Source organism: Brenneria salicis ATCC 15712 = DSM 30166 (genome assembly GCF_003315515.1).
GTDB lineage: Bacteria > Pseudomonadota > Gammaproteobacteria > Enterobacterales > Enterobacteriaceae > Brenneria > Brenneria salicis.
In genome coordinates, this window is record NZ_QNRY01000016.1 from 1 (window position 1) to 57,671 (window position 57,671).

At 55.2% G+C, this 57,671-nt stretch carries 42 protein-coding genes and 1 pseudogene (1 of these 43 running past the window's edge); 38 read left to right on the forward strand and 5 right to left on the reverse strand.

Features of this window, described 5'->3' with window-relative positions; translation table 11 throughout:
- The first annotated feature begins 432 nt into the window (after window positions 1-432).
- Window positions 433-1,389, forward strand: coding sequence for a curved DNA-binding protein (gene cbpA / locus DES54_RS08830; protein WP_113866534.1), 957 nt, complete (start codon window positions 433-435; stop codon window positions 1,387-1,389).
- Window positions 1,386-1,691, forward strand: a complete 306-nt coding sequence (locus tag DES54_RS08835) for a chaperone modulator CbpM (protein ID WP_113866536.1) — start codon at window positions 1,386-1,388, stop codon at window positions 1,689-1,691. Before cbpA ends, DES54_RS08835 begins: the two co-directional genes overlap by 4 nt.
- 287 nt (window positions 1,692-1,978) lie before the next feature.
- Here DES54_RS08835 and DES54_RS08840 read toward each other — a convergent pair whose 3' ends face one another.
- Window positions 1,979-2,620 carry an EAL domain-containing protein gene (locus DES54_RS08840; protein WP_240634989.1) on the reverse strand — a complete coding sequence of 214 codons (642 nt, stop codon included), beginning with the start codon at window positions 2,618-2,620 and terminating at the stop codon, window positions 1,979-1,981.
- A gap of 504 nt (window positions 2,621-3,124) precedes the next feature.
- Here DES54_RS08840 and DES54_RS08845 point away from each other — a divergent pair.
- From DES54_RS08845 to lpxP, 3 genes are all read left to right on the forward strand, one after another.
- Window positions 3,125-3,553, forward strand: a complete 429-nt coding sequence (locus tag DES54_RS08845) for a TOBE domain-containing protein (protein WP_113866540.1) — start codon at window positions 3,125-3,127, stop codon at window positions 3,551-3,553.
- A 360-nt stretch (window positions 3,554-3,913) separates the two neighbouring features.
- Window positions 3,914-4,135, forward strand: a complete 222-nt coding sequence (locus DES54_RS08850) for a cold shock domain-containing protein (RefSeq protein ID WP_113866542.1) — start codon at window positions 3,914-3,916, stop codon at window positions 4,133-4,135.
- Between the two features lie 379 nt (window positions 4,136-4,514).
- Window positions 4,515-5,438 carry a kdo(2)-lipid IV(A) palmitoleoyltransferase gene (gene lpxP / locus DES54_RS08855; RefSeq protein ID WP_113866544.1) on the forward strand — a complete coding sequence of 308 codons (924 nt, stop codon included), beginning with the start codon at window positions 4,515-4,517 and terminating at the stop codon, window positions 5,436-5,438.
- Between the two features lie 92 nt (window positions 5,439-5,530).
- Here the strand turns inward: lpxP and DES54_RS08860 are convergent.
- Window positions 5,531-7,015, reverse strand: a pseudogene (locus tag DES54_RS08860) (NCS1 family nucleobase:cation symporter-1).
- A gap of 152 nt (window positions 7,016-7,167) precedes the next feature.
- Between DES54_RS08860 and DES54_RS08865 the strand changes: the two are divergent.
- The 25 genes from DES54_RS08865 (at window position 7,168) to DES54_RS08985 (ending at window position 43,639) form a co-directional block, all read left to right on the forward strand.
- Window positions 7,168-7,890: a GntR family transcriptional regulator gene (locus tag DES54_RS08865; protein WP_113866546.1), complete on the forward strand. Its 723-nt coding sequence runs from the start codon at window positions 7,168-7,170 to the stop codon at window positions 7,888-7,890.
- The gene (locus DES54_RS08870) at window positions 7,887-8,612 is read left to right on the forward strand and encodes an aspartate/glutamate racemase family protein (RefSeq protein ID WP_113866548.1); all 726 of its coding nucleotides are present in this window, start codon (window positions 7,887-7,889) and stop codon (window positions 8,610-8,612) included. The genes DES54_RS08865 and DES54_RS08870 overlap by 4 nt, the downstream gene beginning before the upstream one ends.
- 61 nt (window positions 8,613-8,673) lie before the next feature.
- Entirely contained in the window at window positions 8,674-9,618 is a 945-nt protein-coding gene (gene puuE / locus DES54_RS08875) for an allantoinase PuuE (protein ID WP_205680210.1), read from the forward strand.
- A gap of 736 nt (window positions 9,619-10,354) precedes the next feature.
- On the forward strand, window positions 10,355-11,719 hold the full coding sequence (locus tag DES54_RS08880; protein WP_113866550.1) for an NCS2 family permease: 1,365 nt from the start codon (window positions 10,355-10,357) through the stop codon (window positions 11,717-11,719).
- A 302-nt stretch (window positions 11,720-12,021) separates the two neighbouring features.
- The gene (locus tag DES54_RS08885) at window positions 12,022-13,668 is read left to right on the forward strand and encodes a Na+/H+ antiporter (protein WP_113866552.1); all 1,647 of its coding nucleotides are present in this window, start codon (window positions 12,022-12,024) and stop codon (window positions 13,666-13,668) included.
- A 321-nt stretch (window positions 13,669-13,989) separates the two neighbouring features.
- The gene (locus tag DES54_RS08890; protein WP_113866554.1) at window positions 13,990-14,700 is read left to right on the forward strand and encodes a response regulator transcription factor; all 711 of its coding nucleotides are present in this window, start codon (window positions 13,990-13,992) and stop codon (window positions 14,698-14,700) included.
- Window positions 14,678-16,156 carry a sensor histidine kinase gene (locus DES54_RS08895; RefSeq protein ID WP_113866556.1) on the forward strand — a complete coding sequence of 493 codons (1,479 nt, stop codon included), beginning with the start codon at window positions 14,678-14,680 and terminating at the stop codon, window positions 16,154-16,156. Before DES54_RS08890 ends, DES54_RS08895 begins: the two co-directional genes overlap by 23 nt.
- A 219-nt stretch (window positions 16,157-16,375) precedes the next feature.
- Window positions 16,376-16,600 carry a Flp family type IVb pilin gene (locus DES54_RS08900; protein ID WP_113866558.1) on the forward strand — a complete coding sequence of 75 codons (225 nt, stop codon included), beginning with the start codon at window positions 16,376-16,378 and terminating at the stop codon, window positions 16,598-16,600.
- Window positions 16,601-16,604: 4 nt separating this feature from the next.
- A complete protein-coding gene (locus DES54_RS08905) occupies window positions 16,605-17,159 on the forward strand; it encodes an A24 family peptidase (RefSeq protein ID WP_113866560.1) in 555 nt (184 codons plus the stop codon).
- 46 nt (window positions 17,160-17,205) lie between these two features.
- Window positions 17,206-18,147 (forward strand): Flp pilus assembly protein CpaB, encoded by a 942-nt coding sequence (cpaB, locus tag DES54_RS08910; RefSeq protein WP_113866562.1) that lies wholly within the window; start codon window positions 17,206-17,208, stop codon window positions 18,145-18,147.
- Window positions 18,148-18,221: 74 nt separating this feature from the next.
- Window positions 18,222-19,655, forward strand: a complete 1,434-nt coding sequence (locus DES54_RS08915; RefSeq protein WP_113866564.1) for a type II and III secretion system protein family protein — start codon at window positions 18,222-18,224, stop codon at window positions 19,653-19,655.
- A gap of 24 nt (window positions 19,656-19,679) precedes the next feature.
- Window positions 19,680-20,378 carry a CpaD family pilus assembly lipoprotein gene (locus DES54_RS08920; RefSeq protein WP_113866566.1) on the forward strand — a complete coding sequence of 233 codons (699 nt, stop codon included), beginning with the start codon at window positions 19,680-19,682 and terminating at the stop codon, window positions 20,376-20,378.
- A gap of 14 nt (window positions 20,379-20,392) precedes the next feature.
- A complete protein-coding gene (locus DES54_RS08925; protein ID WP_113866568.1) occupies window positions 20,393-21,592 on the forward strand; it encodes a CpaE/TadZ family protein in 1,200 nt (399 codons plus the stop codon).
- Window positions 21,593-21,635: 43 nt separating this feature from the next.
- Window positions 21,636-23,033, forward strand: coding sequence for a TadA family conjugal transfer-associated ATPase (locus DES54_RS08930; RefSeq protein WP_113866570.1), 1,398 nt, complete (start codon window positions 21,636-21,638; stop codon window positions 23,031-23,033).
- A 21-nt stretch (window positions 23,034-23,054) separates the two neighbouring features.
- Window positions 23,055-24,035, forward strand: coding sequence for a type II secretion system F family protein (locus DES54_RS08935; protein WP_113866572.1), 981 nt, complete (start codon window positions 23,055-23,057; stop codon window positions 24,033-24,035).
- A 19-nt stretch (window positions 24,036-24,054) separates the two neighbouring features.
- Window positions 24,055-25,014 carry a type II secretion system F family protein gene (locus tag DES54_RS08940; protein ID WP_113866574.1) on the forward strand — a complete coding sequence of 320 codons (960 nt, stop codon included), beginning with the start codon at window positions 24,055-24,057 and terminating at the stop codon, window positions 25,012-25,014.
- Window positions 25,015-25,089: 75 nt separating this feature from the next.
- Window positions 25,090-25,956 carry a tetratricopeptide repeat protein gene (locus tag DES54_RS08945; RefSeq protein ID WP_113866575.1) on the forward strand — a complete coding sequence of 289 codons (867 nt, stop codon included), beginning with the start codon at window positions 25,090-25,092 and terminating at the stop codon, window positions 25,954-25,956.
- Between the two features lie 5 nt (window positions 25,957-25,961).
- Window positions 25,962-26,462: a hypothetical protein gene (locus DES54_RS08950; protein ID WP_113866635.1), complete on the forward strand. Its 501-nt coding sequence runs from the start codon at window positions 25,962-25,964 to the stop codon at window positions 26,460-26,462.
- A complete protein-coding gene (locus DES54_RS08955) occupies window positions 26,428-27,063 on the forward strand; it encodes a TadE/TadG family type IV pilus assembly protein (RefSeq protein WP_113866577.1) in 636 nt (211 codons plus the stop codon). Before DES54_RS08950 ends, DES54_RS08955 begins: the two co-directional genes overlap by 35 nt.
- Complete coding sequence (locus tag DES54_RS08960) at window positions 27,044-28,678, forward strand: Tad domain-containing protein (protein WP_240634986.1); 1,635 nt, start codon at window positions 27,044-27,046, stop codon at window positions 28,676-28,678. The genes DES54_RS08955 and DES54_RS08960 overlap by 20 nt, the downstream gene beginning before the upstream one ends.
- A 37-nt stretch (window positions 28,679-28,715) precedes the next feature.
- Window positions 28,716-37,580, forward strand: coding sequence for a beta-propeller fold lactonase family protein (locus DES54_RS08965; protein WP_113866579.1), 8,865 nt, complete (start codon window positions 28,716-28,718; stop codon window positions 37,578-37,580).
- A 62-nt stretch (window positions 37,581-37,642) separates the two neighbouring features.
- On the forward strand, window positions 37,643-39,367 hold the full coding sequence (locus tag DES54_RS08970) for a TolC family protein (RefSeq protein ID WP_427846339.1): 1,725 nt from the start codon (window positions 37,643-37,645) through the stop codon (window positions 39,365-39,367).
- Window positions 39,367-40,110 carry an efflux RND transporter periplasmic adaptor subunit gene (locus DES54_RS08975; RefSeq protein WP_113866583.1) on the forward strand — a complete coding sequence of 248 codons (744 nt, stop codon included), beginning with the start codon at window positions 39,367-39,369 and terminating at the stop codon, window positions 40,108-40,110. The genes DES54_RS08970 and DES54_RS08975 overlap by 1 nt, the downstream gene beginning before the upstream one ends.
- Entirely contained in the window at window positions 40,107-41,471 is a 1,365-nt protein-coding gene (locus DES54_RS08980; protein WP_113866585.1) for an efflux RND transporter periplasmic adaptor subunit, read from the forward strand. The genes DES54_RS08975 and DES54_RS08980 overlap by 4 nt, the downstream gene beginning before the upstream one ends.
- Window positions 41,471-43,639, forward strand: coding sequence for an HlyD family efflux transporter periplasmic adaptor subunit (locus DES54_RS08985; RefSeq protein WP_240634985.1), 2,169 nt, complete (start codon window positions 41,471-41,473; stop codon window positions 43,637-43,639). Before DES54_RS08980 ends, DES54_RS08985 begins: the two co-directional genes overlap by 1 nt.
- Before the next feature lie 47 nt (window positions 43,640-43,686).
- On the opposite strand, the gene edd is transcribed toward DES54_RS08985, so the two are convergent.
- Complete coding sequence (gene edd / locus DES54_RS08990) at window positions 43,687-45,492, reverse strand: phosphogluconate dehydratase (protein ID WP_113866587.1); 1,806 nt, start codon at window positions 45,490-45,492, stop codon at window positions 43,687-43,689.
- A 758-nt stretch (window positions 45,493-46,250) separates the two neighbouring features.
- Between edd and gntR the strand changes: the two genes are divergently transcribed.
- Complete coding sequence (gene gntR, locus DES54_RS08995; RefSeq protein WP_113866589.1) at window positions 46,251-47,246, forward strand: gluconate operon transcriptional repressor GntR; 996 nt, start codon at window positions 46,251-46,253, stop codon at window positions 47,244-47,246.
- A gap of 5 nt (window positions 47,247-47,251) precedes the next feature.
- Here gntR and DES54_RS09000 read toward each other — a convergent pair whose 3' ends face one another.
- On the reverse strand, window positions 47,252-47,779 hold the full coding sequence (locus DES54_RS09000) for a gluconokinase (protein ID WP_113866591.1): 528 nt from the start codon (window positions 47,777-47,779) through the stop codon (window positions 47,252-47,254).
- 296 nt (window positions 47,780-48,075) lie between these two features.
- On the opposite strand from DES54_RS09000, the gene gntT reads away from it, so the two are divergent.
- The gene (gene gntT, locus DES54_RS09005) at window positions 48,076-49,410 is read left to right on the forward strand and encodes a gluconate transporter (protein ID WP_113866593.1); all 1,335 of its coding nucleotides are present in this window, start codon (window positions 48,076-48,078) and stop codon (window positions 49,408-49,410) included.
- A gap of 90 nt (window positions 49,411-49,500) precedes the next feature.
- Here the strand turns inward: gntT and acs are convergent, their stop codons facing one another.
- Complete coding sequence (acs, locus tag DES54_RS09010; protein WP_113866595.1) at window positions 49,501-51,462, reverse strand: acetate--CoA ligase; 1,962 nt, start codon at window positions 51,460-51,462, stop codon at window positions 49,501-49,503.
- 780 nt (window positions 51,463-52,242) lie between these two features.
- On the opposite strand from acs, the gene DES54_RS09015 reads away from it, so the two are divergent.
- From DES54_RS09015 to DES54_RS09035, 6 genes are all read left to right on the forward strand, one after another.
- The gene (locus DES54_RS09015) at window positions 52,243-52,635 is read left to right on the forward strand and encodes a transcriptional regulator (RefSeq protein ID WP_113866597.1); all 393 of its coding nucleotides are present in this window, start codon (window positions 52,243-52,245) and stop codon (window positions 52,633-52,635) included.
- Between the two features lie 588 nt (window positions 52,636-53,223).
- Window positions 53,224-54,918 (forward strand): TonB-dependent siderophore receptor, encoded by a 1,695-nt coding sequence (locus tag DES54_RS09020; protein WP_240634984.1) that lies wholly within the window; start codon window positions 53,224-53,226, stop codon window positions 54,916-54,918.
- On the forward strand, window positions 54,902-55,465 hold the full coding sequence (locus DES54_RS19100) for a TonB-dependent siderophore receptor (RefSeq protein ID WP_240634983.1): 564 nt from the start codon (window positions 54,902-54,904) through the stop codon (window positions 55,463-55,465). The genes DES54_RS09020 and DES54_RS19100 overlap by 17 nt, the downstream gene beginning before the upstream one ends.
- A gap of 126 nt (window positions 55,466-55,591) precedes the next feature.
- Window positions 55,592-56,116: a sigma-70 family RNA polymerase sigma factor gene (locus tag DES54_RS09025; protein ID WP_113866599.1), complete on the forward strand. Its 525-nt coding sequence runs from the start codon at window positions 55,592-55,594 to the stop codon at window positions 56,114-56,116.
- Window positions 56,113-57,036, forward strand: a complete 924-nt coding sequence (locus DES54_RS09030) for a DUF4880 domain-containing protein (RefSeq protein WP_113866601.1) — start codon at window positions 56,113-56,115, stop codon at window positions 57,034-57,036. Before DES54_RS09025 ends, DES54_RS09030 begins: the two co-directional genes overlap by 4 nt.
- 212 nt (window positions 57,037-57,248) lie before the next feature.
- A protein-coding gene (locus DES54_RS09035; protein ID WP_113866603.1) for an AI-2E family transporter crosses the window boundary here: on the forward strand, window positions 57,249-57,671 show its 5' portion. Its footprint extends 588 nt past the window's final position; only the first 423 of its 1,011 coding nucleotides appear in the window; its start codon is at window positions 57,249-57,251; the stop codon falls past the right edge of the window.

The following is a 57,671-nucleotide window of genomic DNA, read 5'->3' on the forward strand; positions in this document are numbered from 1 at the left end:
TATCGTGGGATATTACAGCACGATCAGACCACACGACTATAACGGTGGATTACCCCCAAACGAATCGGAAAATCGATTCTGGAAAAACTCTAAACCCGTGGCCAGTTTTAGTTGACCACTACACTTAGCGACTACTTTAACAGTACTTGTATTCGATTCCCTTCACTCGCTCCAAGTTCTCTTCCTTGTATATCTCCTGAACTCAATAAAAATCAGTAATTACCTGTTTTTACGACGATAATAACTTGACCACTTCGATACTGATGCCTACTCGCATACCCTGTGGCTGTCGAGATGGCGTTTATCGTCTAAGGTTTTAGTGACATAACCCTTTTCTCAACGGTGGAGATGAGTAGGATTGAAAATGGATACCAACACCTGGCCTGAAAAGTAAAAGCGATGATATAACCATTACGTTAAGGGCATTACCGCATGGAGTTCAAAGATTATTATGCCACGTTGGAAGTAGACCCCTCAGCCGATCTGAAAGCAATTAAAACGGCATACCGCAGACTGGCGCGCAAATATCACCCCGATGTCAGTAAAGAGCAAGATGCGGAAAATAAATTCAAGGATATTGCCGAAGCCTATGAGGTGCTGAAAGACAATTCACGTCGTGCCGAATATGACGAACTGAGGCAGCATCGCAACGATCCCCGTTTCGCTGAACCACCGCCGGGCTATGATGACGGCGGCCCGCAATGGTATGGTGCGTCTGGCGGTCAGCATGATTTTTCCGATTTCTTCGAGTCTGTTTTTGGCCGTCGGGCAGCGCAAGGACAGCGTACCGCTTCGTCTCAGCATGCTTATGCTGTCCGTGGTCAGGATCTTGAGATGGCGATCCCGCTGTTTCTGGAAGAAATGCTGACTGAGCAAAGCCGACCTATTTCTTATACGTTGCCGGTTTTCGATGAACTGGGACGTCAGATGAAAGAAATAAATAAAACGCTGAAGGTAAAAATTCCGGCCGGGGTGGGGGATGGTGAACGAATTCGTCTGAAAGGGCAGGGCTGCGCCGGTTTTGGCGGCGGGCCGAATGGCGATCTGTTCCTGACGATGCGTATTGCGCCGCATCCGTTGTTTGATATTGACGGACATAATCTGCATATCGTCGTGCCGCTGGCGCCCTGGGAAGCGGCATTGGGAGCGAGCATTGAAGTTCCTACCCTCACCGGAAAAATTGCCCTGACGATCCCGCCCGGCAGTCAAAGCGGAAAACGGTTGCGCGTCAAAGGCAAAGGTTTGATGGGGAAAAACGGAGCAGGTGACCTGTATGCCGTCCTGAAAGTGGTGATGCCACCGAAGCTGGATGAGAAAACCGCTGCACTGTGGAAACAGTTGAGCGAACAGGCGGCATTTAATCCTCGTCGTGAATGGGAGGCAAAATGATGGCGCAAGAAATGACATTTACCGTGGTGGAACTGTGCCAGTGCGTGGAGATAACTCAGGAGGAATTGATTGAAGTTGTAGGATTGGGCGTGATTGTGCCGCTTGAACCGGATGAATCGCACTGGCGCTTTGACGATAGCGCGTTAACGTGTCTCCGGCGGGCGCAACGCTTACAGATAGAACTGGATCTCGACTGGCCGGGCGTCGCCATGACGCTGACCTTGCTGGATCAACTCGAAGAATTGAAAAGAGAAAATCAACAATTGCGCAGACAACTTGAACGTTTCATGATGACGTCCTGATTATGGTTCGCAGTGGGCTGAAGACTGTTTTTTCAGCCCTCGGTGGGAAATATATTAATAAAACTTAAGCATCAACGCTTGTTTAAATGGCATGCCGCAGTTGATTTTTCTTTTTCATTATTCTGATTACAGATGAAAAGCCGCGGGCTTTTCCCACGAAGTATGTTTTTTCCTGGCTTTTCGCTTGCTAAATAACTTTTTCTTTTGTTTATTTTGAATATGTTTCCTGAATGAATAAAGCGCAACTAAAATTAAGAATAGCGCAAAGATTAACATGGTCATTTTTATCACATTGGGAGATGTTCGAGTTCATATGTCGTGTAAATATGTCCTTGTATTCCATCGACTCCGCAGTTTTTTAGTAGGAAGTATTCTGATTGATTTTGTACTCCTTTAATAATGACGCCGTGGCAGTATCTTTTTATATTGGATATGAGGGCGGGAAGCAGGTGGGCTTTTCTCTTTCTTATCATTTCCCAGTAGAATAGTTTATCTAATTTTACATAATGAAACAGTGACTGGCTGACGGCATAAATATTGGCATTCCCACGGCCAAAATCATCCAGCCACAGTGGATAGCGGTTATAGAGCGTTGAAAGAAGCGGATCACGTTTCCCGTCATTAAGATTAGGAAATCCCTCGTTTATTTCAAGATGAACAAAAGATAGGTTGTCCAGCAGATTTTCTGTATAGCGATCCTGGAATAAAAACAACGCCATAGAAAAATCGAGATTTATCGAAAGCAGAATGTTGTTATTGATAAAGTATGCTTTTTTTTCCGTCACACACTCCAGTTGATCGATAAGCAGTTGCTGTTTGTCGTCAACACTCATTTGCCGGATGTGTTCTTCTGTACACAAATCTTCTCCAAACCTTGTCAATAGTTCCATCGCAAATAAGATATTCTGACTATTATGGATTGGCTCCATAACATAGCGCCTTTTGGCCTCTGGAATTGGGTCCACAATCATCATTGTGTCTCGGTTTCAATTTTTTGGTATTATTGATCGATCTATAAAACTGATCAATATTTTTGTTTTTATAACTTTAAATGGTATTAATGCCGATCGATCTGGCTGATTTGATAGGTCAAACCATTGATCATTATCAGAAAATACTATGGCAGGCATTTCATAGGTAAAATCGAATAATTTGAAGTTAATTAACATGTAAATTTGATTGATAACGCCGGTTTTACCGAATAATCATCAATCTATTCTTTAGCTATTTCTCTGCATCTTGAAATCTATTGCTTACCCGATGATTTCATGCGGCGTCACGTTATTTAGTTTTCCTGTCAGACATTGTTTTATTTTTCATCGTAAGTTATTAACCATTTTGATTATGCGGGTAATCAGGTGTGTTAGCCGTCGTAGTCGTCTTGCTGTCTGAATCGGAAATGTGTCATTTAATCTGAAATTCCAGGGGGAAGTATGTCAGTTTCTGCAAGAAATCAATTAACGGGCGTTGTTTACAGCGTCATCGAAGGGGCGGTTAATAACGAAGTCGTCCTGAAGCTGGAAGGTGGGGAACAATTGACAACCGTGATTACCAAGGCAAGCAGCAATGCTTTGGGGTTGGCTCCCGGTAAAACGGCGATTGCATTAATTAAGGCGCCGTGGGTTATTCTGGCTTCATCAGATTGCGGATTGAATTTTTCAGCGCGAAATCAATTTGCCGGAATGGTGAAGAAAGTCGTCAAAGGCGCAGTAAATTCTACCGTTCACATTGAAACCAGTAATGGCCTATTGCTGACCTCCAGCATTACTAATGAAAGTATTGATGAAATGGCGATGGTTGAAGGCAGCAAAGTGATTGCTTTGATTAAAGCCTCCAGCGTGATTGTGGCGATCCAAAAATAATGTTGCCTGATGTTTTATTGCGATGATAAGCCTGAACGTTCCCCGTATGTTACCGGGGAACGTATTTTATTGATGATAAATCAGGATAAAATTGTTCATTTTTCGCCTGTTTTTTGCAGCCGGCTAATTTTCTTTGAAATTAAGGCTTGCTATAAAAAATCATTCATGCGTTAATAACTTCATCGGCCTGTGATACAGACCTATTTATGAAAGACATTGTAATTAAGCGGTTCCTAGTTCAAGCGATGCACCCAGTCTCTTATCCGACGAATTTCCTTTTTATAAGCGCCCATAAGTAATCACTGTAACAGTCCCTGTTCCGCCCTATAGTGGCTTCTAAATATATAAAGGAAATTCTCTATGTCTAATAAAAAGACTGGATTGGTAAAATGGTTTGACGCTGGTAAAGGTTTTGGTTTCATCACCCCGACTGACGGCAGCAAAGATGTATTCGTTCACTTCTCCGCTATTCTGGGCCAAGGTAACGATTACAAAAGCCTGGACGAAGGCCAGAAAGTAGAATTCAACGTTGAAAGCGGCCAGAAAGGTCCATCAGCGGTGAATGTTAGCGTGATCCAATAATCTTTTACTGATGACAGTTGAGTCGGCCATGTCGCCTTTACTCATAATCATCAGAAAAAACAACTGATTATGTATTAAGCCCCTCAGAGATTCTGAGGGGCTTAATTATTTGCATTCTTATCTCTCCTTTCCTCCCGTGAATTCAAGTATGATGTAAGTCGCCTCAGGCCTTTAGGCCGGTTGGTTCGAGCACCTCCCATGGCTCCTTCATAATTATCAGCGTTTTCATCTGGTGTTAACCCTCATGATTGTGACGTTTAGAATAAATTTTATGCACCGTGGCAACTATAATGATGGGAAAGTGTCTCAATGAACGTAGCGCGCCAGGTATGGCGATTCTTTATGCTGTACGCATATTGACCACTTAACGATAAAGTTCATGAAGATTAAACAACGATTTACCCAGTCATTATTTCATCCACGCTATTGGCTTACCTGGTTTGGCCTTGGCATTCTGTTCCTCCTGGTACAACTTCCTTATCCTTTGTTGATGAAAATCGGCAGTAACGCCGGGCGGTTATCACGTCTTGTTCTGAAGCGTCGAGCATCCATCGCCCGGCGTAATCTAGAACTGTGTTTCCCCACCCTTAGCGTTGCAGAACGTGAAGCGATGATTGTCAACAATTTCGCCTCGTTGGGGATGGCGCTGGTTGAAACCGGTATGGCCTGGTTCTGGTCGGATCGCCGGGTGCGTCATTGGTTTGATGTATCGGGACTGGAACATTTGCAGCAGGCTTGCGCTAAACAGCGCGGCGTAATGGTCATCGGCATTCATTTTATGTCGCTGGAACTGGGCGGTAGGGCGATGGGGCTGTGTCAGCCGATGATGGCGATGTATCGTCCGCATAATAATAAAGTGATGGAAAAGGTGCAGACCTGGGGACGTTCCCGTTCTAACAAGGCAATGATTGATCGCAAGGATCTGCGCGGCATGGTGCACGCGTTGCGACGCGGTGAAGCGGTATGGTTTGCTCCCGATCAGGATTATGGTCCGAAGGGCAGCGTATTCGCGCCGTTTTTTGCGGTAAAAAACGCGGCGACGACCAGCGGAACCTATACGATTGCTCGTCTGGCGAAGCCTGCCATGATCACGACGGTCTTGATCCGTAACCCGGATGCTTCCGGTTATCGTCTGGTGATCCAGCCAGAGCTTCAGGATTACCCTTATCACGATGAGCAAAAGGCGGCGTGTTATATGAATAAGGTTATCGAAAGCGAAATTATGCGGGCGCCGGAGCAGTACCTTTGGCTGCATCGCCGTTTCAAAACGCGCCCGACAGGGGAAGTTTCCCTCTACGCCTGAGAATGATTTCAGGCGAACCGGCACACCTTATTCTGATATCCGAGATTATTCTTCGCCAGGATCAAGGTGTGCGGAAACGACGCAGGGTAATGTTAATCCTTGCGTAGCAGCAAACCGCGCATTGCAATGCGGCCCGGCGTCGTGAGCTTTTCGCGGCGCGACAGATATCGATAGCAACCCGCCCCAAGAAAAGCGCCGATAAACCAACTAAAATTCGCCGCTGCCTGCCATCCCGGTGTAAAAGTGATAAACAGACCGATGCCCACAGCGGGTAATAGCGCTATCACCGCATTCGGATTGAAACCATTGCGATACCAATAGCGTCCTTTGGGAGAGGCATCGAACAGGTCGTCCACATAAATATTGCCGCCTTTGATGAGATAGAAATCAGTCAGCAGAATGCCAAATAATGGACCGATAAACGCTCCCAGCACATCAAGCGTATAGTGGATCAATTCCGGGGACTGGAACAGATTCCACGGCGTCAGCAATACAGAACCCACGGCTGCGATCATCCCGCCGGTACGGAAACTGATACGTTGCGGCGAGCAGTTGGAGAAATCGAACGCCGGGGAGACGAAGTTGGCGACAATATTAATACCGATAGTGGCAATAATCATCGTCAGTAGGCCCAGGGCTACCGCCACACTGTTACCCACGCGGCTGACGGTCTCGATCGGATCGGTAATCATCTGGCCGAACAGCGCTTGCGTACCGGAAACAATCACAACGGTAACGATAGAGAACAGCAGGAAATTGAACGGCAGACCCCAGCGATTGCCACGGTGGATTTCCTGCATGTTTTTGCCGTAACGGGCGAAATCGCCAAAATTGAGCAAAGGGCCGGAGAAATAGGAAACCACCAGCGCCGTAGCCGTAATCATCTGCCACGTTTGTTCACCGGGGGTGAGTTGCTTGCTGCCAAGGGTAAACGAGATGCTTTCCAGACCGGTTTTGTAAATGATCCAGCCGGCCAGCGCCAGCATCACGACATAAACGGCTGGCCCGGCAATATCGATAAAACGTTTGATGGCGTTCATGCCATGCCAGAACACCATGGCTTGCAACAGCTACATCACGCCAAAACAGATCCCCCCCAGGGCCGAGAGGCCGATCCAGTGACTTTGCGTCAACGGCGTCAATGAAGGATAGAACTTCAGCAGCACGAGCATAAGCGCGTTCGCCGCCAGATAGGTCTGAATACCATACCAGGCGAAAGCGATCAGACCGCGGATCACCGCAGGGATATTGGCGCCAAACACTCCGAAAGCCTGACGGCACACCACCGCATAGGGTACGCCGCTGATCTGACTGGGTTTCGCCACCAGATTGGCGCACAGTTGCACAATGCAAATACCCGCCAACAGACATAACAGCACCTGCCAGCTTGCCAATCCCAGTGTGAAGAAGCTCGCTGCGACCACATATCCTCCCATGCTGTGGACATCCGACATCCAGAACGAAAAGATGTTGTACCAGGACCAAGTCTGGACGCGGGTGGGCGCCAAATCCTCATTACACAATCTGGGGCTGTAATGTGCCTGTGCGTCATGGTCTAACGGCGTATTTTCTGGCATGAAAACTGCTCCTTTTAACAACAGTGGTAAAATTAATCACGTCGATGTATGCAAAAAGATGTTGCATTAATCAGGCCAGAATTTATTTTTTGTATACAAAAAACTTTATTTATGTGTACGATTTAACGGTGTAACAACGACGGGAAAAATCGATGAGCTATACTTATGGACTTGAATCAGCAGCCCTTTTTGAACAAAAAGATGACATTATCTATTACGCTCTGTTAAATGCGATTGTCGAACATCAGTTATTGCCGGGAACCAAATTGCCTGAAGAAGCATTGGCGGATGTTTTTGACGTCAGCCGCACCGGGATCAGAAAAGTGTTGCAACGTCTCGCCTCGGTGCAAATGATCACTTTGACGCCCAAACGTGGTGCACATGTTGCGACGCCATCGGTGGAAGAAGCGCAAGCAATCTTCCAAACCCGCAGCCTGCTGGAATGCGCAAATTTGCCGCAAGTGGCGGCTCATTGCCAGATGCCTCATCTGGCTGCGCTGGAAAATCTGGTACGGATGGAGCAGCAGGCTCACCGCGATCAAAACGGCCCGGAGGCGATCCGCCTGTCCGCCGCCTTTCATATTCAGCTGCAAGCCGTCTCCGGCAACGCGGTGCTGACGAGCATGGTGTCGCAGTTGACTCAGCGTTCCTCGCTGGTCGTTGCCGCCTACGGCGCGCCTTGGCAGCAGGGATGCCGCTGTCACGATCATCAGGATCTCCTTGTGCTTTTGCATGAGAAAAAGATCGAGGATTTGGCTGTCGAAATGCGGCGTCACTTTGCCGATATTGTCGCCAGTCTGCGTTTTGATCGGGATGAAGAGGTCGCGCCTGATTTTGCTCGTCTGTTTGGTCATCTTAAGGCAGGCAGAGCATGAAATCGTGTGTGATCCAGGTTATTAACCCGAATATCAACCTTGCCATGACCAGGATGATAGGCGATGCCGCTCGCCGGGCGGCTGCGCCGGGAACGGAAATTATTGCGGCCAGGCCTTCGCAGGGCGTGCCGTCGATCGAAGGCCATTTTGATGAGGCGATCGCGGCAATTGGCGTACTGGAACAGATAAAACAGGGCAAAGCATACGGCGTTCAAGGGCATATTATCGCCTGTTTTGGCGATCCGGGGCTGCTGGCGGCGCGAGAAACGGCCAGCGCGCCAGTGGTGGGTATCGCCGAGGCCGCCATGCATATGGCGACGCTCGTGGCGACGCGTTTTTCGATCGTTACGACGCTGCCGCGCACACTGATTATCGCCCGTCATCTGCTCCAGCGTTATGGCTTTGAACATCACTGCGCCGGGCTGCATGCCATCGATCTGCCGGTACTGGCGCTGGAAGCGCACGCGGAAATCGCACAACAGAAAGTGCGGGAATGTTGTATACAATCCAGTCGTCAGGATGGTACAGGCGCGATCGTGCTGGGCTGCGGGGGAATGGCCGATCTTGCATCAGCGCTGGCGCAGGAATTAGGTATCCCAGAGATTGATGGGGTCAGCGCCGCCGTTAAACTGATCGAATCCCTGGCTTCATTGGGGATAACTACCAGCAAGCGCGGCGATCTGGATTACCCGCTGGCCGGCATGTTTAACCAACTCCGTTAAGTGAAATCACCACATGCAGTAAATCGTGTGGTAATGAGGAAGCCGCAATGAGGAATGAGTGATGAAAAAGCCATCGGAAATGGAGAGTGATTATCCGCGTGATCTAATTGGCTATGCCGGTAAACCGCCCCACGCCAACTGGCCGGGACAGGCGCGGATTGCCGTACAGTTTGTGCTCAACTATGAAGAGGGCGCGGAAAATCATGTCTTACACGGCGATGCCGGTTCGGAGCAGTTTCTTTCCGATATTATTGGCGCGGCCAGCTATCCCGCGCGCCATATGTCGATGGATTCGCTCTACGAGTACGGTTCCAGGGCTGGCTTCTGGCGGATCCATCAGGAATTTCAGCGACGCCGGTTACCGTTAACGGTGTTTGGGGTCGCGATGGCGCTGGCCCGCAATCCGGCGGTGGTGGATGCCATTATCGATGCGAATTACGATGTGGTCAGTCACGGCTGGCGTTGGATTCATTACCAGAATAGGGATATCGCCACCGAACGACAGCACATGCAACAGGCGGTGGAAACGTTGACCGAACTGTTCGGCAAGGCGCCATTGGGCTGGTATACCGGCCGCGACAGCCCCAATACCCGCCAACTGGTGGCGGAGCAAGGCGGATTTTTGTATGACAGCGACTATTATGGCGACGATCTGCCCTTCTGGACGAAGGTACAACTTGCCGACGGCGAGACGCGTCCGCACCTCATCATCCCCTATTCGCTGGAAACGAACGACATGCGCTTTGCCTCACCGCAGGGGTTCAACAGCGGGGAGCAGTTTTTTACCTATCTGAAAGACAGCTTTGATGTGTTGTATGCCGAAGGGGAAACGTCACCGAAAATGCTATCGATAGGTATGCACTGTCGTTTACTGGGACGACCAGGCCGTTTTCGGGCATTGCAGCGCTTTCTCGATTACCTTGAGCAACATGACCAGGTATGGATTTGTCGTCGTCAGGAGATTGCCGACCACTGGCTTCAGCAGCACCCTTATCCAGGGGGTTGAAGACAACGCTGAGGCGCTGAAAAGAAAATGGCCGCCGTATGGCAGCCATTTCGAGCGTCGTTGTCGTACATGGCAATCAACGGAAGATGGCGTGGGAGTTGAAACCGCGATAAGCTTTGCCCATTGCTTTTATTAATTGATTGATTTTTATGGGATTTATCATTTTTACCTCGCACGCATGCTTTCATCATTAGTGGTTGAATGTGCCAAAGTCGATGTTGATGTTTTCAAATATAGCGATGATGTTGTTCAGTAGTTTCATATTGCTCTCCTCGTTAGTGAATGTTTTCTGTGATGCTGTTCACGTTTTTAATCCTACTCGCGCCGATATGCTGGGTCAAATTTTTTGTGAACTTTATCACAAAAAATGAACATAAATTTCGTTTGAAATAAACCTGTATTTTGATTTTTACTTAATGGTTCATTCAGTACCGAGTTTTAAGGGTTCTCCTCATTAGCATCTGCCGGGCAAACAATCAGTCTGCGATGTGAAAGCGGGAAGGCATAGATAAATAGTCTTGATTAGCAGTTGAAATAAACGCAGATGAAGCAGGATAATCACTCGCTTCAAATAACCCGACAAAATTTTGTGGTTTTGCAGGCGATAAGCTCATCGCCGGTGTGCAAAACCATAAGGTTCAATGGTGCGTCAGTCATGCTGCCGCACTCCCGGTGCAAGGCCGGGTGAACCGCCTGTGATTTACCATTAAATAATGACATTTCAGGGGATACCACCATGTCAAATACGACACGTCAGGCTGATGCGGCACGTCCGCATAATGCGCTTGATGCATTTTTTAAAATATCTCAGCGCGGAAGTAACGTGCGTCAGGAAGTGTTGGCGGGGTTAACCACCTTCCTGGCGATGGTTTACTCGGTTATCGTTGTGCCGGGCATGTTGAGTAAAGCAGGTTTCCCGCCGAACGCGGTATTTGTCGCCACCTGTCTGGTCGCCGGTTTAGGTTCATTGTTGATGGGTTTGTGGGCCAACCTGCCGATGGCGATTGGCTGTGCGATCTCCCTGACTGCGTTTACGGCTTTCAGTTTGGTGCTGGGCCAGCAGATTAGCGTACCGGTCGCGCTGGGGGCAATTTTTCTAATGGGGGTGCTGTTCACTATCATCTCCGCCACTGGGATCCGCACCTGGATCCTGCGCAATCTGCCGCTGGGCGTCGCGCACGGCACCGGTATCGGGATCGGTTTGTTCCTGTTGATTATCGCCGCCAACGGCATCGGTTTGGTAATTAAGAACCCGATTGATGGTCTGCCTGTCGCGCTGGGGGATTTCACCTCGTTCCCGGTCATTATGTCGCTGCTGGGGCTGGCGGCGACGATCGGTCTGGAAAAACGACGTGTTCCTGGCGGTATCTTGCTGGTGATTATCGTGATTTCTGTCGTGGGGCTGATTTTCGATCCGAATGTGAAATATCAGGGCTTTTTTGCGCTGCCCAGTTTGACGGGCGCGGATGGCACTTCTCTCATCTTCAGTCTGGATATCATGGGCGCGTTGCAGCCGGTGATATTGCCAAGCGTACTGGCGTTGGTGATGACGGCGGTTTTTGACGCCACCGGCACCATTCGTGCGGTGGCGGGTCAGGCGAATCTGCTGGATAAAGACGGACAAATCGTCAACGGCGGCAAGGCATTGACGGCGGACTCCGTCAGCAGCATTTTCTCCAGCCTGGTGGGAACCTCACCAGCCGCGGTTTACATTGAATCCGCCGCCGGTACTGCCGCAGGGGGTAAAACCGGTTTGACCGCCACGGTGGTCGGCGTGTTGTTCCTGCTGATTCTGTTCCTGTCCCCGTTATCTTATCTGGTGCCGGGCTACGCGACGGCGCCGGCGCTGATGTATGTCGGCCTGCTGATGCTGGGCAACGTGTCCAAACTGAACTTTGAAGATTTTGTCGATGCCATGTCCGGTCTGGTGTGCGCGGTATTTATCGTACTGACCTGCAACATCGTCACCGGTATCATGCTGGGCTTCGGCTCACTGGTGCTGGGCCGTATTTTTTCTGGCGAATGGCGCAAACTGAATATCGGTACGGTGCTCATCGCGATTGCGTTGGTGGTCTTCTACGCCGGTGGTTGGGCGCTGTAACCCGGCACGGCCTTCGGGGATTTCCCGCAGGCCGTTTTATTTCTGCTTTTCCTCTGTTTTCCTGTCACACTGGCTGTCTCCACCCATTCGTCTGACCCCGATTCCTGCTCCATTAATACTGGTTTTCCGTTTGCGTCTGGTGAATGTTGGGACGGTGATCTGCGGGGAAAACAATAACCTTTCTTCTCCGCTAAGAAATTCATTTTCATGCTTCGATAAATGCGCTAAATATGAGATCGTCATTCACGGTCTAATGGATGGAAAACCAACTTTATTGCTGTAGGAGATAGTCTAAGGAAAGCATGGAAATATTTTTTACGATCCTAATTTTAACCCTGATGGTGTCGTTATCAGGGGTGGTTACGCGAATTTTACCTTTTCAAATCCCTCTACCGCTTATGCAGATTGCCGTTGGCGCAATATTAGCGTGGCCCCAGTTTGGTTTGCATGTCGATTTCAATCCTGAATTGTTCATGGTGCTGTTTATTCCGCCGCTGCTATTCGCCGACGGCTGGAAAACCCCCACACGTGAGTTTCTGAAACATGGCCGCGAAATTATTGGTCTGGCGCTGGTGCTGGTGCTGATAACCGTGGTGGGCATCGGTTACTTCATCTACTGGATGGTGCCGGGCATGCCGCTGATTGCGGCTTTCGCGCTGGCGGCTGTGCTGTCGCCGACGGACGCGGTGGCCTTATCGGGAATCGTCGGCGAGGATCGTATCCCGAAAAAACTGATGGGTATTCTTCAGGGCGAAGCGTTGATGAACGATGCGTCCGGTCTGGTCGCGCTGAAGTTTGCGGTGGCGATCGCGATGGGGACGATGGTCTTCACCGTATCGGGCGCGACGCTGGCGTTCCTTAAGGTCGCGGTCGGCGGATTGCTGGCCGGTTTCGCCGTCACCTGGCTGTATAGTAAATCCTTGCGCATCATTAGCCGTTGGAGCGGGGATGATGCCGCCACGCAGACGGTTTTGCTGCTGCTGTTGCCGTTCGCCTCTTATCTGATTGCGGAACACATTGGCGTATCGGGTATTCTGGCCGCGGTCGCCGCCGGGATGACCATCGGTCAATCCGGCGTCATTCGTAATGCGCCGCTGAACATGCGATTACGGGCGAACAGCGTCTGGTCGATGCTGGAATTTGTGTTTAACGGCATGGTGTTCATTATGCTGGGGCTACAACTGCCCGATATTCTGGAATCCTCGGTGACGCAAGCGGAACTGGATCCGACGGTGGAAACCTGGATGTTGTTCAGCGATATCGTCATCATTTATGCCGCGTTGCTGCTGCTGCGTTTTTCCTGGTTGTGGGGAATGAAAAAATACAGCATGTATGTTCAGAAAAAGCGTCCTATGGAGTTCGGGCAATTTACTACGCGCGAGCTATGGATCGCCTCGTTTGCCGGCGTGCGTGGGGCGATTACGCTGGCTGGCGTGCTCTCGATACCGCTGTTATTGACCGACGGCACAGCGTTCCCATCGCGTTACCAACTGGTGTTTATTGCCACGGGGGTGATTCTGTTCTCTCTGTTGTGCGGCGTAATGGCGCTGCCCCTGCTGCTGCGTGGCGTGGTGGTGGCCGATAAAGCCGGTTATGCGAAAGAGGAGCGTATGGCGCGCGTCGCCGCTGCGGAAGTCGCCATCAATAGCCTGCATAAAATGGAGGAGCGGCTGGGGGCGGATCGTGAGGAAAATATCGATCCGCAAGTGCTCAAAGAGGTCAGCGCACGCGTCATTGGTAATCTGCGGCGACAGGTGGTGGATAAAGACAATCTGGAAAACAGTTTGTTGATTGAAAATCTGGAGCGGCGTTTTCGCCTGACCGCGCTGAACTCTGAGCGCGCGGAACTCTATCACCTGCGCGCAACCCAGCAAATCAGCAATGAAACATTGCAAAAAATGCTGCGTGAGTTGGATCTGCTGGAAGCTGTGCTGATCGAACGAGAGTAGACGTATTGTCTTCCTGAGCCAGTATGTCATTGATCTTTTTCCTCTCCTGTTAACCCCATCGCGTCAGCGGTGGGGGCTTTGCCGCATCCTTACGTGATCCTTACACGCCAAACCTGCTGTTACGATGGTAAACTACTTGTCACTAAATGATAATGATTGTTATTATCCGTGAGGAAAATTCTTAGATCAGCCTTTTATGCCCATGTCGCGCCAGAACCTGGTTGCGCTGGACACGCTCTGCTATGGCGGACTGAAAATAATAAATTGAATATTAACCATAAATTAAATAGGTGAACAGGCCTTGTTTGGTAGGGGAAAGTTATGCGCGTACTGGTAGTTGACGATGATTCTGTACTGTGCCATTGGCTGGGTTCTGAATTACATTCGCACGGTCATTCATGTCGCATGGTTCATGATGGCGAGCACGCATTAAAAGCAATAAAAGATGAAGTTTATGATGTGGTGCTGCTGGATAGAATGCTGCCGGTGATGGATGGATTTACCGTATTGCGTGAATTACAGGGATCCCGTCATCCACCTATTATGCTGCTTTCCGCACTGGATCGGGATGTGGATCGGGTAATGGGATTGGAACTTGGCGCGGAAGATTACCTGGGTAAACCCTTTAATTTTAATGAACTCAGGTTGCGGCTGGATATTATGGCGCGGCGTGGTAAACGTCACGCGGATAATTCTTCCGTCCTGACATTCGAAGACCTGCAACTTGATCGCCTGCAACGTGTGGCCTGGCGTGGCGGTAAGCGTATCGATCTGACGGATAAAGAAATCAAGTTATTGATTATACTAATGGAAAATCCCGGTCAGGCGATAACCCGCACCATGCTGCTGGAGCGGGTATGGGGCTACAATTTCGATCCGCAAACCAATCTGATTGATGTCCATATGTCCAAATTGCGGTCTAAAATCGACCGGGGCTTTCCGCGGCCATTAATTAAAACATTACGGGCAATGGGGTATTCATTAGGTTCTGTTGACAAGGATAAAACGGATGTCGGCAGCCACGCTGAATAAAATAAAGACCAGGAAACGGAATCGCCGCTGGCAGATAAAAATAAAACACTGGCAATTATTAGGGGCAAATCAATATCCCGGATTTTTATGTACCGGCAATTTCCGTCAGGCGATCACTATTGCCTTTTTATTTTTGCTGATGATGCTGATGTGTATTATCGGCTTCAGTTTATTAAGTGAAACCCTGGTCAGAACGCATGTCCGTGAAGTTATTCTGGGTAATATTTATGATTATTCCATGCAGTCGCGTTTAAAAAATGCAAATAATCTAATCACCCAACTTCAGCAGGACAATCTGGCGAAAAATGATGAATTACCGCTATTTCTGGTGAGCGATAAAAACGGCGATATTTTGTATCACAACCATCCGCTGAAAGATCTGCAAAACACCCCGTGCCGGATGGACGTGGCGTGCCTGAAAGCGACGCTGGCGAGTAAGCAGGACACCAACCTGATCGGTCTGTCCGTCATGCTGGATGATGGGGCGGTGTTGTTTACCGCCTACAACATCAAACCGATGCTAGAGCGCGTGCGCACCATCCCGCTGGTGGCGGGCGCCGGACTGTTTATCGTGCTGCTGTTCTGCCTGTTCGTCAGCCGTCACTTCAGCCTGAGAAACCTGCGCAGCGTAGAGAAAATTCGCGCCGCGCTGCACCGCTACAGCACTGGCGAGCAGCAGGTGCGTATGCCGTTGTCGCGTTATGGTGATGATTTCGACAGCCTGAGCGCGGATATCAACCAGAATCTGGAACGTATTGAACGCCTGATGGAGCAGGTTCGCAGCACCTCCAGCCATATTGCTCATGAATTGCGCACGCCGTTGACGCATCTGCAAAATCGCCTGTTTAACCTGACTGAACGCACCGGTCTGGCGGATGAAGTGCGTGATGAACTGAATCTGGCGGTGGAGGAAGTCCATAAGATCCTCGGCCTGTTTCGTACGGTGATGCGCATTGGTGAAATTGAAAGCGGACGTTGTGTGCATCAGTTTGCAAATATCGAAGCGCGACGATTACTGGAAGAGATCGCCGAATATTACCAGCCGCTGGCGGACGAACGCGGCTGTCGTTTGTTGATCGAGATTAAGGCCGGCATCCAGTTGTTTGGCGATCGGGCGCTGTTATTTCAGGCGTTGGCCAATCTGGTGGAAAATGCGCTCAAGTATGCCGCGCAGGGAAAAGATATCACCCTGGGGGTGACGTTATATCAGGGTTGGATCGCGCTGCGCGTCGCCGACCGGGGGCCGGGCATCCCGGCGGCGCAGCATGAAAAGGCGCTCCAGCGTTTTCAGCGGCTGGACGTCAGGCCGCAGCAGTCTGGTTATGGGCTGGGGCTGTCATTGGTGAAAGCGATTACCGATCTGCACGGCGGCAAACTTTGTCTTGAGTCCGCCAATCCGGGATTGACGGTCTATTTATGTCTTAAACGTGTTAAATCCGTATTAATTCCCCGGTAAAAACTGCGTATTTATTAGCTATATTATTAGCCTTATATTTATTGTGAATTTATATTTTCCATTAATTTGTATGATTAATTTAACGCGTTTAAAGATTAACTAATATTAATGTTCTGCTTCTTGTTATTCCTGATAATAAGTCTCATTATTAATCCTGTTAGCGTCATGGCTCCCGTTAATTGCCATGATCCCTTTGGCTGCGGATAAGAGATATTCCCCATGAATAATATGAAAACCACGTTACGTGCATTCCTGCGTGACGAAAGCGGTGTGACGGCGATTGAGTACGGCATTCTGGCGGCGGCGATGGCGGCGGCAATCGGCGCGATTTTCGGCAGCGACGGTATTTTTGTTCAGGCGCTGAATGAAAAATTCAGTGAAATCGCCGATCAGATCACCGGTTCCGGCACCAGCGGAACAGGCGCGTCAGGGACAGCGAAATAATCCAATGGTTGCGCATTATGCACAGTGGCTGCAAACGGCGGTGCTGGCTGGGTGCCTGTTGTGGTGTATCAGCACCGATCTGTTGGCGCGCAAGATCCCTAATCAGGCGGTTGTGATCTTATTGCTGGGTTGGTTGTTTGCCAGTGCGTCGGTGGTCATGCAATCCGGCGCGCCTGATATGCCGGCATTACGGCAGGCGCTGTGGGCGTTGCCGGGAGCGGTTGTTGTTCTGATGATCGGTTTTTTACTTTTTCTCACCGGCAGATTGGGCGCGGGAGACGTAAAGCTGATGAGCGTGTTGTGTCTGTGGGTGGGACATGGACACCAGATCGTTTTTGTCATGGTCACCGCGTTGGCGGGAGGCGTGCTGGCGCTGAGTCTGCCGTTACTCAATACCGTGCCGGCCATTGTCGGTATGGGTATTCAAACCACGAATCGGATGTTTAAAAGCCGGTTGTCCATGCCGCCCGATCTGCCCGCCGAACTTTCTCAGGGCATTCCTTACGCGCTCGCCATTGCCTTTGGCGCGATGTATGTCCTGATTTTTCCCTTGTTTTAGTTTCGTCGTCACGTTGAGACACGCACGGCTGAGGTAGACCGTTGAAATGAAAATTAACTCTACATACGTACTGTCAGGGGCGTTGATTCTGGCAGGCATTGTCGCGCTACTGGTGCGCAGTCACTTATCGTCGCCGCCGCCCGCGCCGCAGGTTGAGATAACAGCGCCGCCGCAGGCCGCGGTTCTGGTGGCCGCCAAAGATCTCCATCCCGGCGATTTTCTGGACTCCCCCTCGCTGCGCTGGCAGGTCACCGAAGAGCCGGCATCGCGCACGTTTAATTTTATCCGTGGTAAAGATAGCCAGACGTTGCTGCTGGGCGCCACGCTGCGTGAAACGGTGACCGCCGGAACGCCGCTGACCAGCAATGTGGTGGTCAAGCCCAATGAGCCGGGATTCGTCGCCGCCGTATTGCGTAAAGGGATGCGCGCTATCTCGATTCCAACCAACGCGGTGGCCAGCAATGCCGGTCTGGCGGCGGCGGGCGATCGCGTTGACATTATCCTCAGCCTGAAAAAAGACGAACAGCCGGAACGACAAGCCAGCGGTAGCCAAACCATCGCCTTACCTCTACTGGCATCGCAAACCATCGTGCGCGATTTACGCGTTCTGGCGCTGAATAATCAAACCGATACCGACGTGCGGCCACGACAGGATGTGGTGCAGGAAGATAGCGCCGAGACGGGGGCTTCCCGCCGCCTGCCTGCCGGCAACACCCGACCGCGCACAGTCAGTTACCAGACGGTCACGGTCGAGGTCACGCCTCAACAGGCCGAAGTGCTGGCGGTGGCGAAAGAGGTTGGCATGTTGCATCTGGCTTTACGCAGTTCAACGCCGGACGAACGGGACGATGGCCGCCAGGATGCGACGCCGCGGGTCACCACGCTAACGCAAAGCACCAGCATCTATAACGGCCTGTCTGGTAACGGCCATCAGGTTAAGGTTTTCCGGGGCGCACAGAAAGATGTCGTGATGTTCCCATCCCGCTAGCAGCAACCTGACCGAAGGTGAATAACCGCAAGGTTGCTCATGAAAAAATGAAGCCCATGACGGAAATTAAGTAAATGACGATCTTTTCCCTGTTTTTGAAATCGGACTTTTGGGATACGAGTAAGCGATGGCTTGCCGCCGGTTGTCTGACGATGCTGCTGCCCGGCGCCGCGTTCGCTGCGGGAATGACTGAAGTCGCTGAAACCAACGTCGTGCACATGACGGTGCATCAGGGACGTTTATTGCAACTGGATGCCTTACCCGACAGCGTATTGGTGGCTGATCCGGAAATCGCCAGTTTTGAACTGCCTTCTCCGGGCAACTTATTCATCTATGCCAGGAACGTAGGAACTACCACGCTGTATGCCATGGACGAGAGCGGCAATGTCATCAATGCCATCCGCATCGTCGCCGAGCACGATCTGAAAGCGCTGAGTGAAAGGATGAAGCGGGAATTTCCCAATGCGGATATCCAACTGGAAGCGGGGATCCCCAGCGGGGTGATCGTGCGCGGCAGCGTCGATACGCCGCAAGATGCCAAACGGGTGATCGACAGCGTACAGGCTTATATCGCTGCGTCTTCCTCCTCTTCCGCCGGCGCGGGTGGCGGGAGAGGCGGCGGTGGACAAGGTCTGCCCGGCAGCAGCGAGTCATCCGGCAAAGTCGTCAATCAACTCAAAATCAAAACCCCGTCGCAAATTAATATCCGTGTCCGGGTGGTGGAAGTCTCCCGCAACCTGACGCACGAATTGGGCTTCAACTGGGAAGCGTCGCTGAACCGGGGCAGCGCCAACTTCGGTCTGGGAACCGGTACGGTCGGCGGCTTTTTTGATTCAAGCACCGGGGCGTTTACCGGGGTTGAAGGCAGTAACTTTCTGGGCGTCAATGTCGGCGGCGGCGAGGGGTCGCTCAGCGGATTGTTGTCCGCCATGAACAAACAAGGCATGGCTTCCGTGCTGGCGGAACCGAACCTGACGGCCATGTCGGGCGAAACCGCCGCGTTTGCCGCCGGCGGTGAAGTGCCGGTGGTCATCATTACCAATAACAACGTCAATATCGATTACAAATCCTACGGCGTGATCCTGCGCATGACGCCAACATTGCTCTCCGCCAACCGTATCAGTCTGCACATTGCGCCGGAAGTCAGTGAATTGACCTCGGTGGGCGCCGTTGAACTGGAAGGGGGGTCGACCATTCCGGCGCTGACGGTGCGCCGCGCCGATACCACCGTTGAACTGGCCAGCGGACAGAGCTTTGCGCTGGCCGGCATGTTACGCAGTTCCAACAGTCAGACCGTGACCGGGGTGCCGGGGCTGAGCAGTATTCCGGTGATTGGCCGCGCCTTTGAAAATGAATCAACCAGTCATGAGGAAACGGAATTGGTGATTATCGCCACCGCCTATGTGGTGGAGCCGGTGAATGCGGGCGATCTTCAGGTGCCGGGACAGGGCGTCAAAACATTGGACGCCGTGATGCCAAGTTATGGCGCGGTGGGTTATCTCTACTGAGCCTGATGATGAAGGATGAACACAATGCATAAAAAGACGATTCGCGACGCCGGACGCGTCGCAAGGAAACCTTCAGGCAGGCCGATTTCTGGTCTGACGCTGTGCGCCTGCGCCTTTCTGCTGGCGGCCTGTGGCGATAACTCAGTGAACAGCCAACGCATGCAGCGTTATGCGCAACCGGCGCTGGAGCCGATTGACGTGCGTCCCTCCTCGCTGGCGGTCACGTTGCAAGTGGCGGCGGACGGGCGGGGTTTTACCCCGGAATCACTTAAGCGGCTTAATGTGATGCTGAAAGATCAAGGTCGGCTTGCCAACCAAACGCTGACGTTGATCCCCCGCACGGCGCGTGGCGAACAGATGGCGGGGCGGTTAGCTTTGGTGCTGAAAAATGCCGGGGCGGACGCGCAGAAAGTGAAACAGATGCGCATGGCGTCCGCCAGCGGTCAGTCCGGCGATCTGGAGGTAATTTCCCAAGCGCTGGCGGTAAAAACCGCCCGCTGTCAGGTGAACGATCCCGGTCTGTTGATGGTAAAGCCATTCGAAGGCATGGGCTACCTGGGCTGTGCGACCCAGAACAATCTGGCGATGATGGTCGCGCAGCCGCGTGATTTGATTCAGGCTAAAACCCTGGATGACGCAGACGGCGTGGCGGCGGTTAACAGCATCGAGCGTTATCAATCCGATGAGGTAAAAGAGCTCATCGATATTGACTTTGATGACTAAGGGAGCGGCATGCCATGAGTGAAATGACCCTGGTTGACAACGAAGAACTGGCCGCGCCGCTGGTGGCGTTCGTCCACGCCGCGGAGGATATCGCCGATCTTGGCGATCAATTTACGCGCCTGAAACAGCCGGACGTGCCGGTGATGGCGGGCGGCGTGACCGCCGCGCGCAAGTGGTGTGAATTGAATGTCCCGCCGCGCATTCTGCTGGTGGATTTGCAAGGCGCGCACTGGCCGTTACCTGAACTGGAAACCTTGCTCAGCATCTGCGGCCCGACCACGCAGGTGATCGCCACGGGCAAAGAACAGGATGTGGCGCTGTATCGCGCGCTGTTGCAGCTTGGGGTGGTGGACTACCTGCTGAAACCGTTCACGCTGGATCTGCTGGCCGCGACGCTGGCGAAATGCGCGGGCCAGCAAGCCGGGCCGGAGTATGCCCGCATGGGGCGCACTATCGCGGTAGTCAGCGCCAGCGGCGGTTGCGGCGGTAGTACGGTGGCGATGGGGTTGAGCCGGTTGTTGTCCGGCGAACGTCACTTACCGGTGGCGCTGGTGGATTTTGACCGTCGTAATGGTGATCAACTGTTGTTGCAGGGACAAAGCGCCGATGCCGGACTGACCGCCGTGCTGGAAACGCAGGAACTGGACACCCGGCTATTACAACGCGCCATGCTGCGCATTGATCCCCGTCTGCATCTGCTGGCGCAGCAACCCGAACTGGGCGAATTGAACCCGGTGGAGGTGGACAACGTACTGAATCTCGGCGGCGCGCTGTGCCGCATGTTTAATCAGGTTATCTGGGATCTCCCCAGCAGTTATCCGCCAGGGGCGCTGGATGTGCTGACCTATGCGGATCTGCGCATCATCGTCAGCGAACTGACGCTACAGGACGCACGTAATATTCGTCGCGTACTGCATGAAATCGGCGATGAAAGCGAAGGGCAGTGCCTGTTGCTGGTGCATAACCAGAGCCGTTTCGCCGGCACGACCCCGCTGAGCCGTGAGCAGTTCGAGCAGTTTGTCGGCCGCAAAATCGATGTATCGCTGCCGCATGCCGGTCATGCGCTGGCGCAAAGCCTGACGCTGGGCGCGTTGAATCTGGCGGCGGCGCCCGCATTCCGGCAGGCATTGCGCCAACTGGTCGATCTGGCCTGCGGGGTGCGTACTCGGCCAGTGGAAAAACGCTGGTTTTCCCGTTGGTTGAAACGGGCATGAACATCACCCGCATCACCCCGTCGCGACAAAGGGTTAACCGACTATGTTGATTCGTAAAAATAACCAGCAAAAAGGTGAGGCGCACAAAAATACGCCTCAGCCGACGGCAGCCAACGTGACCGAACTGAAGACGCGTCCGGCGGTGGAGAATCGTGCGCAGCCGACAGCAAATAATCCGGCGGCGTCAACCCCCGCCACCCGGCAGACGGACAACCGCAGCAGCCAGCGCCGTCTGATCCGCGCCCAGCTTTACGATCAGATCGATGCGGGCAAAGCGTCCATGATGACGCGCGACAAGCTGCTGGTGCAGATCGAAACCGTGATCCGCCGTATCTGCGATGAACAGCGTTTGCAGCTTTCCCGTCAGGAAGAGGAAGTGATTGCGGCGGAAATGCTGGATGAGATGACCGGTATCGGCCCCATCCAACCGTTGCTGGCCGACGACACGGTCAACGACATTCTGGTGAACGGCGCGAATCAGGTCTTTGTTGAACGTTTCGGCAAGCTGGAACTCTCGCCGATCACCTTTATTGATGAAGAACATGTGTTCAACACCGCGCAGCGTATCGCGGCGGCGGTGGGGCGGCGCATCGATGAAGCCAGCCCGATGGTGGACGCCCGTCTGCCGGACGGCAGCCGCGTGAATGTGATTACCTATCCGCTGGCGATCGACGGCACCACCATCTCTATTCGTAAATTCATGCGCCGTAATCTGTCGCTGGAAGCGTTGGCGGAAAGCCGCTGTATGTCCCACGCCATGGCCGATGTGCTGAACAAGGCGATGCAGGCGAAGATTAACGTGATTGTCTCCGGCGGAACCGGCGCGGGTAAAACCACGCTGCTGAATGCGTTATCGCAAAAGATCGGCAGCGATGAACGTATCATCACCATTGAAGACGCCGCCGAACTGCAATTACAGCAGGAGCATGTGATCAGACTGGAAACGCGTCCCACCAGCGCCGAAGGCACTGGCCGGGTCGATCAGCGTGATTTGATGCGCAACGCCCTGCGTATGCGGCCTGACCGCATCATCCTCGGCGAAGTGCGCGGCGGCGAAAGTTTCGACATGTTGCAGGCGATGAATACCGGCCATGACGGTTCGTTGTGTACCGTTCACGCCAATACCTCGCGGGATTCGATACAGCGTCTGGAAAACATGGTGATGATGGCCAACATGCAATTGCCGCTGATGGCGATCCGCCGTCAGATCGCCAGCGCCGTGCATCTGATCGTACAGATAGAACGCATGCGCGACGGCGTGCGTCGCGTGGTATCGATCACCGAAGTCTGCGGCATGGAGAATGAAGTGATCCAGCTACAGGATCTGTTCACTTTCCAGATCACCGGCAAAGACGCGCAGGGCAAACTGACCGGCGAATACCTACAGCACATTCAGCGCCCGCAGTTCTACAGCGATAAAGCGCATTTGTTTGATGCGTGACGACCCGCGGAGGAGACGCCGATGACCGCTTTACACCTGAATCTGATCACGCTGTGGGTATTTTGCGGCGTACTGCTGTTGTGCTTTGCCGTTTATCGCTGGCAGAAGGCGCGTCAGCGTCTCGCCCAGCGTGAACAACGCTGGCGGCAGGTTTTAGCGCAGGTGGAGCCGCCGCCGACGCAGCCGGTTTCCGACTCTATTCTGCGTGATGAGATAAAAACGCCGTTGAAGAACGTGCCCCTGCTGGGGCGCTGGCTGGCGGGAGTCTGGTCGCAACTGGCGTTCATCGGCTGGAAAAAGAACCTGCGTCAGCGAATGTTGATTCTGGCGGCGCTGAGTCTGACGCTGGGGATGGTCATGGGGCAACGCACGTTGCTGCCGTTGACGTTGGGGCTGGTTTTCTCTGCACTGTTGTTTATCGCTATTGGCGCGGTGCTGTTTCGTTCCGCGTTGCAAAAGCACCTGAAAGCCCTGCGCGAAAGCCTGCCGGAAGCGATTGACGCCATTACCCGTAGTTGTCGGGCGGGGGTGCCAGTGGCCAATACCTTTGCGATGGTGGCGGAGCATTTGACCGGTCCGCTGGCCAATGAATTCAACACCATCGATCACTGGCTGAAGCTGGGCATTCCGTTGCGTCAGGTAATTCAGGCATCGGCGCTCAGGGTGCCGATGGCGGAATATCGCTTCTTCGTGGTGATCCTGATCATCAACCAGGAAGCCGGCGGGCGTCTGGGTGAAACGCTGGAGCGGCTTTCCGCCACGTTGCGCGCCCGCCGCGAGCTTCAGCTTAAAGTACAGTCGAAAACCTCGGAAGCGCGCGCCTCCGCCAAAATCGTGGCGGCGTTGTTCCCCTGCTGTCTGGCCTATCTGTATCTGCGCTCTCCCGCTGATTTCAATTTTCTGTTTTCCGACCCGGTGGGAACAACGGTGCTGATTTACGCCCTGTGCAGCGTTGCGCTTGGAATGCTGGTGACGCATTTCATGGTCAGACGGATAAGCTGAGGACAAGGGAGAAGCCGAGATGACGATATTCAACGACCCCCTGTTGCTGATAGCGCTGGGCTTGATTGGCGCGGGGCTGGCGATCGCGCGTTGCAATAATAGCCGGCGGCAGGCCAGGCAGTTGGCCGAGCGAATGCAGGCGCATTTGCCCGCCGCCCCTGTAGGGACGGCCTCGCAGGATAGTATCCTGCGAGGCCAGGGAACAACAATAACCCCCTGGCTGGAAAAAATTCTTTTACCGATAGCGCAACAGGGCTATCGCCTGTCTGGATCCGAACGGGATCGTCTTAATTTCCGCCGACTGCTCGATCTGGCCGGATTCCGCCGTAATGAAGCGGTGGGTTGGCTGGTGATGGGCAAATTTTTCATCGGTTTGTTATGCGCGCTGACGCTGGTCTGGGGCGGGTTGCCGCCTGCCGACCGCCTGGGGCTGTCGGGGATCGCCGCCGGGCTGATTGGCTTTTTTGTCGGCGCCATGTTGCCGGAAGGGTGGCTGAAATGGCGCGCCGCCAGCCGGGGCGAAAAGCTGGCGCGAGCCGTGCCGGATGCGCTGGATTTGATGGTGGTCTGCGCCGAAGCCGGGTTATCCATTGGCCGGGTGTTGCAAGTGGTGGCGAAAGAACTGGGCTTGTCGTCGCCGGAAATGGCGGACGAGTTGCATTACACCGCCGCCGAGTTGCAGATCCTCTCCGATCGCACGCTGGCGATGATACATCTGGCGGAAAGAACCCGTGTCGCGGAAATAGAGAGTATGGTCGCCACATTAATTCAGGCGGAACGTTACGGCACGCCGCTGTCGCAGGCATTACGCACCATCGCCGATGAAAGTCGTAAAACGTTGATCCTGGGTCTGGAAGAGAAAGCGGGCAAACTGCCGGCCCAGCTTAGCGTCCCGTTGATGGCGCTGATCCTGCCGCCGATTGTCGCGATTATGGCCTCGCCAGCGTTGGTGCGGGTGATTCGGTTACTGACGCAGTAGCTGCAGCGGAATTCGTCACCCCCGCGCAGGCGGGGATCTTACAGCAGAAAAAGAAAGTATCGAGGGAATGCGAACATGGTTGGTCGGGTGAAAAAAAGGGCAATCGGCGCTCGGAGCAGCGGACGTCTGTTGCTGATACTGTTGTTGGGTACGCTGCTGGCGGGTTGCGGCAGTAGTTCAATGACGATTAAAGGCACCAAGGACGAAGGGTTGCGGCTGGCCCGTTTGCTGCGCGATCAGGGCAGGCTGGAAGCGGCGACGGAAGTCTATGCCCGTATTGATAGCCGCGGCGAGCTTAAAGGCGCCGAACTGCTGGAATATGCCAGCGTCGCGTCGTCGGTGCGTTCGCCGCAGCAAACGCTGGAATTGTATGGCCGCGCGCGACACGCGCTGGGCGGCGATACCAACAAACTGCAACCGCAGGAAGCGCTGGCGATTTGTTTAGGCATGGGACGCGCGCAGTTGGCGATGGGGCGTCATGCGATGGCGCGCCAGGATTTCGCCTGCGCCCTGCAAGCGCAGCCGGATAGCGCGGGCGCGCTCAACGGCATGGGTGTGGTGATGGAGGCGGCGGGCCAGCACAGCGCAGCGCGTCAATTGTTCGAAAACGCGCTGCGGGTGAACCCGGCGGATATGGCGGCCATCAGCAATCTGGCGCTTTCCTGGTTGGCGAGCGGCGAGGCGGATAAAGCCATTAGCCTGCTGAGAACGGTGGATAGCGCCAATCCCAACGGCAAACTGAATCTGGCGCTGGCTTATCTCTATAACGATCGTCAGGAAGAGGCGCGCGGCGCGTTGGCGACCATTGCTCAGCCGCAGCGCATCGATGCGCTAATGGATGCGTTGAACCAGCGTGTCGCGCAGATGCGGCAGGAGAAAGACCGTGGCGAAACGCTGCTGTTGTCCAGCCGTCAACGTTTGCAGCTTAGCAACCCAGAGTAATGAAGATGCGTTGGCGCAACAATCGGGATTGGTGTGATACGCACGGCGTGATCGCCGTGGAAGTGGCGTTTTTGGTGCCGGTAGTGTTGGTCGGCGTGATGATGCTGTTCGAACTGGCGCGTATCGGTCTGGTGATTGCGGTAGGCAGTGCGGCGCTCGATAAGGCGGTGCAGAGTTTTCGTCTCGACGATCTCAACACCGACAGCGCCGCGCTAATGAGTACGGATCTGAAGGAACGGATGATCAGCGCGTCTTATGGCTATCTACAACAGCAGGATTTAACCGTCAGCGTCTTGCAATTCGACAACCTGAGTCAGCTTGGCGGGCTGGAAATCGTTTCTGACGAGGAAGAGGGCGCCGTCTCGAATACCTTGCCCGTCTGGTCGGTCACGGTGCAGATACAAAAGGCGTTCCTGACGCCGCTGCCGGAAGTGCTGACGCTGGGCGACACCTTTCGCTATCAGTACAAACATGTCTTCGGCACGGAGTTACGCAGTGAAGAATAACGGTTTTTCGTGGCTGCGCCGTTTCTGCTCGAACAGACAGGCTTCCGCCGCGGTTGAAACCGCGCTGGCGCTGCCCATTGTGCTGGCGGTCGGCGCCTTGTGCGCGGATATCTACAGCGTCGGACTGGAGCGCGAACGCATGGAGCAGCGGGCGGGCGCGCTGGTCTCCATTGTGGGCATGCAGCAGGAACTGACGCAGGAAGGGCTGCAAGGTCTGCTGGATGCGGTATTGCCTGAGCAAGATTTGGGAAATTACCAGTTGCTGGTAAGCAACATCCGTCAGACCGGGGAAGTGTACTGGCAACTTGACCGGGGCAATGCCGACGGGGTATGCGGCGACAGCGTGGCGGCCTACGGCGCAACCTATCCGGGAGACTTACCGGAAAAGGACGCGGAGAGCGGCAGCGAACTCGTCTCGTTGGTGGTGGTGGAGTGGTGTCGTGAAGGTAAGGATATCAGTTTGCTTGGCGGGTTATCGCTGAGCAACCTGCTGCATGTCAGGTTGGTAAACCGGGTGGGGAATGGCGTGATTACGCTGGATACGGCGCTGGGGCGGGAGGCGGGACAGCCGGAGGAGGAATATGAAGAGAATGAAGGATAATGCCGCCCGCCGCCGCTGGCGTTTACTGCGGGCTGTGCGGATTTTTGCGCGCCAGGAGCGCGGCGCCGGGGCGTCGTTCTATGTGTTGGGCGTGATGGCCTTGCTGGTCAGCGCGGCGTTTATCGTCGATTCCTCCACCGCGACCGGCGATGCGGCCCAGATTAAGCGCGCCACGGATGCGGCGGCGCTGGCGGTGGGCCATCAGGTCGTCATCAGCGGCAATGAAAACAGCGCTTTCGACCAGCAGCAAATGACGGAACTGGCGTTCGAGTACGTCAAGGCCAATCTGGGGCTGAATAGCACGCTGGCCGAGGCGATATCGCTCGACAAGGTGACTGTCAGCGAGGGGCGCAGCGATGACGACTACCCGACCTATACCGTCACCGCCGCCTTTACCACCGCTCCGGCTTTACTGCGTATGGGAAAGCGCGAACAGGCGATTTACTCCACCGCCGAGGTGCGCAACCGCTCCCTGGAAGTAGCGCTGATCCTGCCCAATACGGCGGGCGAGGACGGTGAAAATCTGGCCGTGCTGCGTCGCCTGGGCAACGAGTTTGCGGAAAACCTGATCGGCGGTCAGGAAAACAGTTGGCTGGCGCTGGTGCCGCATAGTCAGGCCGTCAGCGTTTACGACGCCGATTACCCTAACCGCGTCAGACAGTGGGCCGCCTCGGGCGCGCTCAATCCGGTGGAACTGACCTCGCTGTTCCGATCGGGCTACGGCAGTCTGGCCGATCGCCGCATCCCGGACCGCCGTTTCAACCTGCTATGCATGTATCGTGGTTTGAACCGGGGCGAAAACTACTTCTGGGACGAGGCGCCGGCAGGTCAGTTTCGCCTCTACTACCGCGCCGATCTGCCGGAGAACGCCTATGAATCCTACACCATCTCCTGGGTCGGGCCGAACCCGGACTTCGGACAGGCCAACGGCGTCAACGACACGCGTTTTCTGATCGTCGATATGGGCTGCCCCTATGCGCCCGTGCTGCCGCTGACCAACGATCTCGACAAAATCGCCGGGCGGCTCGACGAAATGCGCACCGGCTTCAACGTCAACTACGCCATTGCGCTCGGTTGGGCGGCGATGACGTTGGCCCCGGCTTTTCGCGGCAGCGCCGGTTGGGGATTGGAGGACGATCTGCCCAAAGACTTCGACCAGGGCAACGGCGAGCGCACCAAGGCTATCGTCATGCTGGTCAATTCCAGCGACAAGCTCTGGTTCGACAGCGATTCCTACAACGCCGACGTGGGGCAACCGCTTGATGGTTGTAGCACGCAGACCGCGGGTAATAACGGTTGTAATGACGAACAGTTGGCCATCGAACGTTTTGCCAGTCTGTGCGCCAGTTTCCGTGAGCGCAACCTGCGGTTTTTCCTGGTAGTGACCGGCAACGACGAGGCGGATAACGAAGCGGACGGCGGCACTATCACCAGCGCCTCGGCGTTTCGCCGCGTCGCCGATGCGGGACTGGCGGGCTGTGCCGAGAAAAGCGCCGATCTCACCTATTACAACGGCGCGGATTTCGTCGCCTCGGAAAACAAGTTCCGCGAGCGCCTGAATGAAATTACTGACGAACTGCATCAGAAAAGCGGTTTCGTCCGGCTGATTGAGTAAAGGCCGTTGCGCCTTTTGACTGACAGGATATGACACCATGACCTATTCCCGTTCCGCGGCGCGTCGGCGCCTTCCTCAGCAGGCATGGGCGCTGGAGCCGCGCATGATGTTCGATGCCGCCGTCGCCACCACCGCCGCCGAAGTGGTGACCGCCACCGACACGGCGCCCGGCGTGACCGCCAGCGGCGCCGAAGCGACGATCAGTATTGACGACGGTTCAACCGCGCAATCGGTGGATCTGTTCAGCGGCGTGACCGTCGCCAACGACGCCGGCGGCGAGGAACTGAACAGTCTGGTGATCACCGTGGACAGCAGCGGCGGCAATCAGGCGCTGATTATTGACGGCAGCACGATTGCGCTGACCGCCACGACGACCCCCGGCACCACAACCCACAACGGCTACACGTATTCGGTATCGCTCAGCGGCGACAGCGCCACCATTACCCTCAGCATCGCCTCTTCCGAGGCTTATGCCGCCACAGACGTCGCCGCGCTGATCGACGGCATCGCCTACAGTACGCTGGACAACACGGTGGAAAGCGGCAGCGTCACCGTTACGCTGACCAGCCTGAGCGACGGCGGCGGCGAAACCGCCGAGTTGGGCATCCATTCCACCATCGCCATCACCAGCACTATCAACGTCGCGCCGGTGCTGTCTGACGACGGCGCGCTTGAGGCCGCCGAATCCTTCACCAGCGATGCGCTTGGCGGCAGCGCCGCAGTGGTTTATTCCGGCGATGGACAATACGCCTATGTCGGCGGCGAGAGCGGTATTTCGGTCTTTGCCGTTGATGACGCGGGGCGGCTGACGCTGGTTGAAACCCTCGGCGTCGATGGCCTGAGCAGCGTGACCGAAATGGCGAGTAGCGCGGACGGCGCCTCGATCTATGCCATTGATAGCGGCAGCAACGTCTACGTTTTCAGCGTCGGCGCCGACGGATCGCTCAGCTACACGGCGGCGGTTTCCTCTGGCGATACAACGAGAAATATCGCCATCTCGGATGATGGCGCCTACGTGTATGTCACGACGCAGTACAACGGTATGACGGTCTTCACGCGGGATGCCGGCACCGGCGCGCTCACCCATCTTCAGACAGTGGATGAATCATCACTGGGCGTGGTGCGGGCCGAAACGGTGATCAGCGCCAACGGTTATGTATTTGTTATCGGCGATCAGACTTCGTTTGTGGCCGACAGCGACACGCTGGCGGTGCTGAAAATCAACGACGGCGGCACCTTGACGATGATCAGTTCCGTGACGGCCGATGCGACCCGATTCTCCAGTTCGACGTATTCCATGGCCGTCAGCCAGGATGCCGCCTTATTGTATCTGGCTAGTTCGTCCGGCGGCATTCAGGTCTACCGTTTCGACGGCGGCGAACTGACCCTGATGGACAGCGTCACGCTCGACGGCGTAACCAGCATTGCCCTGAGCGGCGACGGCAGCCTGCTGTACGCCGCCGCCAGCGACGGAACGATCAACGTCTATGCGGCGGGCGGCAGCGGCAATCTGACCCTGGCGAGCAGCATTGTCGCCGGAAACGGCGCCAACGATATCGCGGTTTCCAGCAATGGCCTGTCCGTACTGGCGGCGGGCAGCGGCGGCGTGACGCGCTACAGCGCCGCGCAAACGCTGGTTCAGAATTCCCAGGCCGTGTTCGCCAGCGGCATCACGCTGGCCGACAGCAATTTCGATACCCTCAGCGACGGCGAAGGAAACTATAAAGGCGCCAGCATTAGCGTCAGCCCCAGCGTGACGGGCGGCAGCTTTGGCTTTGCCGACGGCAATGATCTGATTTACAGCGACGGCGTGATCTCGCTTGACGGCAGCGCGATCGCCACGCTGAGCGAGAGTGACGGCGCGCTGACCGTCACGTTCACCGACGATACCACCACTGAGGTCGCCAACCGGGTGTTGCAACAGATCGCCTATGGCAACGACAGCGCCACGGTTGGCAGCTATGTCCTGCTCACCGTGGCCGTCAGCGACGGCGCGTTGACCAGCAACAGCGTGATCGCCACGCTGAGAATCAATGGAGAACCCCAGGTCAATAGTGACACCGCCGCCGGCTATGCGCTGAGTAAGGCCACCAGTGAAACCGCCTATAGCTTCACCTTGTTCTCCGGTCTGTTTAATGATGCGGACGGCGACTCACTCACCTGGGGCGTCAGCGGACTGCCAGACGGACTGACCTTTGACGCCGCGACCCGAACGATTTCAGGCGCGGCCACGGAAGTCGGGACATTCACGCTCACCGTCACGGCTGCCGACGCCACCGGCGCCAGCGCCGCGTTGGATCTGGATCTGGTGATCGAGCAGATCGTCAACCGCGCCCCGGAGGTGAATGAAGACGCCGACACCACGCTGGCTATTTTTACCGAAAGCGAATCCGGCAGCATCACGCTGGACAGCGGCCTGTTCAGCGATGCCGACAGTCTCTACGGCGACAACCTGTCGTGGAACGTCAGCGGCCTGCCCGACGGATTGAGTTTCGATGCCGCGACGCTGACCCTCTCCGGCACAGCCAGCGCTGCGCGCGACTACACCCTCACCGTGACGGCCACCGACCAGTCCGGGGCCAGTGCCGCCAGCGAACTGACGCTGCGGGTGATCACTCAGGCGGAGGCCGACAATAGCGGGCCCGGACTGGTGGGCGACGCCAGCGCCCTGACCTATGCCAGCGACGGTTCGCTCAGCGGTTTCAGCCAGTACGTCAACAGCATCACGTTGTCCAATGACGGCACCATCCTGGTGATTGCCGCCAGCACCAGCAATAACGGTAATGGCGACAGCTACCTGTACGTTTACCGCCGCGACACGTCCAGCGGCGAGTTGGCCTTATTGCAGACCTTCACTCAGGGTACGGAAAACGATGGCGACGACGCCAACGGCATCGAGCTTGACGGTCTGTCCGGCATTACCTCCGTGTCTTATTCCAGCGACGGCAGCCTGCTCTACTTGTCCGGTTATGCTTCAACCGGCAACAGCAGCGCCTATTCGATCAGCGTCTTCAGCGTCGGCGATGAGGGTTCGCTGACGCTGGTTGATCAGGTGGCTGATATCGCTGAAAAAGTGCTACAGATCGCCGTGGCGCAAGACAGCGGCGCGTTTTACGCGCTTTCTGCCACCACGATCTATGCCTACCGCATCGGTGACGATGGTGCGCTCACGGCAATCGATGCGTATACGCCGGAAAGCGGTTTCGGCACGGCGGTCGCCATGCAAATCGACGATGGCGGCGGCGTCTATGTGCTGAGCGGCGGACGCCTGACCGTCTACACCGCCGCCGCCGATGGCGGCCTGAGCTATGCCGGTCAACTGACGCGCAGCGGCACGACGCTAACCTGGAGCGATGCCGCCGGCGCTACCGCCACGGCGGGAACGCTCGACAGTACCGGCGCCTTCAATGGCGCTAACGCGTTCGTGGTTTCCGATGCCGGTTATCTCTACCTCACCACCGGCAATGGTTTCCTGACCACGTTGCAATACGACCGTTCAACCAACGCCATGCGTCTGGTTGACGCGGTCAGCGCCTATTCTTCCCTGGCCCAGTATCCGCATGGCATCGCCCTCTCACAGGATGGCACCACCCTGTATGTGACGAGCGCGGCCAGTTCCCGCTTGGTTATCTACACCATCGGCGAAGAGGGCGAACCGATCTATGCAAACACTGTCACAACGAGCGGAGGCATCTCAAAACTGGTGGTCAGCGCCGACGGCCAATCCGTTTACGGCGGCAGAAATCTCTATTTCGGCACCCCGCTGCTCAGTGTGATCGGCGCCACTGGCGTCACCGTGGCTTACACCGAAGGCGGCACCATCAACCCGGTCGCCAGCGTCGTGTTATCCGACGCCGACTACGATGCGCTAAATGGCGGCGCGGGCAACTATAACGGCGCGACGATCACGCTGGTACGTACCGATGGCGCCTATGGCAACGACAGTTACGGTTTCACCGACGGCAACGGCCTGACGCTGGCTGATGGCGTGATATCTCTGAACGGCGCGGCCATCGCCACGCTGGTCAGCGCAGACGGCACGCTGACCGTCGCCTTCACCGCCGATGTCGCCACCGCCACCGCCAATCGGGTGTTGCAACAGATCAGCTATACCAACGCCAGCAGCGATCCGGGCAGCAGCACCAGTCTTACGCTGAGCGTCGCCGATCAATACGCTTCCAGCCGCTTCGATCTGCTGCTGTCCGTCGCCGTGATTAATAACGCGCCCGTACTGCAAACCGAAAGCCAGAATGTGACCTATATCAGCGGCGGCAGCGCGGTGAAACTGTTTAACGACAGCATGCTGTCAGGCGGAGAAGACGATCAAGCGATTAGCGCCATCACCCTGACCGTTGCCGGTCTGGTGGATGGCGAGCACGAAAAACTGCTGCTCAATGGCAACTACGTTTCGCTGACCGACGGCACGAGCCTGAGCAGTTACGTCATGGTGGATATCGTCGAGAGCGACGGCAGCGTCAATTCTTATACCTATGTCTACAACATCGACGTCAGCGTGACCGATGGCGTCGCGACCGTTACATTAAGCAACAGCGACGGCTTGCCGACGGCGGTTGCCGAGGCGGTGGTCAACAGTATCGCCTACCTCAACACCGCCTATGAAAACGCCCTTGAGGATGCGACCACCGGCGAGCGCGCTATTACGCTGACCTCCATTCAGGACAACGGCGGCACCAGCAATGGCGGCGTGGACACCACCGCGCTGGCGATCGGCGCCACGGTCACGGTCAGTCTGACCAATGGCGCGCCGGTCATCACCGCCAGCGGCGCGTCGAACAACTATGTCGAAAAGGGGGAGGCGGCGGCGATATTCAGCGATGTTGCGGTTTCCGCCGGTGAGCCGGGGCAGACTTTCATCAATATCGAACTGACGGTTTCCGGCCTGAGCGACGGCGACAGCGAAGTGCTGGTCATCGACGGCACCGCTGTCGCGCTGACCGCCGATGCCTACGGGGAAACCACCAACGGCTACGGCTACTACGTTTCCCTTGAGGGCGATACGGCAACCCTTTATCTCTACAGCAGTGATGGGATTGCGGTGAGCGACGCCACCGCGTTGATTGCCGGGCTTGCGTATGCCAACCAGAGCGATGATCCGACGCTGGGTACGCGCACCATCCGGCTTACCACCTTTCAGGACAACGGCGGCACGGCCAATGGCGGCGTTGATACCGTTTCACCCGATATCGCGGCGAGCGTGACGGTGGTGGCGGTTAATGATGCGCCGCTGGTCAGCGCCACGCCGGTGGATACCATTTACGCCACCGCCGGCGGCAGCGCCGCACTGTTCAGTGATGTCGTCATTTCGACGGTGGAAAGCGATCAACGCATTGCGTCGATTACCTTTACCGTTTCCGGTCTGGTGGACGGCAGCCGCGAAACGCTGACGGTCGGCGGCACCCGCATCGCGTTGGTTGACGGCGGCGGCACGCTCGACAACGGCGACAGTTACACGGTGACGCTTAACGGCGATACGGCCATCGTGACGATTGGCAGCGCCAGCGGTATGGCCGTTGATGCCGCCGTCAGCCTGATTGAACAGACCCGTTACGCGAATTTCAGCAACACCCAGACTGCCGGCCTGCGCACCATCAGTCTCAGCGTGCAGGACAGCGGCGGACAGGATAACGGCGGTAGCGATACCACTACGCTGGACGCCGTCGCCGCCATTGACGTGGTGAATAATAGCGCGCCTGAGTTCAGCGCCGGCGCCGATTACACCAGTCTGGAGGCGGCAACCAGCCTGACGGCTGTCAGTGGTCTTGCCGATATCGCCTCCGGCATCCTGTCCCCGGACGGCGCTTACCTGTATGTCGTCAGCAGCGCCGGCGATATCGCCATTCTCAGCCGTAACGCCGGCAGCGGCGAACTGACGCTATTGCAGACGCTGGACAGCGGCGTTTCTTCCGTTTCGCTGATTGAAGCGAGTGATGACGGCGGCACAATCGCGCTGCTTGGCGAGCAGGGCGACGGCATTACGCTGTTCGCTCGCAATGGCGCCGATGGCAGTCTGACGCTGGTACAGACATTGACCACGGAAAACGTGGTCGACTTGGCGCTATCCGCTGACGGCGGCGCACTCTATGTGGTGGATGGCAACTACTCCGGCCTGCTGGTCTACACCCTGGACGCGGACAGCGGTCAATATGCATTGAGCCAGTCCATCACCGCCGCCACCGGCAGCGAACCTTATCTGTTCACCGCCGTGGGCGTCGAGGTGGTGGGCGACTACGCGTATGTGGTTACCGATCCGGTCGCCGAGACGGTCGCCAATACCCTGATCGTCTATCAACGCGCTGAGGACGGCACGCTCGGCGCACTCGCCTGGCTGCGTGACGGCGCGCTGGCCGGCGCAAGTACGGTCGATATGTCCAGCCCCGTCGATATCGCCGTTTCCAGCGATGGCGGAACGATTTATGTCGCCAGCGAGGACGGCGTCGCCGTATTCAGCCTTGACGCCGCCAGCGGCGCGTTAAGTTACCTCGGCGCGGTGAGCGGCCTGTCCAACGTCACCTCCATCGCGCTGTCTGGCGACGATGGCACGTTGTATGTCACCGGTTCGGATAGCGGCATCAGCCGCTACAAGTCTGATGCCGGCGCATTGACGCTGCTTGAAACGCTCTCCGGCGCGTCGACAACCGCACTGGCTGACGCGCAGCGCGTGGTGACCGGCGCTCACGGCGCGGTGGCGGTCATCGGCGGCGGCGGTTTGGTCAGCCTGAACGATGCGCTGACGGACATATCCCTTGATTATCACGAGCAGGGAACAGTCGTGCTGGCTGACGTCATCACCCTCAGCGACGCGGATTACGATGCGCTGGCCGATGGCGCGGGCAACTACAACGGCGCAACCATCACGGTTATCCGTGAAGGCGGCGCCGACAGCGCCGACAGTTACAGCATGGCCGACGGCAACGGCCTGACGCTGGCGGACGGCACGCTCTGGCTGGACGGCGCGGCCATCGCCACCTTCACCAACAGCGGCGGCGCGCTGACGGTAACCTTTACCGCCGAGGTGACGACTGCCGTCGCCAATCGGGTGCTGCAACAGATTAGCTATACCAACACCAGCGCCGATCCCGGCGCGAGCATTCGGCTGGTTATCGGCGTGAACGATGCCTACTTCGCCAGCGCCAGCGCGACGCTGATGTTGAGCATCACCGAGGTTAACGATGCTCCCGTGTTGACGAGCGTGCCAGCCAACGCCAGCTATGCGGAAGACGGCGCGTCCGCCAGTTTGTTCAGCGATACTACGGTTTCCACCGTAGAAGCGGATCAGACGATTAATACCCTCACGCTGACCGTCTCCGGGCTGAGTGATGGCGCCAACGAGACACTGACGATTGACGGCGCCGTGGTGACGCTGGTCGCCGGTTCCGGCGCCACGGCGAGCGGTTACGTCTATCGTGTGTCGGTTAGCGACGGCGTCGCCACCGTGGTGATCGCCAGCGAGTCCGGCATGTCCGCCAGCGAGACGGCCGCGCTGGTCAATGGCATCGCTTACGCCAACGCCATCGATGATCCGACTCAGGGCGTGCGTACCGTCACGCTAAGCGCGATCCAGGACAACGGCGGCAGCGCGAACGGCGGCGGCGATATCAGCGTGTTTGATATCGCCGCCACGGTTAGCGTCGCCGCGGTCAACGACGCGCCGCTACTAAGCGCGACGCCGGCCAATCCGGGCTACACAGCGGGTGACGGAGCGGTAAGGTTATTTGATGGCGTTAGCGTTTCCACCATCGAAAACGGTCAGTCCATTGTCGCGCTGACCGTGACCGTCTCCGGCGTCGTGGACGCAGCCGAGAACCTGATCATCGACGGGACCACCGTCATGTTGACCGATGGCGCTATATTCACCACCTCCAGCGGCCTGAGCGTCACGGTCGCGCTCGACAACGGCACCGCCACGCTGACCATCGGCAGCGGCGGGGGCATCGATACCACAACCGCCGCTGCGCTGGTCGAGGGACTGGCCTATACCAATACCAGCACTATCGTCACCAGCGGCGAACGCGCCGTTACTCTGGCCGCCATCCGGGACGACGGCGGCAACGCCAATAACGGCACGGATACCGCCGCGCCGAACATTTCGGCGGTAGTGAGTATCGCCAACAGCGCGCCGCAGGCCACGGACAGTGAAGCGACTCTGCCGCAAGCCACGCAGTCGGCGGCATACCGCGCCGTGCTGCCGTCTGATTGGTTCAGCGACGTTAACGGCGACGCGCTGGTCTGGCGGCTTGAGGGATTGCCGGACGGTCTGAGCTTTGACGCCGCTACGCTGACCATCAGCGGCAAAACGCGGGCCGTCGGCAGTTTCGATCTGACGCTGACGGTGAGCGACGGTCAGGGCGGAACGGCGACCCGGTTCCTGACGCTGGAGGTCGATAAACCACCGGTGACGCCGGTGGTTTTGCCCCTGACCGGCATGCCGGGCGACATGATGACGCCCTGGTGGGAAGCGCGCCAGGATGAACGCCAGCGGCAGAACGAGACGATAAGCATTGCGCTGCGCGGGACAGCGCCGTTGACGGCGTCCGGTCCGGCGGCTGAACCTGCGCCGCTGTCCGGCGAGGCATTGTCAACGTCGCAGTATCCGCTGGTGAACGGGGAAATAGATTACGCAGATACGCCCTGGCGGTTGGAACCCATTATGACGCCGCTGATGCCAGCGCTGGAAGCGGTGGATTTTTCATCGCTGCGGACGACGAATGCGCCGGTCAGCGCGGCGGAAAAGGGTTTGACCGGGTTGCGCATGCCGCTGGCGGAGGGCGCGGAGGGAAAGGCGGCGTTCTCCGCGCAACTGCAACAGTCGCAGACCGAGTTTGACGAACTTCTGAGCGCATTGAATCAGTTAACGGAAAAGCGGGCGTCACCCGCGCAGTGACGCGAATTTTTCTCAATATACATAACAATATCAACACACGACATGAGATGGGGAGAACCCTGGTGAATCAGCACATAGCAAAACTCTGTGAGAGTCGGCAAAGAACGGCTGGCAAGCCAACATCCGCCGGTTCTCAGGCGCTGAAAGTGGCCGTCGCGCTGGCTTGTCTGGGACTGGCCGGTTGTGCGGTAAAACCTGAACCGGTGACGACGGAGCAGCAAGTGGCGCAGGCATTAAGCGATCGCACGCGGATGTTCGCCGATCAGGAGCCGGTACGCGGCATCATTACGCTGGATGAAGCGATTGCCCGCGCGCTGAAATACAACCTGCAACAGCGGGTCGCGTTAATGGAACAGGCGATGGAGGATAACCTGATCGGCGTTTCCAGTCTGGATATGTTGCCGAAGCTGGCGGCGCGGGCCGGGCTGCAAACGCGCAACAATGTGGCGGGTTCCAGCAGTGAGTCGGTGACCACCGGCGAGCAGTCGCTGGAAGCGTCCACCAGTCAGGATAAAGCCCTGCGCAGCGCAGATCTGTCGCTGAGTTGGAATGTGCTGGATTTCGGCATCAGTTATTTCAACGCCAAAGTACAGGCGAATAAGTCTCTGGCCGCCGAAGAGCGCCGTCGCCGCGTGGTGGCGGACATTACCCGTCAGGTACGCACCGCCTATTGGGAAGCGGCCAGCGCCCAACGTTTGCAGCCGGAGGTGACGGCGGCGCTGGCAGAGGCGCGTCAGGCGCTGGCCTACGCCCGTCAGACCGAGCAGCAGCGTTTGCTGGCGCCGGTAGAAGCGCTGCGTTTCCAAAAAAACATGCTGGAAATGGTGCGCCAGCTTGAGATCGTCGATAGCGATCTGGTGATGGCCAAGTCCCGGCTGGCATCATTGATGAACTTATCGCCCGCCAGCAAATTTGATGTGGTCGTCCCCGGCGAAAGCAGTCTGGTCACGCCGAAACTGGCCTATACCCTCGACGATCTGGAAAACTTCTCGATGGTGCAACGGCCTGAGGTGCGTGAGGAAAGCTATCTGGCGCGCAACGCGGTGCTGGAAACCCGTAAATCGCTGTTGCGCCTGTTGCCGGGCGTCTCGCTGTTCGCCGGGATCAATGGCGACAGCAACAGTTATCTGGTCAATCATCAGTGGGCCAACGCGGGTGTTCAGGTGAGCGGCAACCTGCTCAATGTGCTCGCCTGGTCGCCGGTGAAACGTGCGGGCGAAGCGAACGAAGAACTGGCGGAGGTGCGGCGTCAGGCGCTGCGCATGGCGGTATTGACCCAGGTGAATGTGGCGTGGCAGGAGTATCGGCAAAGTACGCGCATGTTCAATCGCTATCAGGAACTGGCGCGTATTCAGCGCGGGATCCTTCATCAGACCGAACTGACGGTGCAAAACCGGGCGGCGACGCAGATGGAGCAGGTGCGCGTCAGCACGGAAACCATCCTCACCACGCGCGCGCGCGACCGTAGCTTTGCGCAGGTACAGAATGCGTTAGGCGCGGTGTATCAGGCCGCGGGGCTGGATGTGCTGCCCGATAACGTCAGCAATACCAGTCTGGCCGCATTGAGCAACACTATCGCCCACACCACCGGGAATATTGAACGCGGCGCGCTGCCGGTTCCCCGGTTGGCGCTGGTCGCCGCGCCCGCGCCAGCCGCGGCGACGGCGACGTCCGTTGTCGGTAATCCGGCGGCGACGCCCGCGACCGCCAGCGTGAAGCCGTATCGCGTGGTGAATACCGACATGTGGGATAACCTGCAATCCTTACAGGCAGGAGGAACGCGCTGATGGGACGGCGGTCATGGGGACTGGCCGGCGCGTTAATGGCGCCGCTGATGGCGCTGGCGGCGGAGTCCGGCGATATTCGCGTACAGCTTAGCGCCCAGCGTTATACCGTTCTGTCCAGCGAAATTGCCGCTAAAATCACCGATATTACGGTAAAAGAGGGCGAGCATTTTAAACAGGGCGATACGCTGCTGACGTTCGACTGTGCGGTGTTGAAGGAAAAACTGAACTATTCCGCCGCCGCCGAAAATGCGGCGCATAAGAAACTGACGATCGCCAACCGGTTGGATAAGCTCAATTCGATTAGCCTGTCTGACGTGGATCAGGCGCGCTCGGCGGTTGTCATGGCGCAGGCGGAAAGCGGCGTCAACCGCGCCATGTTGCAACGTTGCGCCATCAAAGCGCCGTTTTCCGGCCGGGTTACGGAAACCCGGGTAAAACGCTGGGAATCGGTGGCGGAAGGCAAGGAACTGCTGGCGATTTACGATGACAGCGCCTTTGAACTGGAAATGATCGTCCCTTCCCGTTGGCTGGTGTGGTTAAAACAAGGCAATGCGTTTCAGGTGACGCTGGATGAAACCGGGTTGAGCTATGCGGCGCAAATCAGTCGTATCTCCTCGGCGGTCGATCCCGTCAGTCAATCGGTGAAAGTGTTTGGCCGTATTACCCAATCCACCGCCGGACTGTTGCCGGGGATGAGCGGGGTGGCGCAAATCGCGCCGCCAGCGGCAGGCGACGCGCCATGACCGGTAATCACACGGCGGCGCGGGCGGCAAACGAGTCGGATAGCCGGTTGGCGGTGCTGGCGGAGTTATTGCAGTTGCAAAGCCGGGCCAGAGCGCGGGAAACGCCGGACGAACTGGCGTTCCTGATGGTCAACGATACGCACGGGCTGGTGAAATATCGTCAGGCGTTGTTGTGGGATTGTGAAACACAGCGTCTGCGTACCGCTTCCGGGCTGGCGTCCATTGATGATAATGCGCCGTTTTGCATCGAATTTGGTCGCCTGTGCCGTCAGTGGCAGCAGGAAGATCGTCAGACTCAATCCTTGCGCTGGCGGGATCTTCCCGTTAATGACCAGTTGCTGTGGCAGGAATATCTGCCTGAATTTTTACTCTGGTTGCCGTTGCGACGTCCGCAAGGAGAAACCGAAACCCCGCTGGTGCTGATTCTGGCCCGCGACAGCGCCTGGCAGCCAGCGGAATTGCTGTTGCTGGAAAAGCTGGCGGATGCCTATTCCCATGCGTGGATCAGCTTGCGCAATACCCGGCGCGCCGACGCCAAACGTCATCCCAGGCGGCGACGCCTGATACTGGCGGGCGCGATCGCGCTATTGCTGGCGCTGTTGTTCCCGGTGCGCCATTCGGTGCTGGCGCCGGCGGAAATTGTCGCGCACCGTCCGGTGATGGTGCGTGCGCCGGTGGCCGGGGTGGTGGACGCTATTCTGGTGCGGCCCAATCAGCAGATTTCCGCCAATCAACCGCTGGTGCGGCTGGATGCCCGCGAACTGGAAAACCGGTTGGAGTCTTCCCGGCAGGCGTTTGCCACCGCGGACGCCCAGTATCGTCAGGCGCAGCAACAGGCGCTGTTTGACGCCAATAGCAAAGCAAGTCTGGCGGTGTTGCAAAGTCGGCGCGAGCAGGCGCAGAGCGACATGCGTTTTCTGCAACGGCAACTGGAACGGATGCAACTGGTTTCCCCGCGCGACGGCGTGGCGATCTTTGATGACGCCAGCGACTGGATCGGGCGTTCCGTGGCGGTGGGCGAAAGGATCATGATGATTGCCGATCCGCGTGATGTCGAACTGGAGATCCAACTGCCCGCCGCCGATGCCATCGCGCTGGAACAGGGCGCGGATGTCCGCCTGTTTCTCAATGTCGCGCCGAATGCGGCGCAACGGGCGCAACTGGCGCAGATTGGCTACCGGGCCGCGCTGACGCCGGACAATGTGATGGCCTACCGGCTGAGGGCGCGTTTTACCCAGGATGATCCGCAATTGCGCGTCGGGCTGCAAGGCACGGCGAAAGTGTATGGTCAGCGCACGCTGATGATTGTCTATCTGTTGCGTAAGCCGCTGGCTTCGCTGCGCGTATGGCTGGGCATGTAATGCGTCAGCTAGCCATGCCGAAAGCGTCATCCGCCGCTCAACCCGACGCCGCCGGGCTTGGCGCCTTGCGTGATGAACTGATCCTGCACCCCGGCCCTGCCAACCGCGATGGATCGCCCAGTTGGACGCTGGAAGATCCGTTGCGCGGATTATTTTTTCGTATTGGTTGGGCGGAAATGGCGATGTTGTCGCGTTGGTCGCTGGGCAGCGCCGCCCGGATTGTCGCCGGGGTGAACCGTGCATCAACGCTGGTTATTGACGATAGCGACGTCCGGTCTTTCAACCAGTTTTTGCAGGCCAATAATCTGTTGCGCGTCGCGGGTGACGAGGCGCTGGCCCGGCTTGGACGACAACAGGCGAAAATGCGCGCCTCAATAGGCCGTAAGCTGTTGAATAATTATCTTTTCTTTCGTATTCCCCTGTGGCACCCGGATCGCTTTCTGGCGGCAACCTTGCCGTGGGCGACGCCTTTTTTCAGCCGCGGCTTTTTCATTCTGACGCTGGGCGCGGCGTTGCTGGGGCTGTTTCTGGCTGGCCGTCAGTGGGAAACCTTCAAGCATACATTTCTGTACTTTTTTTCGCTGGAAGGGGCGGCGCTGGCGGGGCTGACGCTGATGTTCACCAAAATTCTGCATGAGTTCGGACACGCCTATACCTGTAAACGTTTCGGGGCGAAAGTCGCCACGATGGGCGTCGCGTTTCTGGTGTTGATGCCGGTGTTGTATACCGATACGTCTGGTTCATGGAAGCTGACCCTCCATCGGCAGCGCATGGCGATTGGCGCCGCCGGTATGCTGACTGAACTGGCGCTGGCGGCATGGGCGACGTTGGCCTGGAGTTTCCTGCCGGACGGCATGCTGCGTAGCGCGGCCTTTATGCTGGCGACCACCACCTGGGTAATGACGCTGGTGATTAATCTCAGTCCGTTGATGCGTTTTGACGGTTATTTTCTGCTGTCCGACGCGTTACAGATCCCGAATCTGCAAAACCGGGGCTTTGCCCTGGCGCGTTGGCGGTTGCGCGAATGGTTATTCGGGCTGGGCGATGAACCGCCGGAGTTTTTCCCGCGTTGGTTGCGGCGCACGCTGGTGGGTTACGCCTTTTGTGTCTGGATTTATCGTTTCTTTCTGTTTACCGGCATCGCCCTGCTGGTTTATCACATGACATTCAAACTGCTGGGCATCGTGCTGTTTGCCGTGGAAATGGGTTACTTCGTGGTGATGCCGGTGGTGAACGAACTGCGTGAATGGCGTAAACGCCGCAAGGATTATCGTATGAACCGGAATATGATCGTGACGCTGACATCCGGCTGCGTATTACTGCTGGTGTTGATCCTCCCCTGGCAGCGCGGCGTTTACGCCCCGGCGCTGTTGCGTGCTGAACAACAAAGCAGCCTGTATATGCCGCTGCCCGCGATGATAAAGCGTATTGATGTTCAGGTTGGTCAACCGGTGCAGGCGGGACAAGTGCTGTTTACGTTATCCGCCGACGAGTTGTCGCACGAACAGCAACAGTTGGCGCGACAGATAGCGACGCTGAACTGGCAAGGGGCGTTTCAGGTGTTCAACAAGGAAGCCGTGGCCGAACATCAACGGGTGAAACAGGAATATGACGCCGCCCGGCAACGGCTCAGTGTGTTGCAAAGACAATCGGTGCAGTTGATCGTCAAGGCGCCGATAAGCGGCGTGGTGGCGGATATGGCGACGCCGCTGGCAACCGGCGAGTGGCTGGCGCAGGGCGAATGGCTGGCGGTGATAACCAAACCGACCAGCGGTCTGGTTGAAGCCTTCGTATCGGAAAAAGACTGGCAGCGCCTGAAAACCGGCGGGCAGGGGCATTTTTATCCACGTGACGTCAGCAGCCCCGCGTTGCCGGTGACGATCGTGGATATCGACCATACGGCGACGCGCGATCTGAGCGCGGTACCGGAACTGACCTCGATCTACGGCGGCGATATCGCCACGTTGAGCGATGGGCAGCGTAAACTGCATCCTGAACAAGCCGTCTACCGGGTGGTGCTCAGTTTGCCTGCCGACGGTCAGCGGCAACAGCAGAGTCAACAACAGATAGTATGCGGAACGGTGGTGGTGGAGGGCGATGCGCAAAGCCTGCTGGTTCGCGGCTGGCGCTGGGCGTCGGCGGTGTTAATCCGGGAAATCGCGTTTTAATCAGGCGTCTGACTCGCCGGATTGTCCGGCAAGTCAGACGTTTAACGTCAGAGACAACTGGCGCCCTGTTCCGCCCCGGTGATGCTTTCCCGCAACGCCCTGAACAGTTCACGTCCCGTACCAACATGTGACGCGGATAAATCAGGCTGCGCCGCGCTGCGGCGTTCCAGTTCTGCTTCATCCACCAACAGATTGATTTCGCCGCGAATGCCGTCAACCTGAATCCTATCGCCATCCCGCACTTTAGCCAGCAGACCGCCGCTATATGCTTCCGGCGTGACATGGATTGCCGCAGGCACTTTGCCGGACGCGCCGGACAGACGGCCATCGGTGACCAGCGCGACGTTAAAACCGCGATCCATCAACACGCCCAGCGGCGGCATCAGCTTATGCAGTTCCGGCATACCGATCGCCTTCGGCCCCTGAAAACGCACCACGATCACGCAATCCCGATCCAGTTTTCCGGCATTGAACGCCGCATCAATATCATATTGGCTTTCAAACACCACCGCTGGCGCTTGAATGACCTGATGATCTTCAGGGACGGCGGAGGTTTTCATCACTGCGCGACCCAGATTGCCGGATAACACCTTGGTGCCGCCGTGCTTGACGAACGGCGTATCCAGCGTCGCGATCACCTCTTTATCCAGCGACGCGTGCGGGCCGTCGCGATACACCAGTTTGCCGTCTTCGAGGAACGGTTCCTGCGTATAGCGCTGCAAGCCGAAACCGGCGACGGTATGGACGTCTTCATGCAGCAGACCGCCTTGCATCAACTCACGGATCAACAGCGAGACGCCGCCGGCTGCCTGAAAATAATTGATATCGCCAGGGCCGTTGGGATAAATGCGGCACAGCAACGGCACCACTTCCGATAATTCAGAGAAATCATCCCAGGTGATGTTGATCCCGGCGGCTTTCGCCATCGCGACCAGATGCATGGTGTGGTTGGTTGAACCGCCGGTCGCCAGCAACGCGATAATACCGTTGACGATGACTTTTTCATCCACCAGACGACCTACCGGCAAATAATCGCCGGCGGTTTGCGTCATACGGGTCACCTGACGCGCGGCGGCTTCGGTCAGCGCGTGGCGCAGCGGAATATCGGGATAGACAAAAGACGAACCGGGCAGGTGCAGCCCCATGATCTCCATCACCATCTGGTTGGAGTTTGCGGTGCCGTAGAAGGTGCAGGTGCCGGGCGAGTGGTAGGCGCTGGCTTCGGATTCCAGTAGCGCGTCGCGGCCAACTTTACCTTCGGCATACAGTTGGCGGATACGCACTTTCTCTTTATTGGAAATACCGGTACGCATCGGGCCGGCTGGCACGAAGACGGCGGGCAGGTGGCCGAACGCCATCGCAGCGATGAACAGACCGGGGACAATCTTATCGCACACGCCGAGAAACAGGGCGCCGTCAAACATATTGTGAGACAGGCCGATCGCCGCTGACATGGCGATCAAATCACGACTGAACAAAGACAGTTCCATACCGTCCTGTCCCTGCGTCACGCCGTCGCACATGGCCGGCACGCCCCCGGCCACCTGACCGATAGCGCCGACGGAATGCAGCGCTTCTTTGAGCAAGGCGGGGTAATGTTCATACGGCTGATGCGCGGACAACATATCATTATAGGACGTGATGATGCCGATATTGCTTTTAACCATGTTCTTCAGGCCGGACTTATCATCGGGCGAGCAGGCGGCGAACCCGTGGGCCAGATTACCGCAGGCCAACTGCGAACGGTGTACGGTTTTGCTTTTTGCCGCGTCAATGTTGGCCAGATACCTGGCTCTGTCGGCCTGAGAACGCGATATGATGTTCTGGGTAACGCGTGCAACGGTAGGATTCATGCTATGCCCCATTTGCTTCAAGATTGATGAATTAAATCGTTAAACGCTGATCGCGCCGAAAATAAATAGCTGTGCCGCCGGGTTAAACCCGGTGTTGTTATTTTTTTTTGAGATAAACAGCGTTATCGTTCTAATGACGGAACACGGATAAACTTTCAGCGGGTGAATAGAGAAATACATCGGCTTATTTAAAGTCCAACCGGGTTTTACCTTATTTACTGGCTTATTGACATAATCGGTTTCTCACCTGATTTACTTCGCGCATCAAGGTACGCTTTTATGCAATAAGGTTACTATATACTCGAATGATACCGGTAACAATGCCTTTTTATCACCAACTTTACTCGATTCAGCCCGCGTTTAAGTGGTTTTGTGACGAGAGTCACATTGTGGTTTTCTGGCCGTATCCGGGTATTTTTCCGTCAGCGTCAAAGGCGCATTAAGGCACCCTGAAATTCTGGCCGCAGATAAGATTGATAATGAGCAGGAAAACGAACGGAATAAGTAAATTCTGGTTAAGTAATGACAGTCGAAAATACCAGCAAGGTCGTGGCGAATTGCGCTGAAAAATCTTTTTATAAAAATCCAACCATTAATTTAGCAAAAATAACGGATAAAGGGTGTGCACTGAAAATGCCACCATGATTACCGCATCAGAGATTCTTCAGGGCAACGGACTGAACCGCATGGACAACAGACAGAGCCGATTTTCTTTGTTAAACTATGTTACCGGACGACGATATCTTAATTGATTGAAAATGAAGAAAAAAAGACCTGGACTACAGGATGTGGCCAACCAAGTCGGCGTCACGAAGATGACGATTAGCCGTTATCTGCGCGATCCGCTCATGGTTTCCGCGGCGTTGCGCGGCAAGATAGCCGCCGCGCTGGATGAGCTTGGCTACATTCCTAACCGCGCACCTGAAATTTTGTCCAACGCCACCAGCCGGGCGATTGGCGTATTGTTGCCTTCACTGACCAATCAGGTCTTTGCCGAAGTGTTGCGCGGTATTGAAAGCGTGACGGACTCTCATGGCTACCAGACCATGCTGGCGCACTATGGTTATCACGTCGAACGTGAAGAACGGCGGCTGACGTCCCTGCTTTCCTATAATATCGACGGACTGATCCTGGCTGAGCGCGGCCACACTGAACGAACGCGGAAGATGATTGAGGTGGCGGGCATTCCGGTGATTGAAATCATGGATAGCGAATCGCCATGTATCGATCTGGCGGTCGGATTCAATAACCATGAGGCGGCCTACCAGATGACCAAAACCATACTGGAATATGGCCACACCCGTCCGGTTTATCTCGGCGCCCGTCAGGATGAGCGTACCATTATCAAAATGCAGGGTTATGAGCAGGCCATGCGCGATTACGGCCTGACGCCTCGCAGCGTGTGTACGGAGCGTTCATCTGCCTACAGTCTGGGCGGTGAATTGATGAAGGAGGCGCGTCAGCGCTATCCCGATACCGATAGCCTGTTCTGCACCAACGATGATATCGCCATCGGCGCCGCCTTTGAGTGCCAGCGTCAGGGGCTGCGTATTCCCGAAGATATGGCGATTGCCGGTTTTCACGGCCACGATATCGGTCAGTCGATGGTGCCAAAACTGACCAGCGTATTGACGCCGCGAGAAAAAATGGGGCAAGTCGCGGCGGAGCGGCTTCTTACCCGTTTACGCGGAGAAACGGTGATCCCGCAACGGTTTGATTTGGGGTTCACCATCCTGCACGGAGAAAGTATTTAAACCCCTTAGCGACGGGATATCACGCCAGCATTGCGCAAGGCGCTAACGCCCTGAGCGACGACCTCGTCGAAGCTGCCGCTGATATCGATAGGGACGACGTCAGCTTCGTCAGCCGCCGGTTCTTCCAGCGCTTCAAACTGGCTTTTCAGCAGATCGGTGGGCATAAAATGACCGGCGCGCGCTTTCAGACGTTCCATAATGACCTCGAAGCTGCCTTTCATATACAGGAAAAGCATTTCCGGATTGTCTTCACGCAGACGGTCGCGATAGCGACGCTTCAGCGCGGAGCAGACGATTAGACCGACCTCGTTTTTATGGCGCAGGCTATAAGCCGCATCGCTTAGCCGTTCGAGCCACGGCGCGCGATCGTTGTCGTCTAATGGATGACCGCTGGCCATTTTTTGAATATTAGCCCGTGGATGCAGATCATCTCCGTCGATAAATTTAGCCCCCAATGCGTGGGCAATGGCTGCGCCTACGCTGGATTTACCGCAACCCGACACACCCATGATAATGATGCTTTGTCCCGCCATAAGTTTGATCTCTATCTCAAAATGAATATTTAGCCTTCTCAATAGTTCCTTATTTTATCACGTTACCGGTATCATGATACCGGTAACAAACAAGGGTGTGATTAATGTCACAAAGAGAACGAAAAACAATCATGTTGGTTATTGTAGATAAAACATGAAAAAAACAGCGTGAATGTTTTTAAACGACATGTGGTGCCGGAGCATAAAAAATAATTTTATCTTTATGATAAATATAATTTTTTATTACCTGTGATAACTGGGTCGGAACTGTACGATACCTATACCGGAGAATTATTATGCCATTAATCATTGTAGCGATTGGCGTAGCCCTACTACTGCTACTGATGATCCGTTGCAAGTTGAACGGTTTTATTTCATTGATACTGGTTTCACTGGCGGTCGGTCTTGCCCTCGGTTATACCACTCAGGGCGCCTTCAATGTCAACGGCGTTATCACTTCCATTAAAAATGGGGTGGGCGGCACATTGGGAAGCCTGGCGCTGATCATGGGGTTTGGCGCCATGCTGGGCAAATTGCTGGCTGACTGCGGGGGCGCTCAACGCATCGCCACCACGCTGATTGAAAAATTCGGCAAAGATCGTATCCAGTGGGCCGTGGTGCTGACCGGATTTGTGGTCGGTTTCGCCTTGTTCTATGAAGTCGGCTTTGTGCTGCTGTTGCCGTTAGTCTTCACGATTGCGGCGGCTGCGCGTATTCCGCTGCTGTTTATCGGTGTGCCGATGGCGGCGGCGTTGTCGGTAACCCATGCGCTGTTGCCGCCGCATCCCGGCCCGACCGCGATCAGTATCTTGTTTAAAGCCGATATGGGCAAAACCCTGCTGTTCGGGACATTAATCGCTATCCCGACCGTCATTCTGGCCGGTCCGGTTTATGCCCGCTTCCTGAAAAGCATCGATAAGCCGGTTCCCGAAGGCTTGCACAACCCGAAAGTCTTTACCGAGAGTGAAATGCCTGGCTTCGGCATCAGCGTGGCGACCACTCTGATCCCGGTGATCCTGATGGCTGGTCGCGCCGTTGCCGAGATGACGTTGCCTAAAGGCCATGCATTGTTATCTTACGCTGAATTTCTGGGCGATCCGGTGATGGCAACCATGATCGCCGTGTTGGTCGCCATCTTTACCTTCGGCCTTAACCGTGGCCGCTCGATGGAACAGGTGATGGATACCATTGGCGATTCGATCAAGATTATCGCCATGATGCTGATGATTATCGGCGGCGGAGGCGCCTTTAAACAGATTCTGGTCGATGGCGGCGTGGCGAAATATATTGAGACGTTGATGGCGGGCAGCACAATGTCGCCGCTGTTGATGGGATGGGTGATTGCCGCGGCGTTGCGTCTGGCATTGGGGTCGGCGACCGTGGCGGCGATGACGGCGGGCGGCATTGTCGCGCCGTTGTTGACTATCACCGGCGTGAGCCCGGAACTGATGGTGTTGGCGGTGGGTTCCGGCAGCGTTATCTTCTCTCACGTCAACGATCCCGGTTTCTGGTTGTTTAAAGAATATTTTAATCTGACCATCGGTGAAACCATCAGGTCGTGGTCGGTACTGGAAACCATCATTGCGGTGTGCGGGCTGATTGGTTGTCTGCTGCTGAATATGGTTATCTAGCATTCGGCTGGAACAAACGACACGCGGCGATGCCCCGTGTCGTTTTTTTATTTAATCCTGGCCCTCGGTCAGCGGAAATCGGCGCGATCCTCAAGACGAGGACGTGCTCATAGCCTGTTTTTCTTCCAGCAGTTTTTCCACCACGCCCGGATCGGCCAGGGTGGAGGTATCACCCAGATTACTGGTGTCGCCCGCGGCGATTTTGCGCAGAATGCGGCGCATAATTTTACCGGAACGCGTTTTCGGCAAAGCGTCTGTCCAGTGGATAATATCAGGCGTGGCGATCGGCCCTATCTCTTTGCGCACCCAGTTACGCACTTGCGCGTAAAGCTCGCTGGACGGTTCTTCGCCGTGATTGAGCGTGATATAGGCATAGATGGCCTGACCTTTCATATGGTGCGGAATGCCGACCACCGCGGCCTCGGCGATTTTCGGATGAGCGACCAGCGCGGACTCGATTTCCGCCGTCCCCAGACGATGACCGGAAACATTGAGCACATCGTCAACACGACCGGTGATCCAGTAGTAGCCGTCTTCGTCACGACGCGCGCCGTCCCCGCTGAAGTACATCCCCTTAAACGTAGAGAAGTAGGTTTGCTCAAACCGATCATGATCGCCGAACAGGGTTCTTGCCTGACCGGGCCAGGAATCGATGATGACCAGATTGCCTTCGCAGACGCCCGCCTGCGGGTTGCCGAGATTGTCCACCAGCGCGGGTTGCACGCCAAAGAAAGGACGTGTCGCGGAACCGGGCTTGGCTTCGATCGCGCCGGGTAGCGGGGTAATCATTAAGCCGCCGGTTTCTGTCTGCCACCAGGTATCCACGATCGGGCATTTCCCGTTACCAATCTTGTTGAAGTACCACTCCCAGGCTTCCGGGTTAATCGGTTCGCCGACGGAGCCCATGATCTTCAGGGACGCGCGTGACGTGCCTTCAATCGCCTTGTCGCCTTCCGCCATCAACGCGCGGATAGCGGTGGGCGCGGTATAAAGAATATTGACCTGATGTTTGTCGATAACCTGCGCCATACGCCGCGCGTCCGGCCAGTTGGGAACGCCCTCAAACATCAGGGTAATGGCGCCGCAGGCCAGCGGGCCGTATAGCAGATAGCTGTGGCCGGTCACCCAGCCGACATCCGCGGTACACCAGTAAACATCACCCGGATGATAATCAAAGACGTATTTGAACGTCAGCGCGGCGTAAACCAGATAACCGCCGGTGGTATGCAGCACGCCTTTGGGCTTGCCGGTCGAGCCGGAGGTATAAAGGATAAACAGCGGATCTTCGGCGTTCATCTCTTCTGGCGGACAATGATCGCCCGCTTGCGCCATCAACTCATGCCACCAGTAATCACGTCCGGTTTCCCATTCACCCGGTGTTCCGCTGCGGCGGAATACGATGACGCTGGTGATGGTGGCGACCGCAGGGTTTTTCAGCGCTTCATCAATGTTTTTCTTCAGTGGGATCACCCGTCCGGCGCGGACGCCTTCATCTGCGGTGATCACCAGTTTGGCGTTGGAGTCAATAATGCGTCCGGCGATGGCGTCCGGCGAGAAACCGCCAAAAATAACAGAATGGATGGCGCCGATACGCGCGCAGGCCAGCATTGCGACAGCGGCTTCCGGCACCATCGGCATATAGATGGCCACCACATCGCCTTTTTTGACCTGCTGAGACTTCAGTACGTTGGCGAAACGGCAAACGGATTGATGCAATTGCCGATAAGTGATCGGTTTGCTTTCTTCTGCGTCATCGCCTTCCCAGATGATCGCTGTTTGATCGCCACGTTCGGCGAGATGGCGATCCAGGCAGTTGGCGGCTACATTCAACGTACCGTCTTCAAACCAGCGAATACGGATGTGGCCGGGATCGAACGATGTGTTCTTGACGTGTTGATAAGGCTTGATCCAATCAACGATTTTCCCCTGTTCTCCCCAAAAGGATGCGGGATCGTCGACGGAATGCTGATACATTTTTTTATATTTGTCGGCATTTATCAGTGCATTTCCCGCAATTGAGGCAGGGATTGTATATTTAAGATGTTGAGTCATATTGCTTCTCCTTAAATATGTTAAGGATATGTCAATGACTAGTTAAACATAGTTAGTTGTTCACTTTTGTTCCTTTTTTGCGCGATAGATCATGCAAAAAAGGAAAAAGCACCGAAGAATTACTCAAAGGATAGCCAATCTGTTCATGAAATAGACAATTAGTAGGTAAAGACGCGAATCTCATAAGTGATATTCGTCACAATATGAAAATTATGGGTATACGGTGTTCGTCAATGAGCACTTGACGATCAATTTATTGTTTTCAATAGTTTGCATCTATTATTATTAAGTTTTCGATCGCCATTTACGATCAAAAAGCATAAAGATCCCTGTTATTCAACCGATAGTGACATTACCGTTCGAGGTATATTTCTGTTGATATTCACGATTTGCCTGCAAGGATGAATTTGAATGTTGCATTTTCGTTCTCATTGTTGTGCATCTGTTAGCCATTAATAAAATAGATTTATCTGATTATCAAAGAGCAACTGAGTATAGATAATCTATAATCTATGGAGGTGATAGGGCGATGAAGTGTCCGTCCACCAGCTGGCTGAAACGAATTATTGCGTCAGCCGGACGAAAGTAAAGGCTAACTGTTATTTTTTTTGTTTTTATTCAATCAGATCCGGTTTTCAGAACGAAACAATTTAGATAACGACACTGTACCGGATGTTGCGCGATCTCCGGCGAGTTTGATGTTTATCGATAGCATGCTGTGAGCAATGTTCACCGCAGTGCTGGGCGATACCTTCTACGTAGCATGAAGCAGAGGAAATAATGAGTCTGATATTTGGCAGTAATGAGCTCATCAGCATGCTAAGCCAACCTGTTGAGAATGAGCGGCGCGCGGTGGCGGTTATCGATGAAAAGTGCACAGTGGTTTGTGCCAATTCAGCGTTTAATGCCCACTTTGGCTTGCATGCTGAAATGAATGCGCAGGTTTCCATTGATGATGTACTGCCGATTAATGTGAAATTTGCTTATCAGGATTTCATGACCAATTCTGAGGTATTAAGCACGCAAGTCGTCTCTGACTTGCTGTCTGATGGTTTTACCAAAAGACAATTGGGCACCTTGTCCTTTTCCAAACTGAATGTTGAAAACCGTGTGTTGTCATTGTTAATCCTGAACCAGGAATCGCCGGAGCCAACCACAAATCTGGCTTCCTGATAACGTGGATGCACGCAGGCTTAATACAATATTATGCCGCTTTCAGTGAAAAATATCGCTATAAGTAATATTATCGATATATGAATCAAAATCGATGCAAATAAATAGTAATCGATTACATGTATAATCTTACCGTCGTCACGCCTTAGTTATATTGGCTCCTTTCTTGACCTGATAATCTATAATTATCTTTGCCTTATCATTTTTCCAGATGGTGTTGTTCAGGGGCTTACCCCTGACGCACTGTTTGCGCCAGTCAATAAAATAAAAACAATGGAATACCAGACTTCTTATTCTTTCTTCTCTTAACCTCGGCAAACAGAATAGTCTGGCGTTTTTCAATTATTTTTCGCTTTGTGGTTCCCCTTGGTGTTCGTTCGGTTGGCATATCTTCTGAAAACCATAATTCATCAAGATAAGGGGATAAATGTATGGCGGGATTTCGTACTCACTTGTTGGCTCGCGCCTTACGAGTTGCGCTGTTGGGGGCGGCTTGCAGTATGGCGTTGCCCGTTGTGTCGGTATACGCCGCTTCCGCGGCAAATGTGCAATCCTTCCTATGCTGTACCGGCCGGTCCGCTGAATCAGGTGTTAAATCAGTTCGCACAACAGGCGGGCGTGTTGCTTGCTTATGATCCGGCATTGGCGGCGGGCAAGAATAGTTCGGGGTTGCAAGGCAGTTATAATGTGCAGCAGGGATTTCAGCATATTCTCGTTGATAGCGGTCTGGCCGCGCAATACAGCGCCGATGGCGGCGTAACGCTGGCGCCGCAATCCGCCGGCGCGCCCGTACCCGCTTCTGCCGCGGCGCAGATTAAAAACGAACAGATCGTGGTGACGGCGCCGCCGAATACGGCTTTGAAGCTGGATGTGCCGTTATCGGAAACTCCGCGCGCCGTTTCGGTGGTGACCGATACGCAGATCCAGACGCGTGGGGCGCAAAAAATCGATCAGGCTTTGCGTTATAGCGCCGGTATTCTGGCTACGCCCTACGGACCGGATAATAAAACCGAATGGATAAGTATTCGGGGATTCAGTGATCAGAACCGTTTTCAAAACGGTTTAAGCACCCTGAATGAAGATGGTTTTTATACCCAACAAATGGAGCCTTTTGGCGTTGAGCGTATCGAAGTGCTGAAAGGGCCGGCATCGGTACTTTACGGGCAAAACCCGCCGGGAGGCCTGGTTAACGTCATCACCAAACGGCCAACACGTTTGCCGCAAAGACTGATTGAACTGGAATACGGTTCCGACGATTATCGCCATCTGGCAATCGAAAGTGCCGGGCCGCTCAATGACGACGGTTCGATATTGTATCGTGTGGTGGCGTTGGCGCGTGATACGTCCGGCGAAGTGGATTTTGCGAACAGTAAACGCTTCTATCTGGCGCCGAGCATCACTTTCCTTGGTGAGGATACCGAGCTAACGGTTCTGGCGAGTTATATGGGTACGCAGTCCGGGATGACCAATGGATTCAAGTTGCCTTACGGTACGTTACATAATACGCCGTTTGGCAAAGTGGGCTATAAAACCTCTCTCGGCGAACCTGATTTAAACCGTCACAATACGCGCCAGTTTACTCTTGGGTATGAGTTGACCCACCATTTGAACGATACCTGGATGTTTCAGCAGAACGTAAATTATGCCTATCAGAATCTGGACTTACGCGGCGTGTATGCGATGGGACAGGTGGATGACCGGCACGCGAGCCGCGGACTGACCTACCGTGACGGGTTCGCGCAAAATTGGGCGCTCGACAATCGGATGGTGGGTGAGTGGCGGTTTGGCGATATTGAGAATACTTTGTTGCTGGGGTTTGACTATCGCCGTTCCAATACGCAGAGCCATGATGCCGATCTCTCTCCTTATAACAGCGCGCAGTACCAGTTTATCAGCGACCCGATTGATATTTTTAATCCGGTTTATGGCAACTATACCTTGCGAGACGACCAACTCTCTTACCACCGTTCCGGCCGCCACCAAAATGGTTACTATATTCAGAATCAGATAAAATATAACGACAGACTGATTCTCCTGCTGGGTGGTCGTTACGATCAGTCCAAATCCCGTACCCAAAATGAAATCATGGGTAACGATTCCCGCACGGATGATGACAAATTCACCAAGACAGCGGGTCTGATGTATTTGTTTGATAAAGGATTATCGCCTTATATCAGCTATGCGGAATCTTTCCAGCCCATTGCCGACTATGATGCATCCGGCCAGCAATATAAACCGACGATGGGTAAGCAGACGGAAGTGGGGGGTGAAATACACGCCTGATGGTTTTAATGGTTACGCGTCGGCGGCAATCTTCGACTTACGTCAGGATAATATCCTGACCACGGATATCAATAATCCTATTCGCCGGGTTCAGGCGGGCAAAGCCCGTTCCCGCGGCATTGAATTGGCGTTCAGCGGCGAGGTATATCAGGGCTTAACGGTAACCGCCAACTATACGTATAACGAAGTGGAAACCACCAACTCCGGTGTTGCCGGGGAAAGTGGGAGCCGTTTACCCGGCTTGCCCTTGCATAATGCCTCGACCTGGATCGCCTATGCCTTTAACGGGCGGCTTGAAGGACTCACCATTGGCAGCGGCGTGCGTTATGTGGGGAGCACCTTCGGCGATAAAACCGAAAGCTCCGATCTGAAAGTACCCGCTTACACATTGTGGGATGCCATGATTGCCTATGATTTCACTAAAAACTGGCGTTTGCAGGTGAATGCCACCAATCTGACCAATAAGGAATATGTCAGCGCCTGTGATTTCTGGTGTTACTACGGCGAAGGGCGCAATGTCAGCGCGAATATCAGTTATCGTTGGTAGTTGGTAGTTGGTAGTTGGTAGTTGGCCGGAGGAAGCCTTCTGGCTTCCTGTTACCGCGAATATTCATTGACTTTACCGATAATGATAATGAAAATCATTTCATTGCTATCAGGTTGAGTCATTTCCGTGAATCGTCCCGCGTTTGTTGAGTCAAATCAGACTGAGTCTTTACGGGTTCAGCAGATTTATCATGAGCACCATTCTTGGCTACAGGCATGGTTGCGGCGGCGTTTGGGGTGTTCGCAACAAGCGGCTGATTTGGCGCAGGATACGTTTTTACGTCTTATCAGCCGGCACCAGGCAACGCAACTCAGAGAACCACGCGCCTGGCTGACCACGGTGGCGCACGGTTTGGTGGTGAATCACTGGCGACGTAAAGATATCGAAAATGCCTATCTTCAGGTGTTGGCTGAGCAGGAACTTGCCGTTGTCCCCTCGCTCGAACAGCAGGCCATGACCATCGATGCGTTGCTTGAGATTGACCGTATGCTGGCGACGCTGCCCGCCAAAGTCCGTCAGGCTTTTCTGTGGGTGCATCTTGACGGATTGACTTACCAGCAAGTCGCTGAGCGGTTGACGGTTTCTGAAAGAATGGTGAAAAAGTACATGGCGCAAGCGATGCTTAATTGTTTGCTTTGTCAGGATCTATGATCTCCGCGACCGAATCCGATATCCCAAAAGAGGTTTTACAGGCTGCGGCAGAGTGGTACGCCATCCTGTATGATGAAACGTGCACCGAATTCGATCGACAGGCCTGGCGTCAGTGGCTGGGGCGTGATGAAACACATCGTGTGGCCTGGCGGCAGGTTGAGCAGATTCATGCGCGCTTTCATGAGGTCGATAGCCAACTGGCTTCTTCGGTATTGAACAAACGTGGCGTTGAGCGCCGCCGCTTGCTCAAACTGCTGGTAATTGCCGGTATTACTGGCGGCGTCGGCGTCAGTCTGCCTTGGGAAAGCTATGCCGCCGATTATCGAACCGGTACGGGAGAAACCCGTGAGTTAACGATCGCCGATGGCCTGACCATATGGTTGAATACGGACTCAGCCTTGAATCAACGGGACAAAGTGACGTTTACACTCATTCAGGGAGAATTGATGCTGGAAAACCGCACTACTCAGCCGATCCGCCTGATGACATCACATGGCAGGATTGATGCGCCGCCGCCTTGTCAAATTGCTGTGCGCTACACCCCGACTCAGAGTTTCTTATCCGTCTTTGGCGGTGAGGCGGTGTTGCACACCGCGACGTTGACCCGGCGAGTGACGGCGGGCCAGCAGGTCGTCTTTACTCACGAACGGTGCGATGCGCCTGTGCCTGCCGAGAGTTTCCGCCAGAGTTGGCGCTTAGGCATACTGGTGGCTGATAACATGCCGCTGGCGCGGTTGATCGATGAAGTATCCCGCTATCATCATGGTTATTTCCATGTGGATAAGTCGCTGGCTGGGTTACGGATTTCCGGCGTCTTCCCGTTGCATGAGCGCGATCGTCTGTTGGATGCGCTGATTCGCGCGTTACCCATCAAAGTAACAAAACGTTTCGGCTGGTGGGTTGATATCAGTTCGCGTTAAAACTCGCTGGCGTTTCTGCGGCAAAAGGCTAAAAATAGTCCCTTACCCATCCGTTTGTGGTCTGTATGGCAGTTTCCGGTTATCGGTTGTGCAGGATATTCCCGCCATCTTTTATAAAAACCGCTTTCATCTCCGCGCCAGATAGTCAGGACATCACTGACGAAGGGCCGTGCATGCCTATTTAGCGTTTCTTACGAATACAGGACGTCATTATGCAGTTACTGAATTTGAAACAAGCCCGATTGCTGAGCTTTTTCTTTATTATGGGCGGCCTGTTGATTCTACTGCCGTTGCGTTTACTCACATGTTTCATCGCCGGTTTTCTGGTTTACGAAATTGTGAACCTGCTGACGCCCTATTTTCAAAAGGTGATTGGCGGCAAACGGGCGCGTTGGATGGTGGTGGCGATTATCAGTACGTTGGTCGTCAGCCTGTTGAGCCTGCTGTTCGGCAGTCTGGTAGGGTTACTGATGCAGGAAATGAAAGACACCACCGCCTTTAACCTGCGTATCGCCTATGTCCTCAATGATATCCAGCGACAGTTGATGCACTATTTGCCGGGATACCTGCCGGTGAGTGTCGAAGAACTCCAGCATGAATTTTTACTATGGATTCAGCAGCACATCCCCATCTTG

What these genes read in the sequence shown, in the direction of transcription:
- cbpA (WP_113866534.1), top strand. Translation starts at nt 433, where the DNA reads ATGGAGTTCAAAGATTATTATGCCACGTTGGAAGTAGACCCCTCAGCC.
- DES54_RS08835 (WP_113866536.1), top strand. Translation starts at nt 1,386, where the DNA reads ATGATGGCGCAAGAAATGACATTTACCGTGGTGGAACTGTGCCAGTGC.
- DES54_RS08840 (WP_240634989.1), bottom strand. Translation starts at nt 2,620, where the DNA reads ATGGAGCCAATCCATAATAGTCAGAATATCTTATTTGCGATGGAACTA.
- DES54_RS08845 (WP_113866540.1), top strand. Translation starts at nt 3,125, where the DNA reads ATGTCAGTTTCTGCAAGAAATCAATTAACGGGCGTTGTTTACAGCGTC.
- DES54_RS08850 (WP_113866542.1), top strand. Translation starts at nt 3,914, where the DNA reads ATGTCTAATAAAAAGACTGGATTGGTAAAATGGTTTGACGCTGGTAAA.
- lpxP (WP_113866544.1), top strand. Translation starts at nt 4,515, where the DNA reads ATGAAGATTAAACAACGATTTACCCAGTCATTATTTCATCCACGCTAT.
- DES54_RS08865 (WP_113866546.1), top strand. Translation starts at nt 7,168, where the DNA reads ATGAGCTATACTTATGGACTTGAATCAGCAGCCCTTTTTGAACAAAAA.
- DES54_RS08870 (WP_113866548.1), top strand. Translation starts at nt 7,887, where the DNA reads ATGAAATCGTGTGTGATCCAGGTTATTAACCCGAATATCAACCTTGCC.
- puuE (WP_205680210.1), top strand. Translation starts at nt 8,674, where the DNA reads ATGAAAAAGCCATCGGAAATGGAGAGTGATTATCCGCGTGATCTAATT.
- DES54_RS08880 (WP_113866550.1), top strand. Translation starts at nt 10,355, where the DNA reads ATGTCAAATACGACACGTCAGGCTGATGCGGCACGTCCGCATAATGCG.
- DES54_RS08885 (WP_113866552.1), top strand. Translation starts at nt 12,022, where the DNA reads ATGGAAATATTTTTTACGATCCTAATTTTAACCCTGATGGTGTCGTTA.
- DES54_RS08890 (WP_113866554.1), top strand. Translation starts at nt 13,990, where the DNA reads ATGCGCGTACTGGTAGTTGACGATGATTCTGTACTGTGCCATTGGCTG.
- DES54_RS08895 (WP_113866556.1), top strand. Translation starts at nt 14,678, where the DNA reads ATGTCGGCAGCCACGCTGAATAAAATAAAGACCAGGAAACGGAATCGC.
- DES54_RS08900 (WP_113866558.1), top strand. Translation starts at nt 16,376, where the DNA reads ATGAATAATATGAAAACCACGTTACGTGCATTCCTGCGTGACGAAAGC.
- DES54_RS08905 (WP_113866560.1), top strand. Translation starts at nt 16,605, where the DNA reads ATGGTTGCGCATTATGCACAGTGGCTGCAAACGGCGGTGCTGGCTGGG.
- cpaB (WP_113866562.1), top strand. Translation starts at nt 17,206, where the DNA reads ATGAAAATTAACTCTACATACGTACTGTCAGGGGCGTTGATTCTGGCA.
- DES54_RS08915 (WP_113866564.1), top strand. Translation starts at nt 18,222, where the DNA reads ATGACGATCTTTTCCCTGTTTTTGAAATCGGACTTTTGGGATACGAGT.
- DES54_RS08920 (WP_113866566.1), top strand. Translation starts at nt 19,680, where the DNA reads ATGCATAAAAAGACGATTCGCGACGCCGGACGCGTCGCAAGGAAACCT.
- DES54_RS08925 (WP_113866568.1), top strand. Translation starts at nt 20,393, where the DNA reads ATGAGTGAAATGACCCTGGTTGACAACGAAGAACTGGCCGCGCCGCTG.
- DES54_RS08930 (WP_113866570.1), top strand. Translation starts at nt 21,636, where the DNA reads ATGTTGATTCGTAAAAATAACCAGCAAAAAGGTGAGGCGCACAAAAAT.
- DES54_RS08935 (WP_113866572.1), top strand. Translation starts at nt 23,055, where the DNA reads ATGACCGCTTTACACCTGAATCTGATCACGCTGTGGGTATTTTGCGGC.
- DES54_RS08940 (WP_113866574.1), top strand. Translation starts at nt 24,055, where the DNA reads ATGACGATATTCAACGACCCCCTGTTGCTGATAGCGCTGGGCTTGATT.
- DES54_RS08945 (WP_113866575.1), top strand. Translation starts at nt 25,090, where the DNA reads ATGGTTGGTCGGGTGAAAAAAAGGGCAATCGGCGCTCGGAGCAGCGGA.
- DES54_RS08950 (WP_113866635.1), top strand. Translation starts at nt 25,962, where the DNA reads ATGCGTTGGCGCAACAATCGGGATTGGTGTGATACGCACGGCGTGATC.
- DES54_RS08955 (WP_113866577.1), top strand. Translation starts at nt 26,428, where the DNA reads ATGTCTTCGGCACGGAGTTACGCAGTGAAGAATAACGGTTTTTCGTGG.
- DES54_RS08960 (WP_240634986.1), top strand. Translation starts at nt 27,044, where the DNA reads ATGAAGAGAATGAAGGATAATGCCGCCCGCCGCCGCTGGCGTTTACTG.
- DES54_RS08965 (WP_113866579.1), top strand. Translation starts at nt 28,716, where the DNA reads ATGACCTATTCCCGTTCCGCGGCGCGTCGGCGCCTTCCTCAGCAGGCA.
- DES54_RS08975 (WP_113866583.1), top strand. Translation starts at nt 39,367, where the DNA reads ATGGGACGGCGGTCATGGGGACTGGCCGGCGCGTTAATGGCGCCGCTG.
- DES54_RS08980 (WP_113866585.1), top strand. Translation starts at nt 40,107, where the DNA reads ATGACCGGTAATCACACGGCGGCGCGGGCGGCAAACGAGTCGGATAGC.
- DES54_RS08985 (WP_240634985.1), top strand. Translation starts at nt 41,471, where the DNA reads ATGCGTCAGCTAGCCATGCCGAAAGCGTCATCCGCCGCTCAACCCGAC.
- edd (WP_113866587.1), bottom strand. Translation starts at nt 45,492, where the DNA reads ATGAATCCTACCGTTGCACGCGTTACCCAGAACATCATATCGCGTTCT.
- gntR (WP_113866589.1), top strand. Translation starts at nt 46,251, where the DNA reads ATGAAGAAAAAAAGACCTGGACTACAGGATGTGGCCAACCAAGTCGGC.
- DES54_RS09000 (WP_113866591.1), bottom strand. Translation starts at nt 47,779, where the DNA reads ATGGCGGGACAAAGCATCATTATCATGGGTGTGTCGGGTTGCGGTAAA.
- gntT (WP_113866593.1), top strand. Translation starts at nt 48,076, where the DNA reads ATGCCATTAATCATTGTAGCGATTGGCGTAGCCCTACTACTGCTACTG.
- acs (WP_113866595.1), bottom strand. Translation starts at nt 51,462, where the DNA reads ATGACTCAACATCTTAAATATACAATCCCTGCCTCAATTGCGGGAAAT.
- DES54_RS09015 (WP_113866597.1), top strand. Translation starts at nt 52,243, where the DNA reads ATGAGTCTGATATTTGGCAGTAATGAGCTCATCAGCATGCTAAGCCAA.
- DES54_RS09030 (WP_113866601.1), top strand. Translation starts at nt 56,113, where the DNA reads ATGATCTCCGCGACCGAATCCGATATCCCAAAAGAGGTTTTACAGGCT.